The 56,423-nt window shown below is 59.6% G+C and carries 56 protein-coding genes (1 of these 56 running past the window's edge); 33 read left to right on the top strand and 23 right to left on the bottom strand.

Annotated features, from left to right (window positions below):
* On the bottom strand, nt 1-659 hold the 5' portion of the coding sequence (locus A6U87_RS07045) for an endonuclease/exonuclease/phosphatase family protein (protein WP_065690651.1). It extends 208 nt beyond the left edge of the window; the window shows 659 of its 867 coding nt (coding positions 1-659); it begins with the start codon at nt 657-659; its stop codon lies beyond the left edge, outside the window.
* A gap of 80 nt (nt 660-739) precedes the next feature.
* On the opposite strand from A6U87_RS07045, the gene obgE reads away from it, so the two are divergent.
* The 7 genes from obgE to modC all read left to right on the top strand — a co-directional run bounded on the left by obgE (nt 740) and on the right by modC (nt 7,920).
* Nucleotides 740-1,822 (top strand): GTPase ObgE, encoded by a 1,083-nt coding sequence (gene obgE, locus A6U87_RS07040; protein ID WP_065690549.1) that lies wholly within the window; start codon nt 740-742, stop codon nt 1,820-1,822.
* Nucleotides 1,809-2,978 carry a glutamate 5-kinase gene (proB, locus tag A6U87_RS07035; protein ID WP_065690548.1) on the top strand — a complete coding sequence of 390 codons (1,170 nt, stop codon included), beginning with the start codon at nt 1,809-1,811 and terminating at the stop codon, nt 2,976-2,978. Before obgE ends, proB begins: the two co-directional genes overlap by 14 nt.
* Nucleotides 2,971-4,254: a glutamate-5-semialdehyde dehydrogenase gene (locus A6U87_RS07030; protein WP_065690547.1), complete on the top strand. Its 1,284-nt coding sequence runs from the start codon at nt 2,971-2,973 to the stop codon at nt 4,252-4,254. The genes proB and A6U87_RS07030 overlap by 8 nt, the downstream gene beginning before the upstream one ends.
* 37 nt (nt 4,255-4,291) lie before the next feature.
* Nucleotides 4,292-4,885, top strand: coding sequence for a nicotinate-nucleotide adenylyltransferase (locus tag A6U87_RS07025; protein WP_065690546.1), 594 nt, complete (start codon nt 4,292-4,294; stop codon nt 4,883-4,885).
* 410 nt (nt 4,886-5,295) lie between these two features.
* Entirely contained in the window at nt 5,296-6,081 is a 786-nt protein-coding gene (gene modA / locus A6U87_RS07020) for a molybdate ABC transporter substrate-binding protein (RefSeq protein WP_065690650.1), read from the top strand.
* 76 nt (nt 6,082-6,157) lie between these two features.
* Nucleotides 6,158-6,859: a molybdate ABC transporter permease subunit gene (modB, locus tag A6U87_RS07015; RefSeq protein WP_065690545.1), complete on the top strand. Its 702-nt coding sequence runs from the start codon at nt 6,158-6,160 to the stop codon at nt 6,857-6,859.
* Entirely contained in the window at nt 6,856-7,920 is a 1,065-nt protein-coding gene (gene modC, locus A6U87_RS07010; protein WP_065690544.1) for a molybdenum ABC transporter ATP-binding protein, read from the top strand. Before modB ends, modC begins: the two co-directional genes overlap by 4 nt.
* On the opposite strand, the gene A6U87_RS07005 is transcribed toward modC, so the two are convergent.
* A complete protein-coding gene (locus tag A6U87_RS07005; protein WP_065690543.1) occupies nt 7,921-8,298 on the bottom strand; it encodes a winged helix-turn-helix domain-containing protein in 378 nt (125 codons plus the stop codon).
* 204 nt (nt 8,299-8,502) lie between these two features.
* Between A6U87_RS07005 and rsfS the strand changes: the two genes are divergently transcribed.
* The 6 genes from rsfS (at nt 8,503) to A6U87_RS06975 (ending at nt 14,235) form a co-directional block, all read left to right on the top strand.
* On the top strand, nt 8,503-8,946 hold the full coding sequence (rsfS, locus tag A6U87_RS07000; protein ID WP_065690649.1) for a ribosome silencing factor: 444 nt from the start codon (nt 8,503-8,505) through the stop codon (nt 8,944-8,946).
* 116 nt (nt 8,947-9,062) lie between these two features.
* Complete coding sequence (gene rlmH, locus A6U87_RS06995; protein ID WP_065690542.1) at nt 9,063-9,545, top strand: 23S rRNA (pseudouridine(1915)-N(3))-methyltransferase RlmH; 483 nt, start codon at nt 9,063-9,065, stop codon at nt 9,543-9,545.
* A 148-nt stretch (nt 9,546-9,693) separates the two neighbouring features.
* On the top strand, nt 9,694-11,100 hold the full coding sequence (locus tag A6U87_RS06990; protein WP_198928686.1) for a murein hydrolase activator EnvC: 1,407 nt from the start codon (nt 9,694-9,696) through the stop codon (nt 11,098-11,100).
* Nucleotides 11,090-12,412 (top strand): S41 family peptidase, encoded by a 1,323-nt coding sequence (locus tag A6U87_RS06985; protein ID WP_065690540.1) that lies wholly within the window; start codon nt 11,090-11,092, stop codon nt 12,410-12,412. Before A6U87_RS06990 ends, A6U87_RS06985 begins: the two co-directional genes overlap by 11 nt.
* A gap of 82 nt (nt 12,413-12,494) precedes the next feature.
* Entirely contained in the window at nt 12,495-13,688 is a 1,194-nt protein-coding gene (locus A6U87_RS06980) for a divergent polysaccharide deacetylase family protein (protein WP_065690539.1), read from the top strand.
* Between the two features lie 13 nt (nt 13,689-13,701).
* Complete coding sequence (locus A6U87_RS06975; RefSeq protein ID WP_065690538.1) at nt 13,702-14,235, top strand: RNA pyrophosphohydrolase; 534 nt, start codon at nt 13,702-13,704, stop codon at nt 14,233-14,235.
* A 39-nt stretch (nt 14,236-14,274) separates the two neighbouring features.
* Here the strand turns inward: A6U87_RS06975 and bfr are convergent, their stop codons facing one another.
* The 5 genes from bfr to A6U87_RS30385 all read right to left on the bottom strand — a co-directional run bounded on the left by bfr (nt 14,275) and on the right by A6U87_RS30385 (nt 21,046).
* On the bottom strand, nt 14,275-14,760 hold the full coding sequence (gene bfr, locus A6U87_RS06970; RefSeq protein WP_065690537.1) for a bacterioferritin: 486 nt from the start codon (nt 14,758-14,760) through the stop codon (nt 14,275-14,277).
* The gene (locus A6U87_RS30390) at nt 14,726-15,100 is read right to left on the bottom strand and encodes a (2Fe-2S)-binding protein (RefSeq protein ID WP_083199314.1); all 375 of its coding nucleotides are present in this window, start codon (nt 15,098-15,100) and stop codon (nt 14,726-14,728) included. Before A6U87_RS30390 ends, bfr begins: the two co-directional genes overlap by 35 nt.
* A 99-nt stretch (nt 15,101-15,199) precedes the next feature.
* Nucleotides 15,200-18,634 carry an error-prone DNA polymerase gene (locus A6U87_RS06960; RefSeq protein WP_065690535.1) on the bottom strand — a complete coding sequence of 1,145 codons (3,435 nt, stop codon included), beginning with the start codon at nt 18,632-18,634 and terminating at the stop codon, nt 15,200-15,202.
* Complete coding sequence (locus tag A6U87_RS06955; protein ID WP_275078379.1) at nt 18,634-20,088, bottom strand: DNA polymerase Y family protein; 1,455 nt, start codon at nt 20,086-20,088, stop codon at nt 18,634-18,636. Before A6U87_RS06955 ends, A6U87_RS06960 begins: the two co-directional genes overlap by 1 nt.
* A 10-nt stretch (nt 20,089-20,098) precedes the next feature.
* On the bottom strand, nt 20,099-21,046 hold the full coding sequence (locus A6U87_RS30385) for an ImuA family protein (protein ID WP_065690533.1): 948 nt from the start codon (nt 21,044-21,046) through the stop codon (nt 20,099-20,101).
* Nucleotides 21,047-21,208: 162 nt separating this feature from the next.
* Here A6U87_RS30385 and A6U87_RS06945 point away from each other — a divergent pair, with 162 nt between their 5' ends.
* The gene (locus A6U87_RS06945; protein ID WP_065690532.1) at nt 21,209-21,646 is read left to right on the top strand and encodes a metallopeptidase family protein; all 438 of its coding nucleotides are present in this window, start codon (nt 21,209-21,211) and stop codon (nt 21,644-21,646) included.
* Between the two features lie 8 nt (nt 21,647-21,654).
* On the opposite strand, the gene A6U87_RS06940 is transcribed toward A6U87_RS06945, so the two are convergent.
* Complete coding sequence (locus tag A6U87_RS06940; protein ID WP_065690531.1) at nt 21,655-21,861, bottom strand: DUF1737 domain-containing protein; 207 nt, start codon at nt 21,859-21,861, stop codon at nt 21,655-21,657.
* Nucleotides 21,862-21,872: 11 nt separating this feature from the next.
* Nucleotides 21,873-22,781, bottom strand: coding sequence for a CoA ester lyase (locus A6U87_RS06935; protein WP_065690530.1), 909 nt, complete (start codon nt 22,779-22,781; stop codon nt 21,873-21,875).
* Between the two features lie 113 nt (nt 22,782-22,894).
* Between A6U87_RS06935 and A6U87_RS06930 the strand changes: the two genes are divergently transcribed.
* The 3 genes from A6U87_RS06930 (at nt 22,895) to leuD (ending at nt 24,418) form a co-directional block, all read left to right on the top strand.
* The gene (locus A6U87_RS06930) at nt 22,895-23,137 is read left to right on the top strand and encodes a hypothetical protein (RefSeq protein WP_065690529.1); all 243 of its coding nucleotides are present in this window, start codon (nt 22,895-22,897) and stop codon (nt 23,135-23,137) included.
* 117 nt (nt 23,138-23,254) lie between these two features.
* Nucleotides 23,255-23,683, top strand: a complete 429-nt coding sequence (locus tag A6U87_RS06925; protein WP_065690528.1) for a glyoxalase/bleomycin resistance/extradiol dioxygenase family protein — start codon at nt 23,255-23,257, stop codon at nt 23,681-23,683.
* Nucleotides 23,684-23,809: 126 nt separating this feature from the next.
* Nucleotides 23,810-24,418 (top strand): 3-isopropylmalate dehydratase small subunit, encoded by a 609-nt coding sequence (leuD, locus tag A6U87_RS06920; protein ID WP_065690527.1) that lies wholly within the window; start codon nt 23,810-23,812, stop codon nt 24,416-24,418.
* 52 nt (nt 24,419-24,470) lie between these two features.
* On the opposite strand, the gene A6U87_RS06915 is transcribed toward leuD, so the two are convergent.
* The gene (locus tag A6U87_RS06915; RefSeq protein WP_065690526.1) at nt 24,471-25,403 is read right to left on the bottom strand and encodes a pyridoxal-phosphate dependent enzyme; all 933 of its coding nucleotides are present in this window, start codon (nt 25,401-25,403) and stop codon (nt 24,471-24,473) included.
* A gap of 177 nt (nt 25,404-25,580) precedes the next feature.
* Here A6U87_RS06915 and leuB point away from each other — a divergent pair, with 177 nt between their 5' ends.
* From leuB to lpxE, 3 genes are all read left to right on the top strand, one after another.
* Nucleotides 25,581-26,693 (top strand): 3-isopropylmalate dehydrogenase, encoded by a 1,113-nt coding sequence (gene leuB, locus A6U87_RS06910; RefSeq protein ID WP_065690525.1) that lies wholly within the window; start codon nt 25,581-25,583, stop codon nt 26,691-26,693.
* Nucleotides 26,694-26,811: 118 nt separating this feature from the next.
* A complete protein-coding gene (locus A6U87_RS06905; protein WP_065690524.1) occupies nt 26,812-27,573 on the top strand; it encodes a phosphatase PAP2 family protein in 762 nt (253 codons plus the stop codon).
* A 79-nt stretch (nt 27,574-27,652) separates the two neighbouring features.
* Nucleotides 27,653-28,495 carry a lipid A 1-phosphatase LpxE gene (gene lpxE / locus A6U87_RS06900; RefSeq protein ID WP_198928681.1) on the top strand — a complete coding sequence of 281 codons (843 nt, stop codon included), beginning with the start codon at nt 27,653-27,655 and terminating at the stop codon, nt 28,493-28,495.
* On the opposite strand, the gene A6U87_RS06895 is transcribed toward lpxE, so the two are convergent.
* The gene (locus tag A6U87_RS06895; RefSeq protein WP_065690522.1) at nt 28,437-30,323 is read right to left on the bottom strand and encodes an MFS transporter; all 1,887 of its coding nucleotides are present in this window, start codon (nt 30,321-30,323) and stop codon (nt 28,437-28,439) included. The genes lpxE and A6U87_RS06895 overlap by 59 nt on opposite strands.
* Nucleotides 30,324-30,593: 270 nt before the next feature.
* Entirely contained in the window at nt 30,594-32,357 is a 1,764-nt protein-coding gene (locus tag A6U87_RS06890) for a glucan ABC transporter ATP-binding protein/ permease (RefSeq protein ID WP_065690521.1), read from the bottom strand.
* A gap of 323 nt (nt 32,358-32,680) precedes the next feature.
* Here A6U87_RS06890 and A6U87_RS06885 point away from each other — a divergent pair, with 323 nt between their 5' ends.
* The 3 genes from A6U87_RS06885 (at nt 32,681) to A6U87_RS06875 (ending at nt 37,641) form a co-directional block, all read left to right on the top strand.
* Nucleotides 32,681-33,421, top strand: coding sequence for a LuxR family transcriptional regulator (locus A6U87_RS06885; protein ID WP_065690520.1), 741 nt, complete (start codon nt 32,681-32,683; stop codon nt 33,419-33,421).
* A gap of 116 nt (nt 33,422-33,537) precedes the next feature.
* Nucleotides 33,538-37,002: a pyruvate carboxylase gene (gene pyc, locus A6U87_RS06880; RefSeq protein ID WP_065690519.1), complete on the top strand. Its 3,465-nt coding sequence runs from the start codon at nt 33,538-33,540 to the stop codon at nt 37,000-37,002.
* A 78-nt stretch (nt 37,003-37,080) separates the two neighbouring features.
* Nucleotides 37,081-37,641 (top strand): NADPH-dependent FMN reductase, encoded by a 561-nt coding sequence (locus A6U87_RS06875; RefSeq protein ID WP_065690518.1) that lies wholly within the window; start codon nt 37,081-37,083, stop codon nt 37,639-37,641.
* A gap of 24 nt (nt 37,642-37,665) precedes the next feature.
* Here the strand turns inward: A6U87_RS06875 and A6U87_RS06870 are convergent, their stop codons facing one another.
* The 3 genes from A6U87_RS06870 to A6U87_RS06860 all read right to left on the bottom strand — a co-directional run bounded on the left by A6U87_RS06870 (nt 37,666) and on the right by A6U87_RS06860 (nt 39,983).
* Nucleotides 37,666-38,427, bottom strand: coding sequence for an amino acid ABC transporter ATP-binding protein (locus A6U87_RS06870; RefSeq protein WP_065690517.1), 762 nt, complete (start codon nt 38,425-38,427; stop codon nt 37,666-37,668).
* Nucleotides 38,424-39,104 (bottom strand): amino acid ABC transporter permease, encoded by a 681-nt coding sequence (locus A6U87_RS06865; RefSeq protein WP_065690516.1) that lies wholly within the window; start codon nt 39,102-39,104, stop codon nt 38,424-38,426. The genes A6U87_RS06870 and A6U87_RS06865 overlap by 4 nt, the downstream gene beginning before the upstream one ends.
* Before the next feature lie 105 nt (nt 39,105-39,209).
* Nucleotides 39,210-39,983, bottom strand: a complete 774-nt coding sequence (locus tag A6U87_RS06860) for an amino acid ABC transporter substrate-binding protein (protein WP_065690515.1) — start codon at nt 39,981-39,983, stop codon at nt 39,210-39,212.
* A 239-nt stretch (nt 39,984-40,222) separates the two neighbouring features.
* Between A6U87_RS06860 and A6U87_RS06855 the strand changes: the two genes are divergently transcribed.
* The 3 genes from A6U87_RS06855 to ispG all read left to right on the top strand — a co-directional run bounded on the left by A6U87_RS06855 (nt 40,223) and on the right by ispG (nt 43,604).
* Nucleotides 40,223-41,005, top strand: coding sequence for a DeoR/GlpR family DNA-binding transcription regulator (locus tag A6U87_RS06855; protein ID WP_083199312.1), 783 nt, complete (start codon nt 40,223-40,225; stop codon nt 41,003-41,005).
* Nucleotides 41,006-41,062: 57 nt separating this feature from the next.
* On the top strand, nt 41,063-42,256 hold the full coding sequence (locus tag A6U87_RS06850; protein WP_065690513.1) for an MFS transporter: 1,194 nt from the start codon (nt 41,063-41,065) through the stop codon (nt 42,254-42,256).
* A 94-nt stretch (nt 42,257-42,350) separates the two neighbouring features.
* Entirely contained in the window at nt 42,351-43,604 is a 1,254-nt protein-coding gene (gene ispG / locus A6U87_RS06845; protein ID WP_065690512.1) for a flavodoxin-dependent (E)-4-hydroxy-3-methylbut-2-enyl-diphosphate synthase, read from the top strand.
* 18 nt (nt 43,605-43,622) lie between these two features.
* On the opposite strand, the gene A6U87_RS06840 is transcribed toward ispG, so the two are convergent.
* Both A6U87_RS06840 and A6U87_RS06835 read right to left on the bottom strand, forming a co-directional pair.
* On the bottom strand, nt 43,623-44,264 hold the full coding sequence (locus A6U87_RS06840) for a LysE family translocator (RefSeq protein WP_065690511.1): 642 nt from the start codon (nt 44,262-44,264) through the stop codon (nt 43,623-43,625).
* A gap of 104 nt (nt 44,265-44,368) precedes the next feature.
* Nucleotides 44,369-45,283: a polyprenyl synthetase family protein gene (locus A6U87_RS06835; protein WP_065690510.1), complete on the bottom strand. Its 915-nt coding sequence runs from the start codon at nt 45,281-45,283 to the stop codon at nt 44,369-44,371.
* A 133-nt stretch (nt 45,284-45,416) separates the two neighbouring features.
* On the opposite strand from A6U87_RS06835, the gene mtgA reads away from it, so the two are divergent.
* From mtgA to A6U87_RS06815, 4 genes are all read left to right on the top strand, one after another.
* Nucleotides 45,417-46,163, top strand: coding sequence for a monofunctional biosynthetic peptidoglycan transglycosylase (gene mtgA / locus A6U87_RS06830; RefSeq protein WP_198928680.1), 747 nt, complete (start codon nt 45,417-45,419; stop codon nt 46,161-46,163).
* Between the two features lie 160 nt (nt 46,164-46,323).
* Entirely contained in the window at nt 46,324-46,971 is a 648-nt protein-coding gene (locus A6U87_RS06825; RefSeq protein ID WP_065690508.1) for a glutathione S-transferase family protein, read from the top strand.
* Between the two features lie 156 nt (nt 46,972-47,127).
* Entirely contained in the window at nt 47,128-47,313 is a 186-nt protein-coding gene (rpmF, locus tag A6U87_RS06820; RefSeq protein WP_003543812.1) for a 50S ribosomal protein L32, read from the top strand.
* 144 nt (nt 47,314-47,457) lie between these two features.
* Nucleotides 47,458-47,865: a hypothetical protein gene (locus A6U87_RS06815; RefSeq protein WP_065690507.1), complete on the top strand. Its 408-nt coding sequence runs from the start codon at nt 47,458-47,460 to the stop codon at nt 47,863-47,865.
* A 71-nt stretch (nt 47,866-47,936) separates the two neighbouring features.
* On the opposite strand, the gene phaR is transcribed toward A6U87_RS06815, so the two are convergent.
* Nucleotides 47,937-48,509, bottom strand: coding sequence for a polyhydroxyalkanoate synthesis repressor PhaR (gene phaR, locus A6U87_RS06810; protein ID WP_065690506.1), 573 nt, complete (start codon nt 48,507-48,509; stop codon nt 47,937-47,939).
* 235 nt (nt 48,510-48,744) lie between these two features.
* Between phaR and A6U87_RS06800 the strand changes: the two genes are divergently transcribed.
* Both A6U87_RS06800 and A6U87_RS06795 read left to right on the top strand, forming a co-directional pair.
* Nucleotides 48,745-49,926, top strand: coding sequence for an acetyl-CoA C-acetyltransferase (locus tag A6U87_RS06800; protein ID WP_065690504.1), 1,182 nt, complete (start codon nt 48,745-48,747; stop codon nt 49,924-49,926).
* Between the two features lie 65 nt (nt 49,927-49,991).
* On the top strand, nt 49,992-50,717 hold the full coding sequence (locus tag A6U87_RS06795; protein WP_065690503.1) for a beta-ketoacyl-ACP reductase: 726 nt from the start codon (nt 49,992-49,994) through the stop codon (nt 50,715-50,717).
* Nucleotides 50,718-50,785: 68 nt separating this feature from the next.
* Here the strand turns inward: A6U87_RS06795 and A6U87_RS06790 are convergent, their stop codons facing one another.
* The gene (locus tag A6U87_RS06790; protein ID WP_065690502.1) at nt 50,786-51,562 is read right to left on the bottom strand and encodes a class I SAM-dependent methyltransferase; all 777 of its coding nucleotides are present in this window, start codon (nt 51,560-51,562) and stop codon (nt 50,786-50,788) included.
* Nucleotides 51,563-51,744: 182 nt separating this feature from the next.
* Here A6U87_RS06790 and A6U87_RS06785 point away from each other — a divergent pair, with 182 nt between their 5' ends.
* Nucleotides 51,745-52,668, top strand: a complete 924-nt coding sequence (locus A6U87_RS06785; protein WP_065690501.1) for a LysR family transcriptional regulator — start codon at nt 51,745-51,747, stop codon at nt 52,666-52,668.
* A 40-nt stretch (nt 52,669-52,708) separates the two neighbouring features.
* Here A6U87_RS06785 and A6U87_RS30090 read toward each other — a convergent pair whose 3' ends face one another.
* From A6U87_RS30090 to A6U87_RS06770, 4 genes are all read right to left on the bottom strand, one after another.
* On the bottom strand, nt 52,709-52,861 hold the full coding sequence (locus A6U87_RS30090) for a hypothetical protein (protein ID WP_198928679.1): 153 nt from the start codon (nt 52,859-52,861) through the stop codon (nt 52,709-52,711).
* Between the two features lie 376 nt (nt 52,862-53,237).
* Complete coding sequence (nagA, locus tag A6U87_RS06780) at nt 53,238-54,389, bottom strand: N-acetylglucosamine-6-phosphate deacetylase (RefSeq protein WP_065690500.1); 1,152 nt, start codon at nt 54,387-54,389, stop codon at nt 53,238-53,240.
* Nucleotides 54,389-55,420, bottom strand: coding sequence for an SIS domain-containing protein (locus A6U87_RS06775; protein WP_065690499.1), 1,032 nt, complete (start codon nt 55,418-55,420; stop codon nt 54,389-54,391). The genes nagA and A6U87_RS06775 overlap by 1 nt, the downstream gene beginning before the upstream one ends.
* Entirely contained in the window at nt 55,413-56,189 is a 777-nt protein-coding gene (locus A6U87_RS06770; protein WP_065690498.1) for a GntR family transcriptional regulator, read from the bottom strand. Before A6U87_RS06770 ends, A6U87_RS06775 begins: the two co-directional genes overlap by 8 nt.
* Nucleotides 56,190-56,423 lie beyond the last annotated feature (234 nt).

Raw genomic sequence — 56,423 nt, 5'->3', positions numbered from 1 at the left:
ATACGGGCCGTGCGGCCGTAATATCCGTCGCTGGCGCCGGCGAAGCTGCAGTATTCCGGCGATTCCGGCACCATGTTGAAGTCACCCATGACGATATAGTCCTCGGGCATCGGCAGTTCGTCGATGTCGAACTCCAGCGAACCGGTCACCGATCCGCCTTCGCGGGTGAAAGCATTGATGCGTTCGTTGAGATAGGTGAGCTGGCGGGTGCGCTCGTCGTTGGAGACGTGGTCGAGGTGGACCGAATAGACGCGAAGAGCGCCGCCTGGAACAGCGATGACAGCTTCGGTTGCACCGCGCTGCAGGTTGAGCTTGGACAGGGTCCGGCTACGCGGCAGGAGCAGCATCCGGTTGGAAAGAATAGGCCAGCGCGACAGGATCATGTTGCCGAACTGCAGGCGGGTATTGTGGGGGGCGGGCCTGTCATTGATCCGCTCCACGTGCAGGTCGCACGCGGGGCCATACACCCAGAAATAGTCGGGGAACAGCGCGGCGAGATCGGCCTCCATGTCCGCATAATCGTTCCTCGAGAAGCCTCGAGTGACCTCCTGGAGGGCGATCACGTCCGCGCCTTCGAGACTGTCGACGATTCGTTCGAGATCGTAGCGCCCGTCGAGACCGAAGCCGTACTGTATGTTATAGCTCGCAAACCTAACGATAATCTTTGACCTCCGGCTGAACGGCCTATATCGATCAGGCCAAGACGGGCGTCCAACTGACACCGAATGATGGAAGTAAAATGAAATTTCTCGACGAAGCAAAGGTCTATATCAAGTCTGGAGACGGCGGCGCGGGTGCGGTGTCCTTCCGGCGCGAGAAGTTCATCGAGTTCGGCGGTCCCGATGGCGGTGATGGCGGACGCGGTGGCGACGTGTGGGTCGAGGCCGTCAACGGTCTCAACACGCTGATCGATTTCCGGTTCCAACAGCACTTCAAGGCTCAGATCGGCACGCACGGGATGGGTCGGAATCGCACCGGTGCCAATGGTGGCGACGTCACGCTCAAGGTTCCTGTCGGCACGCAGGTTCTCGAAGAGGACAAGGAAACGCTGATCTGCGACCTGACGCGGGAAGGGCAGCGCTTCCGGATCGCGGCGGGTGGCAACGGCGGCTTCGGCAACGCGCATTTCAAGACGTCGGTCAACCAGGCGCCCGACTGGGCCAACCCGGGCCTCGCCGGCGAAGAAAAGACGGTCTGGCTGCATCTGAAGCTGATCGCCGACGCCGGCCTCGTCGGTCTGCCGAATGCCGGCAAGTCGACTTTCCTCGCCGCCGTTACGCGCGCCCGGCCGAAAATCGCCAACTATCCCTTCACGACGCTGCATCCGAATCTCGGCGTTGCCACCATCGACGGGCAGGAGTTCATTCTTGCCGATATTCCCGGCTTGATCGAAGGCGCCCATGAAGGCGTCGGGATCGGTGACCGCTTCCTCGGACATGTCGAGCGCACCCGCGTGCTGCTGCATCTCGTCTCCGCGCAGGAAGAGAAGGTCGGCAAGGCCTACACGACGGTGAAGACGGAACTCGAAGCGTACGGCAAGGATCTGGCTGAAAAGGCCGAGATCGTCGCGCTCTCGCAGATCGACGTGCTCGATGACGCGACACTGAAGAAGAAGACGAAGGAACTCGCCAAAGCCTGTGGCAAGACGCCATTCCAGATTTCCGCGGCTACCGGCAAGGGCATGACGGAAGTTCTGCGCGCGCTCCGAGATGTTATCGTGGAAGCCAATGCCGGGGTAGAGAAGCTCGCGAAAGTGCCGAAGGTCAGGCATCGCGACATTGCGGAATCAGGTGACGGAGAAGACGTTGATGGGCAATCGTAAGCCTCTCGACAGCTATCGGCGCATTGTTATCAAGATCGGTTCCGCCTTGCTCGTGGATCGCAAGGCCGGACTGAAAAAGGCTTGGCTTGATGGCGTCTGTGCCGATATCGCGGGGCTGAAGGCGAAGGGTGTGGATGTCCTTGTCGTGTCGTCGGGCGCAATCGCGCTTGGCAGATCGGTTCTGGATCTGCCTGCTGGCGCATTGAAGCTGGAAGAAAGCCAGGCGGCAGCCGCAGTCGGCCAGATCGCTCTTTCGCGCGCCTGGTCGGAAAGCCTGTCGCGCGACGATATTGTCGCCGGCCAGATCCTGCTGACGCTTGGCGACACCGAGGAGCGTCGCCGCTACCTGAATGCCCGCGCCACGATCAAGCAACTTCTGAAGATCGGGGCGGTGCCGATCATCAATGAGAACGATACCGTTGCGACGAGCGAGATCCGCTATGGGGACAACGACCGCCTGGCGGCACGCGTTGCCACCATGACCGGAGCGGACCTGTTGATCCTGCTGTCGGATATCGATGGCCTTTACACAGCTCCGCCGCATCTCGATCCGGACGCGCAGTTTCTCGAGACGATCGGCGAGATCACGCCGGAGATCGAAGCGATGGCCGGCGGAGCAGCGTCCGAGCTGTCCCGTGGCGGCATGCGCACCAAGATCGACGCCGGCAAGATAGCGACAACAGCCGGCTGCGCGATGATCATCGCCTCCGGCAAGACGGAAAGCCCACTATCGGCTATCGAAAACGGCGCGCGTTCGTCATGGTTTGCTCCGTCCAAAACGCCGGTCACGGCGCGGAAAACTTGGATTGCGGGCCAGCTGCAGCCGGCCGGCGAACTCCATGTCGATGATGGGGCCGTCGCGGCGTTGGGTGCTGGAAAGAGCTTGCTTCCCGCTGGTGTCAGAAAGGTGCTTGGTATCTTCAGTCGCGGGGATACCGTTGCAATCATCGGTCCCAACGGTCGAGAAATCGCGCGGGGCCTCGCCAGCTACGATGCGGACGAGGCGCGCCAGATCACCGGCCGCAAGTCATCCGAGATCGAAGCGATCCTTGGCTATGCCGGTCGAACGGCGATGATCCATCGCGACGATATGGTTATGACATCCTCGGTAAATTCCAAATCGGAAAGGCAGCAGAAGGACGCAGCCCATGCTTGATACAGTTGTGCAGAGCCCGGATATTGACGTGCTGATGAATGACATCGGCCGCAAAGCCAAGGCTGCTGCCCGACCGTTGGGGTTTGCCTCTTACGAGACAAAGAACCGCGCGCTGAACGCGATGGCGGATGCGATAGTTGCCGGCAAGGACCACATTCTTGCTGAAAACGCCAAGGATCTGCGGGACGTTGCCGGCACAGAGATGCTCGCGTCCTTCGTCGATCGACTGACGCTGAACGACAAGCGGGTGGCGGAGATGGCCGAAGGAATTCGGGCCATCGCTGCGCTGAAGGATCCCGTTGGCGAGGTGATCGCCGCATGGGACCGGCCGAATGGTCTCAAGATCGAGCGCGTGCGGACCCCGCTTGGCGTGATCGGTGTCATTTTCGAGAGCCGGCCGAATGTCACGGCGGATGCCGGTGCACTCTGCCTCAAGGCGGGTAATGCCGTGATCTTGCGTTGTGGCTCGGATTCGCGTCGTTCATCGCAGGCTATTCATGAATGCCTGGTCCAGGGCCTGAAGGCGGCCGGGCTGCCAGAGCATGCCATCCAGCTGGTGCCGGTGACGGACCGTCAGGCTGTTGGTGCAATGCTGCGCGGGCTCGACGGCGCGATCGACGTGATCGTCCCACGTGGCGGCAAGAGCCTTGTTGCGCGGGTCCAGAGCGAAGCGAGAGTGCCGGTTTTCGCCCATCTCGAAGGGCTTTGCCACATCTATGTCGATGCGTCCGCGGATCTGGCGATGGCGAAGGAAATCGTCGTCAATGCCAAGATGCGTCGCACGGGCATCTGCGGCGCTGTAGAGACTATCCTGGTCGACAGCGCGGTTGCCGGCAATCATCTTCTGCCAATCCTGGAGGCGCTTTCTGCTGCCGGTTGCGAGATCCGGGGATCGTCCGCCGTTGTGGCGGCGGCTGCCGGCATCACGCCTGCAACCGAGGAAGACTGGTCGACGGAATATCTGGATGCGATTGTATCGGTGGCGCTTGTCGATGGCATTTCCGGCGCGATTGCGCACATCCAGAAATATTCGTCGAACCACACCGAAGCCGTTCTCGCCGAAGATCCTCAGGTCGTGGAGCGTTTCTTCACAGAGGTCGATTCCGCCATCCTGCTGCACAATGCGTCGACACAGTTTGCCGATGGCGGTGAGTTCGGCATGGGAGCGGAGATCGGCATCGCCACCGGCAAGATGCATGCGCGCGGCCCGGTGGGCGTCGAGCAGCTGACCTCTTTCAAATACCGCGTGCACGGCACCGGACAAACCCGGCCCTGACGTGAACGAAGAGGAAATAGACCGGCGCTATCTCCGCATGCCGCACGCTGAGCGCGGCATGATCGTCGGTCTGTTTGGCGGCTCTTTTAATCCGCCGCATCAGGGGCATGCGCTTGTTGCCGAGATCGCCATCAAGCGGCTGGCGCTTGATCAGCTCTGGTGGATGGTGACCCCCGGTAATCCGCTCAAGAGCCGCAGAGAACTTCTGCCGCTCGCCGAGCGGATCGCGCTCAGCGAGCGCCTTGCCAGGCATCCTGCCATCAAGGTGACTGCGTTCGAGCGCAATTTCGGAACCAGCTTTACCGCGAACACGCTGGCGCGCGTCAAGGCAAGCAACCCGCATGTGCACTTCATCTGGATCATGGGCGCGGACAGTCTCAAGACGTTTCATCACTGGCAGCGATGGCAGGATATTGCCCGTACCTTTCCGATTGCGGTGATCGATCGCCCTGGTTCGACGCTTTCGTTCCTGTCGTCGAAAATGACGAAAACGTTTGGCTTTGCACGCATCGATGAGGATGATTCACGCGCCCTTTGGCGAAAGCCGGCACCTGCCTGGACCTTTATCCATGGGCCGCGATCCCGCCTGAGCTCGACGGCAATCCGCGCAGAGCGCGGGGCAGCGAAGTAACCATTTCGTCATCGGCCCAAAAAGTAAAAGCCCGACGGGGGAGGATCCGTCGGGCTTTATAAACTTGATCGACAACTGGGAGGAGGAGTGTCGCCGATCCGTATCGAACAGCTTTGGGAGGAGGAGATGCCGTTCGATAAGTTAGTTGTACCAGAATCCCCGAAATCTTGAAGCGGGTTTTATTGCATCGCAGCATTGCATGTTGCGCATGCGTTGACGGACCGGAGTTCACTTGTTGCTGATTTATTTGGCAGTAGTGGCGCTTCATTTCCGACATGATTTCCGGCGCGTGAGGACGACACCGCGTTCAGCCGCGCTGGCCGAGCGGTTGTGTTTCTTAAAATATGACGCTGGCCAAGCTGCCGGCGCCGCTATATTCCTACGGATATTTCGAATCTGGGGAGCAATTCATGCACAGCCGCCGTCATTGGATGAAAACTGCAATTGTCGCGGTATCCGCGCTCTGGTTTGGCGCGGTGGCAACACCCGTCTTAGCCGCTGAAAAGGTAACGGTCTTCGCGGCCGCGAGCCTGAAGAACGCGCTCGACGCGGCAAATGCCGCCTGGGCAAAGGAGAGCGGAAATGAGGCTGTGTCGTCCTATGCGGCCAGTTCGGCGCTGGCGAAACAGATCGAAGGCGGCGCACCCGCCGACGTTTTCATCTCCGCCGACCTCGATTGGATGGATTACGTCGCCAAGAAGAACCTGATCAAGGCCGACACGCGGTCCAACCTGCTCGGCAACCGGATCGTGCTTGTCGAGGCAAAGGACAAGGTGAAGCCGGTCGATATCAAGCAGGGCCTCGATCTCGCAGCCTTGCTCGGCGACGGCAAGCTTGCCATGGGTGAAGTCAAGTCGGTTCCAGCTGGCAAATATGGCAAGGCTGCGCTTGAAAAGCTCGGCATCTGGTCCTCGGTCGAGAACAAGGTCGCTGGTGCGGAAAGCGTGCGTGCCGCGCTTGCGCTCGTTTCGCGCGGCGAAGCGCCCTATGGCATCGTTTATCAGACCGATGTGACTGCCGATCCTGGCGTGGCCATTGCTGGTACGTTCCCCGCGGACTCCCATCCGCCGATCATTTATCCTGTTGCCATTCTTGCGGAGAGCAAGAATCCGGCTGCTTCATCGTACTTGGAGTTCCTGAAGTCGGAGAAGGCGGCACATTTCTTCGCGGATCAGGGTTTCACCATTCTGAAATAATTGCGGATTTCCGTTCAGCAGAATAGCGTGGAGGCCCGCTCTAGTGGGCCTTCTATATTTTTAAGGACAAGAATATTTGGAATCGCTGGGCCTAAGCAGTGATGAATGGACCGCAATCCTGCTTAGTCTGCGTGTGTCGATCGTCGCCATGCTGGCGAGCCTTCCGTTCGGTATCATTGCTGCGCTGTTGCTCGCGCGCGGTCGCTTCTGGGGGAAGTCGATCCTCAATGGGATCATCCACCTGCCACTGATCCTGCCACCAGTGGTCACCGGCTTTATTCTCCTCGTTCTTTTCGGGCGTCGCGGTCCGATCGGAAGCTTTCTTGACCAATATTTCGGCATCGTTTTCTCGTTTCGCTGGACCGGCGCGGCGTTGGCATGCGCCGTCATGGCTTTTCCGCTGATGGTCCGCAGCATCAGGCTCTCCATCGAGTCGATCGATCGGAAACTGGAGGAGGCGGCCGGGACGCTCGGCGCCAGCCCGCTCTGGGTCTTTCTTACGGTCACCTTGCCGCTGATCCTTCCCGGAATTATCGCCGGCATGATCCTGGCGTTTGCCAAAGCCATGGGGGAATTCGGCGCAACGATCACGTTCGTCTCCAATATTCCAGGAGAAACACAGACGCTCTCTGCTGCGATCTATTCGTTTACGCAGGTGCCGGGCGGTGACGCGGGTGCGTTCCGATTGACGCTTGTGGCCATTGCGATCTCCATGGCTGCCCTGCTGGCGTCGGAGTTTCTATCCCATGTCGTCGGACGGAGGATCGATCCGGAATGACACTGACGGTGGAAGCAAGGCACAAGCTCGGGGCGTTTACGCTCGATGCGGATTTCACGTCGCAACGCGGCATCACGGCGCTGTTCGGTCGATCGGGTTCCGGCAAGACGTCGCTGATCAGAATCATCGCCGGGCTAACGCGCCCGGATGAAGGGCGCGTCCTGCTTGATGGAAAGGCACTCACCGATACAGGCCGTCAGATCTTCATCCCGAAGCATCGCCGCAGGTTTGGTTATGTTTTCCAGGAGGCGCGGTTGTTTCCGCATCTCAGCGTGCGCAGCAACCTTGCCTATGGTCGTTGGTTCGCGCGGGGCCGGGGCACACCGGAAAACCTGGACCGCATTGTCAGTTTGCTCGGCATCGAGAAGCTGCTCGAGCGCAGGCCGGAAAAGCTTTCTGGCGGAGAGAAACAGCGCGTTGCGATCGGTAGGGCCCTTCTGTCGTCTCCACGCCTGCTGCTGATGGATGAGCCGCTGGCAGCGCTCGACGAGGTTCGCAAGGCGGAGATAATGCCTTACCTGGAGCGTCTGCGCGACGAGATGGAAATCCCGATCGTCTATGTCAGCCACTCTATCAGCGAGGTCGCCCGCCTCGCTGACCAAGTGGTCGTCATGCACGAGGGGCGGGTGGAGGCCTTCGGGCCTGCGGCGGATGTCCTCAGCCATGCGTTGCCGTCGCTGGATCGGCGTGAGGTTGGAGCGCTGATCGAGGGCCGGGTCGAGAGCCTGGACGAGCGGCACCAGCTGTCTACCGTTGCGCTGAAATCTGCGCGGCTGCATGTGCCAGGAACCATGCTGCCAGCCGGCAAGGCGGTTCGCGTTCGTATTCCTTCGCGCGACGTCATGCTGGCGACGACGCGTCCGGAAGGGTTGAGCGCCTTGAATGTGCTACAAGGCACGGTTCAGGCGTTAATGCAGGACAATGCCACGGTAGAAGTTCTTGTCGATTGCGGGGGCAACGCAATCCTTTCCAGGATCACGAGCTTCTCCGCCGAGCGATTGGGGCTGGCCGTCGGGACGCCCGTCTACGTCATCATCAAGACCGTGGCTCTGGAGCCGTAGTTATTCGCCGCTGACGGTCCGCGGGGCCCGGTTGCTTTCCAGCCAGGCGAGATCGCCGGCAAGGCTCGAACGCAGGGCACGTTCCATGTTGCGAAAACGCTCGACCAGCTCTCCTCCAAACGGGGTCAAGGCTGCACCTCCTCCCTTCTGGCCGCCGCGCTGTGATTCCACCACGGGCTCGTTGAACATCCTGTTCAGTTCGCTGACCAGCAACCAGGCACGGCGGTAAGACATATCCATTGCGCGGCCGGCCGCCGAAATCGAGCCGGTTTCCCGGATGCGCTCGAGCAGTTCCATCTTTCCACGACCCAGGCGGTCGTTATCCGGAAAACTGATGCGGAGAATGGGGACAAGCCGGTCTTCGGTGGCGCTCTTCATGGAAATCTTCAAGTCTCGGTGAATGCCCGGCACTTTACGCATTGCCGCGGCGCCTGTACACAGCGTCATATCCGGTTACTGGCGCCTGCTCATCGCTGCCGCGCCAAATCGGCCGTTCATGCTTTGTGATAGCGCGCGTCTTGAAACCTTAATGGTTTGGTGCCTATCTTAACTATGATTTGGTTCGCCAAATCAGTGATGTGCATGTTCTGTCATTCCGAGAAAGGGAAAGCACTGACAACAGTACACGCCAAGGGAAGAACGCTTGCCGTTGTCCCGAAGAGCCCGGAACGTGGCGTTGATGCCGCTGCCCGCGCCCTGCACGCCGTCCTCGTAAGCTTAGAGGATTCCAAGGCTGAAGATATCGTCACCATCGACATTGCCGGAAAATCGGCGCTCGGAGACTTCATGGTTGTTGTCTCTGGCCGCTCGAACAGGCACGTGATGGCAATCTCCGACCACCTCCTGACCGATCTGAAAGACGAGGGCTTCGGTAATGCCCGCGTCGAAGGTCACGAGAGCGGCGATTGGATCCTGATCGATACCGGCGATATTATCGTGCACGTTTTCCGTCCAGAAATCCGTGAGTTCTACAACATCGAAAAGATGTGGGCGGCTCCGGATATGGATGAGGAAACGCTGCACTAACAGGTAGCCTGGACGGTACGTCCGCTACCTGATAGACGGCGACGACTTGGGCCGGAGAGTTTACCGGCCCCGTGGTTTCTTGCGCTGCAGGACGCCGAAGAGCGGGAGCAGGACGAATGCGCATAGGCCTTTTTGCTGTGGGGCGGCTGAAATCCGGCCCCGAGAAGGATCTTGCCGCACGCTACTTTGATCGCTTTTCAAAGGCAGGCCCGGCAGTCGGGCTCGAGTTTTCCCGTATTGCCGAGGTGGCCGAGAGCCGCGCCTCGAACGCTGAGACGCGCAAGCGCGAAGAGGCAGCGATGCTGCAAAAGACGCTGGCCGAGGGTAGCGTTCTCGTCCTGTTGGACGAGCGCGGCAAGGCACTGGACAGCGAAGGCTTCGCAAAACTTCTTGAAACCTATCGCGACCAGGGCAAACGCGACCTGCTGATCGCGATCGGTGGTGCTGATGGTCTGGATCCCTCGCTTTACGACAGGGCGGACGCGACATTGTGTCTGGGCAAGATGACCTGGCCGCATCAGCTTGTCAGGACCCTCATCGCCGAGCAGCTTTATCGCGCTGTCACAATTCTTTCCGGCCATCCCTATCATCGTGTATGAACGGCTCCAGCGCTCACGCAAGCTTGTCTTGCGCTCTCGGCGTCGATCCGCAATCTTATGGAAAAGCATGCCAAATCACCTTAGTGTTCGCGCGATTTGAGAGGATTGCTCAGCACGCATGCCGATGTCCGCGTTCCAGCGAAAATATCTGATCCTGCCGGCGTTTGCCGCCGGCTTGAGCGCGTCATCTATTGGCATCTATTCGTCTTGGACGATTGATGCCGTAGCGCAGGAGGCAGCGGTCGATGCGGCTCCTTCCGTGCCCGCTGCCGGCGTGACGGAGCAAGCCGTTCCAGACCCTGCGGCGGAACTGGAAAAGAAACGCGACCAGACACGCGGTGAACTGGATGCGCTGTCGAAGACCATCAGCCTTTCTTCCGACAAGGTCGCAGAGCTTCAGAAGAGTATCGCCGATCTCGACAAGAGCACGACCAGCGTTCGCCAGGCGCTCATAGATTCGGCTGCGCGGCGCAAGTCACTGGAAAAGCAGATCCTGGACAGTGAAAAGAAGCTTGCGGAGATTGGCCTCAAGGAGGATGCCGTCCGTCACTCGCTGCACGATCGGCGTGGCCTTCTGGCCGAGGTGCTTGCCGCTCTCCAGCGGATGGGCCGCAACCCCCCGCCCGCGCTTCTCGTCACGCCTGACGATGCCCTCGCCTCGGTTCGAAGCGCGATCCTGCTGGGTGCCGTCGTTCCCGGCATCCGCAAGGAGACCGACAAGCTTGCAGCCGATCTTGCGGATCTTGCTTCGCTTCAGGCGGCCAGCGTTGCCGAGAAGACCAACCTGACGGCGACGATGACCAACAGTCTTGAGGAGGAGCGGCGAATGGATCTGCTCCTTGCGGAAAACGACAAATTGAGCCGCAGCAATGCCGCCGAGCTCGATGCCGAAAAGAAGAGGTCGGAGGATCTTGCGAGCAAGGCAACGAACCTTGAAGGCCTCGTGGCATCCATGGAAACGGAGATCGCTTCCGTTCGGGAAGCGGCTGCGGCTGCGCGGCAGGCCGAAGAGAATCGCAAGCTGCTGTCCGACGAGCAGCGGGCGCAGGCCAAGGCGCTGGCCGACAGCGGGGTGCCCGATAAAAACCGCATTGCACCGGCATATGCCTTCGGAGATTTGAAGGCGAAGCTTGAGCTGCCCGTGGCAGGCGACATACTGCGCCAATTCGGTGATGCGGACGGAACTGGTCACGAGGCCATGGGAATGACGCTTGCGACCAATCCGGAGACGGTGGTCACTGCGCCGGCGGACGGTTTGGTCGTCTATGCAGGCGCGTTTCGCAGCTACGGCCAGATGATCATCCTTGATGCTGGCGACGGTTATCACCTCGTTCTCTCTGGAATGGAGACAATCAGCACGCGCCAGGGAAAGTTCGTTTTCTCGGGTGAACCGCTGGCGACGATGGGCGCAAAAAGAGTGGCAAGTGCGACTGCATTGGCGCTGGAAACAAACCGCCCAACGCTTTACATTGAATTTCGAAAGGACGGTAAACCGGTCGATTCCCGACCGTGGTGGACCGCCAAAGACACTGGAAAGGCACGCAATGATTCGTAGGGCTTCTCTTGTTCTGGTTGGCGCATTGATGGGTGCGACGGCCATGAGCGTTATTTACTCCGCGGGGGCGCCTGCGGAGGCTGCGGGAGCGTCCACCTACAAGGAGCTTTCCGTTTTCGGTGATGTCTTCGAACGTGTCCGTGCCCAGTATGTGACGCCGCCTGCCGAAGACAAGCTGATCGAAAATGCCATCAACGGTATGCTGTCTTCGCTGGATCCGCATTCAAGCTACATGAATGCCAAGGACGCCGCCGACATGCAGACCCAGACCAAGGGTGAGTTCGGCGGTCTCGGCATCGAAGTCACCATGGAAGACGAGCTCGTCAAGGTTATTACCCCGATCGACGATACACCGGCTGCGAAGGCCGGCGTTCTCGCCGGCGACTACATCTCGGAGATCGACGGCCAGTCTGTTCGTGGCCTGAAGCTCGAAGACGCGGTCGAAAAAATGCGCGGACCGATCAATACGCCGATCAAGCTGACGCTCATCCGCAAGGGTGCGGACAAGCCGATCGAGCTGACGATCGTGCGCGACATCGTCGCCGTGCAGGCGGTCAAGTCGCGCGTCGAGGATGATGTCGGCTATCTCCGCGTCATTTCCTTCACGGACAAGACCTATCCCGACCTGGAAAAGGCGATCGAGAAGATCAAGAAGACCGTTCCGGCTGACAAGCTCAAGGGGTATGTCCTTGACCTTCGTCTGAATCCGGGCGGCCTGCTGGACCAGGCAATTCAGGTTTCCGACGCGCTTCTCGAGCGTGGCGAGGTGGTGTCCACCCGCGGCCGCAATGCCGACGAGACACGTCGCTGGAACGCAGGCCCGGGTGACCTGACGGACGGCAAGCCTGTGATCGTTCTGATCAACGGCGGCTCGGCTTCGGCTTCCGAAATCGTCGCTGGCGCTCTGCAGGATCTGCGCCGTGCTACTATACTGGGTACGCGCTCCTTTGGTAAGGGATCTGTACAGACGATCATCCCGCTCGGCGAAAACGGCGCCCTTCGTCTGACGACGGCTCTCTACTACACGCCGTCGGGTCGTTCGATCCAGGGAACCGGGATCACGCCTGACATCAAGGTCGAAGAACCCTTGCCGGACGATCTCAAGGGCAAGATGGTGACCGAAGGCGAATCCAGCCTGCGTGGCCACATCAAGGGCCAGAGCGAAACGGACGAAGGCTCCGGTTCTGTCGCTTACGTGCCGCCGGATCCGAAGGACGACGTGCAGTTGAACTACGCGCTTGACCTTTTGCGTGGGAAGAAGACCGACCCGTCCTTCCCGCCGAATCCTGATAAGGCCGTCAGCGCAAAGTAACCAATGAGACAAGGCGTCAGGCCGGATTTTGTCCGGCCTGACGCCTTTTTGCTGCCCTGATGCCCGAATCCAGGAAAGAACGTTGAGGACCGACCTACACGCACCGTTGGGACAGAATCAGAAAAGCGGACGCAAGCGGCCGGGCGTGTTGCGCATGGGTCGAATCGCTGCTGGCCTCTGCCTTATCCTTGTCGGTGGCTTCTCATTCTATACGGCCCTGCGCGACGATGGGCTGAAGCAGGAAGAGCCGAAGGAAAAGACTTCTCCGGTGCCTACCGAGACCGCACAGAAGACCGACGAACCTCAGACGCCGGCGGACGCCGGCGGCGTGACGCGATCGGGTCCGCAATCCGGTGCCAATGTCGAACAGATGATCGCCGGTGATGGTTCGGTCGTGACCAAATACAGTCCCAAGAGCCGGGAAGGCGACGGGCCGGTTCTGGTCGATGCCACACAGATCGGGCAAGATCCTCGGATGGCGGCCATCCCGAACGATGCACTGCTGGAAGACACGCCTCAGGGGCGGCTACCGATTGTCGGGCCGGATGGGCGGCGGCCGATGGACCAGTATGCGCGGCCATGGTCTGGTGCGCACGGCACCAAGATTGCGATTGTCGTCAGCGGCCTTGGCCTCAGCCAGACCGGTACGCAGCGCGCGATCCAGCAGCTGCCCGAAGAGGTAACTTTTGCCTTCGCCGCAAGCGGCAACAGCCTGCAGAGGTGGATGCAGGATGCCCGCCGCGGCGGGCACGAAATATTGTTGCAGGTGCCATTCGAACCCTTCGGCTATCCGGCGAACGATCCTGGTCCCGGTACGCTCCTGACCTCCAAATCCGTCGCCAAGAATCTCGACAGTCTTCACGAGGCGATGGGCGAGATTACCAATTACACCGGCATCATGAACTACCAGGGCGCGCGCTTCCTCTCTGACGTCAATGCGATGGAACCGGTGATGCGCGACATGAGCAAGCGCGGGCTGTTGTTCCTCGATGACGGGACGTCTGCGCAGTCAAAGACCGCCGTCCTCGCGAAGGGAACGGAGCTGCCTTACGCACTTGCCGATGTTCAGCTGGACAAGCAGCTCGATGTGAACGCAATTCTGCAGAAACTGGACGAGCTTGAGCGGGTGGCGAAACGCAACGGTCAGGCGATTGGCGTCGCATCGGCCTTCGACGAGAGCATCGATGCCATTTCGCAGTGGACCGAAGAAGCGGCGATGCGCGGCATCGAGATCGTCGGCGTCTCGGCGCTGGTCAATGATCCCAAGAAACCGTGAACCGAGACATTCGATGAGCAAACGTATCGTAAAGCCAGAAGATCTTCCTTATCGCCCATGCGTCGGTGTCATGATCCTCAATCGTAGTGGTCTCGTGTGGGCGGGGCGGCGGATACCCGAGGAGAACTCGGAGTATGACGGATCGCCGCAACTCTGGCAGATGCCGCAGGGCGGCATCGACAAGGGCGAGGAGCCGATCGATGCAGCGTATCGTGAGGTCTACGAGGAAACGGGCATTCGGACCGTCACGCTACTTGCCGAGGCGAAAGATTGGATCAATTATGATCTGCCCGCACATCTTGTCGGAATCGGCTTGAAGGGAAAATTTCGCGGCCAGACCCAGCGTTGGTTCGCATTTCGCTTTGAGGGAGACGAGAGCGAGATCGCGATCAATCCACCACCGGGCGGTCATGCGGCGGAGTTCGATGCGTGGGAATGGAAGCCCATGGAAGCGCTGCCGGATCTCATCGTCCCTTTCAAGCGTCAGGTCTACGATCAGGTGGTCAGTGAATTCCGGCATCTGGCGGGCTTGAGCGCCGCAGAGTAGCTCTGGCCGCAGAAGCGGCCAGAACCATGTTGTGACGTATTATTCCGCCTCGTTGGCGGAATCGGCGTTGAGCTGGCCGTATTTCGCTTCGCCAATCTTGCCGAGGAGTTCGAGCTGGGTCTCGAGGAAGTCGATATGACCTTCTTCGTCGGCGAGCAGTTCTTCAAACAGTTTCATAGAAACGTAGTCGCCGGCCTCATGACAGATGTCGCGCGACTTCTTGTAGGCAGTGCGGGCGTCGTACTCGCCGGCAAGGTCGGATTCCAGAACTTCCTTTACGTTCTGTCCGATGCGCAGAGGTGCGAGCGTTTGCAGGTTGGGGTGCCCTTCAAGGAAGATGATGCGTGCGACTAGGCGGTCGGCGTGATGCATCTCTTCGATGGATTCCGCGCGCTCTTTCTTAGCGAGCTTCGTGTAGCCCCAATCTTCAAGGAGTCGATAGTGAACCCAGTATTGATTGACTGCGCCGAGCTCGAGAAAGAGGGCCTCGTTAAGCCGCTCGATGACTTTTTTGTCGCCTTTCAATGTCCGCTCTCCTGTTTTCTTCATGGAAGTTTCTGAGGCGAGACATGAAATCAAATATTTCCGCTTCCGTCGAGTGGTGACGGGCGTGATATTCCTCTGTCGTTTGAATGATGATGTCGACGACGTTCGGGAAGCAACCGCAGCAACGACCCCGTTTTTCCATCGCGTGATAGACCTTTGCAGGCACGATCAGCTGCCAACAGTCCTGATCGAGAAGCTCGTTGATGACTTCCCGGATTTCGTGATCCGTTATGTAGTTACAGCTGCAGACAAGCACGTCGTCATTCCAAACATGACATTCACTATCCCCTTTTCTGCTAAAGGAGACGACAAATGTCAAGAAAAAATAGAATCTGCAGCTGAGCCTTTGGTCGCATCTCCGATGAGTGCTGCTGCGGTTTGAGCATCTAGGCTACTACCAATTCGAACTGAGCTTCTCTCAATGGAAGTTTCGGCCTCTTGGCATAACGCTGGCTGTCTCACGTGCTTCAGTCCTACTACCCGCAGTTATCTTTCGCTCCATAACCGCCTTCTCCAAGGCGTTGGCTACCTTTCGTTGACGCGGGTCCGCTGTCGGGTTGAGCGCTTCATCGGAGCGATCGCTAACGCCGAACCGCCGGGCTTCCTTCTGCAGGATACCAAGTGCGGGCGTGATGTCCTCGATATGATCGACGACGGTATGGATGACGCCGCTCTGGCTTTGAAGCCTGCCATATATCTTCACAAGCCGTGCTCCCATGACGATCGGGCGGTACTTCTCGAAGACCTTCATCCAGACAATGGCATTGGCAACGCCCGTTTCGTCTTCCAATGTCATGAAGATGACGCCCTTGGCTGAGCCTGGGCGCTGACGCACCAGAACAAGACCGGCGATCGTCACTTTGCTTCCGTTCGGGACGGCCAGGAGGTCGACGCTTCTGATGATGCCCGCCTTGTGGAATTCCTCACGCAGGAACGAAACCGGGTGTGCCTTCAGAGAGAGCGAGAGGTAGCGATAATCCTCGATGACCTGTTCGCCCGGCAGCATTTCCGGCAATCTTATCTCCGGTTCGACCTGCAGGTCGATGTGGCTTACCTGGTCAAACAGGGGAAGCTTTTCAGCGGCGCTCCTCACATCAAGCGCTCGCACGGCCCAGAGCGCATCCCGTCGCGACAGTCGTATGGAGTGAAAGGCATCCGCATCAGCGAGCCGTTCTATATCGGCTTTCTGCAGGCCGGAACGCAGCCAGAGATCGCGGATGGACGAATAGCCCCCGCCTCGGTTTGTAACGAGTTGTTCCATGCTCGTTTCCGAAAGACCCTTTATCTGCCTGAAGCCAAGCCGAACGGCTCGCTTTGTCTTGATGACATCCCGCATGCCGGCATGCCGGAAATCGACTGCGCGCTTGTTGAATTCGGTTTCCTCAAGCAAGCAATCCCAGTTCGATTCATTGATGTCGACGGGCCTGATTTCAACGCCATGTTCCCGGGCATCCCTGACAAGCTGTGCGGGCGCATAGAAGCCCATTGGCTGCGAATTCAACATCGCGGCACAGAAGACATCAGGATAGTAGGCCTTCACCCAGGACGATGCGTAGACCAGCAGCGCGAATGAGGCCGCGTGGCTTTCCGGGAAGCCGTATTCGCCAAAGCCTTTAATCTGATTGAAGCATTGCTGAGCAAAATCGCGGCTGTAATCCTTGGCGACCATGCCTTCGATGAACCGCGTCTCGAAATTGCCAATGGTGCCTGTTCGTTTGAAGGTCGCCATGGCACGTCTCAGTTGATCCGCCTCAGCTGGTTTGAAGCCCGCTGCCGTGATCGCGATCTGCATGGCCTGCTCCTGAAACAGCGGAACGCCAAGCGTTCGTTTGAGAACTTCTTTAAGTTCCGGGCTCGGGTATGTTGTCGGGATGCCGCGTGCCTTTTCTTCCCTGCGCTTGAGATATGGATGGACCATGTCCCCCTGAATGGGACCGGGTCTGACGATGGCGACCTCGATGACGAGATCGTAGAATTCCTTCGGCTTCAGACGCGGTAGCATGCTCATCTGTGCCCGGCTCTCGATCTGGAAAACGCCAAGCGTGTCGGCCCGGCACATCATCGCATAGACCGGTTCCTCGTCCTCATGCGTGTCGTTGCCGAGATCTGTGAGCGTCTTCTTGACGTCGTAGTGCAGGAGAAGCAGATCGAATGCGCGCTTCAATGCAGTCAACATTCCGAGCGCCAGGATGTCGACCTTAAGGATCTTCAGGTTGTCGAGATCATCCTTGTCCCATTCGACCATGTAGCGTCCGGGCATTGCCGTGTTCATGATCGGAACGACTTCATCCAGCCTGTCCCTAGTGATGACGAAGCCCCCGACATGCTGGGTGAGATGTCTGGGAAAGCCTAGAAGTTCGGATGCATATTTCAGCACGTTTTGGGTCATGGGATCGGAAGTTTCGAGCCCGGCGGCTTTTGCTTCCCGCTCAGACAACTTTTCTTCCGACCAGCCCCAGACTAGGCTGCCGATGGCAGACTGAATATCCTCGGAAAGACCGAAGGCCTTCGAGACCTCTCGACCGGCCGATCGGGTGCGGTAAGTCGTCACCCCTGCCGTCAGGCCGGCATGTTCCTTGCCGTAGGTCTGATAAATATACTGGATGACCTCCTCGCGCCTCTCGTGCTCGAAATCGACATCGATATCCGGCGGCTCGTCGCGGTCCATCGAGAGGAAGCGGTCGAAAAGCAGGGTGCTCTTCTCCGGGTTAACCTCGGTTATCTCAAGGCAATAACAAATCACCGAGTTTGCAGCGGAGCCGCGCCCCTGGCAGAGGATATTCCTCTCGTGGCGGGCATATTGGATGATCCGGTGGACCGTTAGGAAGTATGGTTCATATTGTTTTTGACGAACGAGGCTCAACTCGTACTCAATGTTCCTCTGAACTTTCTCAGGGACACCATTGGGAAAGCGCTTTGCCGCACCTGATCTGGTCAGACGCTCCAATGTTTCATATGGCGTTTCCCCTTCGTCATTCTCGGAAGGGTAATTGTGTTCCAGTTCGTCGAGCGAAAAGGAAAGACTGCCAAAAAACTTCGCTGTGTTCGTGACTGCCTGCGGGTAGTCTCTGAAGAGGCGCGGAATTTCACTGCCACTTTTGAGATAACGTTCGGCATTTGGAGCCAGGAGAAAGCCAGCTTCGGGAATGGGAACGTGCTCCCGGATCGATGTCACGATATCGGCGAGAGGGCGGCGGGCCGTATCGTGGTAGAGCGGCTGGTTGGTGGCGATCAGCGGGATGCGGTTGCGATCCGCCAGCATGGAGATGGTCGCAAACATACGTTTATCACGGCCATCATAGGCGGGGGCGAGCGCCATGTGGATGTTTTTCCGGAAGCGTTTTCTGAACCGTTCCAGACAGGCTTCGAACGCGGCGTGATTGTTATCATCGGCAACGGATGAGGGCGGAATGATCGCAAGCATCATGTCGTCGCCCCATTCAATCAGATCCGCTTCCGACAGAACGCACTTACCCTTCTCGGCTCTCAGGTTTCCGGCGCTCAGCAACCGGCAAAGATGCGCCCAGCCTTGACGGTCGCGAGGGTAGGCAAGAATGTCAGGCGTTCCATCCGCAAAGACAAGACGAGCTCCCGGCTGGAAACGGATCGGATCGGGAATGATGTCCTTCTTCTCGCGCTCCTCCAGAAGCCCGGCTTTCTTTCGTTCAAACTTCTTCCGGATCGCCTCCGCCTGGGCATGGGCCCGGACGACACCTGCAACCGAGTTGCGGTCGGCAATGCCAAGGCCTCCAAGCTGCAGAACGGCAGCCTGAACGACCATTTCCTCAGGCTTGGAGGCGCCCTCCAGAAAGGAGAAATTGGTCTTGGCGCCGATTTCGAAGAAGACGGACATCAGGCAATGACCCCATGCATGAACCAGCTTTGCGCCGTGTCACGCTCATAATGGCCTTGGCGATAGATCCAGAAGCGGCGCCCCTTATCGTCTTCGATCCGGAAGTAGTCTCGATCCGCAGCTTTTTCTCCATCCAAGCCATCGAGCCACCATTCCATTGCCAGTCGCTCCGGTCCCTCGCTCTTCAAGACGCGATGCTGCATGCGCCGCCAGTGAAAGCTCGCTGGTGCACCATCCGGGATTTCAATGGCAAAGGCCTCCATCGGCTCCGCTTTCCGCAATAGCCGGATGGGCCGCTCGCTCCTGGCTGGCGGCGGATGTCCTTCTCGAGTTTTCGGGGCGGACAGATGATTAATCGCCGGCACTGTAATGGAGGCTCGTTCCGGTACGTGGCTCTCTCGCAATTGGAAGGTTTGCAGGCAGTCTTCTCCAAGGCGGGCGGAAACCCGATCCACGAAGGCAGAAAGAGAGGCGTCCTTCTGCTGGTGCTGTTCGAAATCACCCTGTGAGGTCACGAAATCTTCGTGCAGGAGCACGTTGAGACGAAGGATCTCGAATCCGTAACCGGCATCGAAATCGTCGTGAATTGCCTGCAGGCGTTCGGCAAAGAGAGCGGCGATGCGCTTGGGCTCACGCAAGGGCTGCGCAGTTCCGGCAGAAATCCGAAACACCTTGCCGTCGACGCGAAACAGCACCAGTTCGAAGATGCGGCCGCCGACGCCACGCGCTTCGAGCGAAGGCTTCAGGGAGACGGCAATCTGGTCGGTGAGCGCAAGGATATCGTCTTCGGCTCCGATCGGCTCAATCAGGCGACGTTCGACCGAGAGGCTTGCGACGGGCAAGCGCGGAGAAACCGGTTCCTCATCGGTTCCAAGCGCCTGATCCAGCCTCAAGAGTACCGTTCCTCCGAAGCGGCGGGTGAGGGGCGCGCGCGGGGCGGTTAGCAGATCGCCGACATATTTGAGCCCCATCTTGTTCAGGGCCCCTATCGTTTCTTCCTCGAGACGCAAGGCCGCGACGGGCAGGGGGGCCAGCGCCTGTTCTGCCTCCCCGTGCTCGATAATGCCGCCTCGACCGAAACGGCTGATGGCCCAAGACAATCCGGGCGAGGAAGAGATCGCGCCGCGCGCGTCAATTCCCATCTGGAAGAGCCTTGTGAGAATATCCTTGAGAAGGGAGGCCTCGCCGCCGAACAGATGGGTGCAGCCGGTTATGTCGAGGAACAGGCCATCCACACCGTCGAGAGCGACAAGCGGGGTGTAGCGATCGCACCAATCGGCGATCGCTTCCAGGAAGCGTCGGTTGGCGGCCGGGTCGTCCTCGATCACATCGAGCGCGGGGTAGATGGCGCGGGCTTCGGCGACGCCCATATGCTTTCGGAGATTGAGGGTTTCGGCTGCCTCGTCGAGCGCTGTCAGCCGCATGGTATTGTTGAGGCGGCTTGAACAGACGATCGGCGCTGCCTCAGGACGTCCGCGCGAACGCCAGGCGAGCCCCCATTTCTTTCTTGATATCCGGTCGGTTGGAAGATGCGGAAAGTGGAGTGCCAGAATGCGCTGCGCGTTCGTCTGGAAGGCGAGGGTTGGCTGATTGTGAGACGGCGACAAAACGGCGGTCATGAGGGTTCCACTCCAGTAGAAAGGAGAGGGGGGCCGGGTTGCGGCTCTTCTCCAGGGTCAGATGAAAAACCGGATTGCCGATGCTACCGCCCAGCATCGTACCATCCGGCAAGGGGCGCGCCTGTGCCGGCGCGGGTGCGACAAGGAAGCGGAAGCAAGCGCTGCTGGCCTCTTCCTCTCCAGCCTGTCGTAATAGGAAAAGCGGGCGTTTCGATGCTTTCGCCCGCAAGCTCAAGCGACGGCTTTCCGTCAGGCCGAAGGGTTTCGGATTGCCGCGAACCTCCAGGATTGTCGCAGGAAAGACGCCGCTTTCGACTGCCGCTTCGGCAAGCCAAAGGGCATCTTCAAGCTTGCGTGGGCTGGCATAGAAGAACTGGTCTGGTTTCAGGCCGAAATCGCGCAGGCCGACGGCGTAGGGGGCGCCTGCCTCCATCGTGGAAACCATGTCGGCGATCCACAGGATCGGCAGCGAAGCGTTGGAGCTCTGCTCCACCTGACGCTGCAGCATAGCTGCAAGCGCCAGGACAAAGCCGGTGCCGGCACCGGCTTCGCGCAAAAGGTCGGAACGAACCTCTGTGATCCCGTCGAGCGGCAGGCCGCCATCTACCGCTTCGTCGAGTGCGGGGATTCCAAGAGGAAGGTGCAGGCCATTGTCATTCTTGGTGGAGAAGTCCTTCTCGGCCAAGGCTTCGCCTTGCGCTGCAGCAAAGGCCGGCGCGAGCTTTCCCTCAAGCTTTGCAATGGTTTCGCGGAGCGCAAAAAGACGCTCGCGCGTCACGGCCGGCTGTGCCATGACGTTCTCCAACTTTCTAATGTTCCTGTTATGTTCCTATAGATTCCAAAGGTCGGCCGAAGAGTCAACAGCCATATGATGTGAATTTATTCCTGCCTTTGATTCCGCTCTCGAAAATCGTGCGCAAAGGTTCTATATGGGCCGCAAAGGAAGGGAATTTTTATGGCCCGCATAGACCAGAGCGATAATTGGCAGGATCGCCACGCTCCGACGATCAGCACCTTCGAGTCCCTGGCGATGGAAGCTTACAGCCATCTGCCGGAGGAATTTCGTGCTCTGACCACCAATCTGACGATCGAGATCGAAGACTTTCCTGATGACGACGTGTTCGAGGACATGGCGTTGGAAACGCCGTTCGACCTGCTCGGGCTTTTCGAAGGGCGCGGCATTTCGGAACGTTTCACCATGGAAACCGGCGAATTGCCGAACCGTATCCGCCTCTACAGGCGCCCGATCCTCGATTACTGGGCCGAAAACGACGAAACGCTGGGCGATATCATCACCCATGTTCTGATCCACGAGATCGGGCACCATTTCGGCCTCAGCGACGACGACATGGAGCGGATCGAGGAAAGTGCCGAGGAAGCCGCCGAGCGGTAGGCTTTACCTTACTGCTCGGAGAGCTTCATGTCCGGGTGATAGTCCTTGCCTTCAACGTCTTTGACGATTGCCTGGCCAGCCATGACCTGGCCGGTTTGCGCATTGAAGGTGAGCGAGGGCGAGCCGTGCAGAGCCCAGCCCTTGTTGAGGGCATCGGTCACGCGATGGCAGAACGCGGCATCGTCCTGGCCGGTCAGAAGGCGGTAAAGCTTCATAAAATCGTCTTTCATTTCGCCGTTTGGCGCTCTGCGATCAGGCGGGCTTTATGAACCAGACTTTCGGCCTGGACAAGATGCAGCCGCTCGATCATCCGGCCATTGGCGTTGATGACATTGAGCCCATCGGTGGCTGGATCAGCGAAGGCGGCAATGATCGCTTCCGCCTCGGCGACGGCTGATGCGTCCGGACCGAAATGGCGGTTGGCCGCCTCGATCTGCGCCGGGTGGATCAGCATCTTTCCGTCAAACCCCATGGCGCGGGCCTCGGCGCATTCGGCGTCGAAGGCATCTGCATCCTTGAAATCGTTGAAGACGCTGTCAATCGCGTCGAGGCCGTAAGCGCGTACGGCAAGGATGACCTGCATCAGCCATGGCACGAGATAGGTGCGGCCCGGCTGCGGCAGTACGCCCGTTTCCTTGCGCAGGTCGTTGAGGCCAACGACGAAACAATCGAGCCTTGAGCCCGCGGTTCGTCCCGCTTCGGCGGTTGCTGCGGCGTTCAATATGCCGCGCGGCGTCTCGATCATCGCCCATATGCGCAGGGTTTCGGGGGCATCGGCATCCGCGAGGAAATCGCTGACCGTCATGACATGCTGTGGCTCATCCACCTTTGGCAGCAGCACTGCATCCGGCTCGAGCGCGGCAACCAGCTCCATATCGGCACGGCCGAAGTTGGAGGAAAGTGCATTGACGCGGATAATGCGTTCCTTGTCCGGAAGCGGCGCGCCGGCGAAGAAGGCGGCCAGATTTTCCCGTGCCTCGGCTTTCCGTTCAGGCGCCACGGAATCTTCCAGGTCGAAGATCACTGCGTCGCAGTCCAGAAAGCGGCTCTTTTCAAGTGCGCGAGAATTGATGGCTGGAACGCTCAGCACCGAGCGCCGCAAACTCATGGAACGGGTCAAGGGATCTTGGCTCATCACGAATGTGTGCCAAGCTTTGTGACAGCTGGCAAGACAACAAAAAGCCATGCTCATCTTGCAGAGAAGGAAATGAAGGACCACATTCCTTTCCGAAGAAAGGTTTTAAACCCATGCAGAATATCCGTGCCATCTTCCTCTTGCTCGCAGGCATCACCGCTTTTGTTGCACTGGCGCTACTCACCTTTTCGGTGACGCTTGCCGTCGGCGGCATCCTGACGGTGCTTATGGTTGGCCGCGCGCTTTCGATGAAGATGAAACCGGCACCGATCCGCGCTACGGCTAAGGCAAAGCCTCGTTCCGGTGAAACCATGCGCATCTGGAACGACGGGCGCGGCACGATCATCGATCTCTGATCAACGTCGGCCCTGCATTAAATTTTTTCCGAAGCTGTCGGCTTGCGCCATTCTCCCGCGTCCTTGAAGCAGCAAGGCATTTTGCCTCTTCAAAACCCAAGCGAATGGAGGATAAGCATGGATACCGATACCCAGACCAGCAAAATGACGTTGCCGCCGGTGAAGAACAGCCTTCTGCCTTACATCACGGTCGATGGCGCCTTGAAGGCTGCGGAGTTCTACAAACGGGCTTTCGGTGCTGAAGAAGCCTATGTCGTTCCCGTTGATGAAAACGGACGGACGATGCATGTTCATCTCTATATAAACGGCAGCTCGCTCATGCTGAGCGATGCCTACCCCGAACACGGGCATCCGTTCCAGAAGCATCAGGGCTTCTCGCTGCAGCTCATCGTCGACGACATCGATTTCTGGTGGGATCGGGCAGTTGCTGCCGGTGCGGAGGTCGTCATGCCTGTCGAGCTGATGTTCTGGGGCGACCGCTATGGTCAGCTGCGCGATCCGTTCGGCGTCAGCTGGGCAATGAATGCGCCAGCCAAGACGAAATGACGCACAGGGCTGGCTTCGCCGAATCCGCGAGGCCAGCGCCATGGCGCAAATTTTCCTTCATTTTGGCGGAAAACTGGACTAAACGCTGATCAACACACTACGTCTGCTGAAATTGGAGGCCAGGCCATGGATAAATTCGTAAAGCTGACGGGCGTCGCTGCCCCTCTGCCGGTCGTCAACATCGACACCGACATGATCATTCCGAAGGATTACCTGAAGACGATCAAGCGCACCGGCCTTGGCAAGGGCCTCTTCGCGGAAGCCCGTTACAATGAAGACGGCTCGCCGAACGAAGATTTCGTTCTCAACAAGCCGGCCTATCAGAATGCCAAGATCCTTGTTGCCGGCGACAATTTCGGCTGCGGCTCCTCGCGCGAACATGCGCCGTGGGCGCTTCTCGATTTCGGCATCCGTTGCGTCATTTCCACGAGCTTCGCCGATATTTTCTACAACAACTGTTTCAAGAACGGCATTCTGCCGATCAAGGTCAGCCCGGAAAATCTCGACAAGCTGATGGACGACGCTTCGCGTGGCTCCAATGCGATCCTGACGGTCGATCTGGAAAACATGGAGATCACCGGTCCGGATGGCGGCATGATCAAGTTCGATCTGGACGAATTCAAGCGCCACTGCCTGCTGAACGGTCTCGATGATATCGGCCTGACGATGGAGAAGGGCAAGGCGATCGACAGCTTTGAAAAGTCGAACGCTGCATCGCATCCCTGGGCTGCGTAAGCCTCTGAAAGAATGCATGAAAAAGCCGGGTCTCTGCCCGGCTTTTTCTTTGCTAGAGCAGCCGCTCTTTCCATGCTTTCAATTTTTCCAGCGACACGCCAATGCCGCCGCAGACCTCGATAAGGGGGGTTTTGAAGCGCGCGAGAAGATCGGGGTGCACGTCGGCGACCGCCAAGGCCGCGCCGCAGGCGGGTTCGACCAGAATGCGATAGGCGTCGGCGAATTTCAGGCAGGCGGACACCGCCTCGGCATCCGTCACCGTCACGGTTTCGATCGGGTGCTCCTTCGGCAGGTCGAAGACGTGCTGGGCGACTTGTCGCGCGCCGAGCGACGTGGCGATCGAGGTGATGGCGGGCAGGGTGATGCGCTGTCCTGCCACGATACTTGCATGAAATGATGCTGCGCCTTCGGTTTCGACCGCGATGACAGGCACATGCGACAGCCCGTTTCGCTTGAGGCCAGCAACAATTCCAGCCAGCAGGCCGCCACCGCCAACGCTGGCGATCACACAATCGAAGTCGGCTCCCCCGCTGACGACTTCGTCAATGAGCGTGCCATGACCTTCCCAGAGAAGGGGGTGGTCGAAGGGGTGCACGTAGGCCGCCTTGCGTTCTGCGGCGAGACGGATAGCATGGGCATTGGCTTCGTCGAAGACCGAACCGTGGACGAGGACCGTTGCGCCGGTGGCGGCGATCGATTGGCGCACCTCTTCCGAGGTCGTTTGCGGCACGACGATGGTGACGGGTATGCCGAGCGCGCGGCCGGCATAGGCGGCAGCGATGCCGGCATTGCCACCGGAGGCGCAGAAGATCTCCCTAGCGCCGTTTTCCACCTCATGCTGGCAGAGCCTGCCGACGCCGCGCAGCTTGAAGCTTCCCGATGGCTGCACCGCGTCGAGCTTCAGCCAGAGCGGTCTGTTGCTGGCGCTGTATGCGGTGGACGTCCGAAAGAGTGGGGTGTCGAGATGAAGCGGGGAGGCAGGCATTGATGATTTCCGGATAGCGGTCACGATGCCTTCTTGTTGCTCAAGGAAATACCGTGGTCAACTCAATCGAGATTGATGGCAAGTGGTGGCCAACCGTACCGAATCGGCCTCTAACTCGCTTGAAATGCCTGATCCCGAGGGCTAATAAGCCGCAACTTGTTTTTCCCGGAGGGTTTCATGACGACGCGCAATCTTTTCCTGCTGCCGGGTGACGGCATCGGTCCTGAAGCGATGGGCGAGGTCCGCAAGATCATTGCCTATATGAATGAGGCGATGAAAGCCGGTTTCGTCACCGACGAAGGTCTCGTCGGCGGCAGCGCCTACGACGCCCACGGCGCGGCGATCTCCGAAGCCGACATGGCAAAGGCGCTTGCCGCCGATGCGGTCCTGTTCGGCGCCGTCGGCGGCCCGAAGTGGGATGACGTTCCCTATGAAGTGCGCCCGGAAGCCGGTCTGCTGCGCCTGCGCAAGGATCTCGAACTCTTCGCCAACCTGCGCCCTGCCATCTGCTATCCGGCGCTGGCAAATGCCTCGTCGCTGAAGCCGGAGCTGGTCGAAGGCCTTGATATCCTGATCATCCGCGAACTGACTGGCGGCGTCTATTTCGGCGAACCGAAGACCATCACCGATCTCGGCAATGGTCAGAAGCGCGCCATCGACACGCAGGTTTACGACACCTACGAGATTGAGCGCATTTCGGCGGTAGCCTTCGAAATGGCCCGCACGCGCCAGAACCGCGTCTGCTCGATGGAAAAGCGCAACGTCATGAAGTCGGGCGTTCTGTGGAACCAGGTCGTCACCGCGACGCACAAGGACAAGTATTCCAACGTCAAGCTCGAGCACATGCTGGCGGATGCCGGCGGCATGCAGCTGGTGCGCGCGCCGAAGCAGTTCGACGTCATCGTCACCGACAACCTGTTCGGCGACATGCTGTCCGACGTCGCCGCCATGCTCACGGGTTCGCTCGGCATGCTGCCGTCCGCTTCGCTCGGCGCGCCTGACGGCAAGACCGGCAAGCGCAAGGCGCTATACGAGCCGGTACACGGTTCGGCACCAGACATCGCCGGCCAGGGCATCGCCAATCCGATCGCCATGATCGCTTCGTTCGCCATGTGCCTGCGCTACTCCTTCGGCATGGTCACGGAAGCCGACAACCTCGAGAAGGCGATCGCCAACGTTCTCGACAAGGGTATCCGCACCGCCGACATCATGGCCGATGGCGCCAAGAAGGTCGGAACCGTGGAAATGGGCGAGGCGATCCTCACAGAGTTCAAGGCGCTTTCTGCCTGATATTTCACGTGAAACACGTTTCAGGCCCTTCGCATCTGAGGATGCGGAGGGCCTTTGCATTGAAGGGGCTTGTTGCAGCCCCTATCTCCCTCCTGATTGAGAAGAGATCGGGAGTGGAATGAGCGAGAGCGCCGATGACAGGCTGAGTTTCTGGGCCTATTTGAGAAGGCGCTATCAGGCGCGCCGCACCGTCCATCGGCGGGTTCCCTGGAAAGGCTTCGCGTTTTCCGCGATCAATGCCATTGCCATTGCCTTCTTCGTGTTCGACCGTCCGCTCGGACAAGCAGCCAAGGGGCTTGCGCCACCGCTGATCTCGATTGCCGGCGATGTGACCGACATCGGCAGATTGGTCTGGATCCTCTGCGGTCTCTGCACCGTCTTTGCCACTGCCTATCTCGTTCGACGACGGCTATGGAAGGTGCGACGACGATTTCGCCTGATCTATTTCGGGCAGATGACAGCCTATGTCGCGCTGTCCGTACTGTTTACCGCCATCGTCGCCAATCTGTTGAAGTTCGCGATCGGGCGGGCGCGGCCGTTGATCTATGATCAGGAAGGCATCTTCAGCTTTGCCCCTTTCAACATGGATTTCCTGCATCAAAGCTTCCCTTCAGGACATTCGGCCAATATCGGCGCGCTGTTCGTAGCGCTCGCCCTGCTCTTCCCCAGATTCCGTCTGGGCTTCATTGGTATCGGTCTCTGGCTTGGTGCGACGCGGGTGATCATCGGCGTGCATTATCCGAGCGATGTCGCGGCCGGGTTGGCGCTTGGGGCGTGGCTCGCCTTCGCGACATCCATCCTGTTTGCCCGTTTTGGCCTGGTGTTTTCGATCGGGCGCGACGGTGGCTGGCCAACACCTCGGCTCAGCCGCTTGCTATAGCGGCCGTAAAAAATCTGTGTCCTGTCTTTGCTAGGTCTCGGTGGTGATCGAGAAACCCTGAAGCGGACAGCCGGCAGACATGAAATCCATCTTCGCGTCACTTGAGAAACGCAGGCGCCGTTGCTCTGGCTGCATGCCACATCTGCGTTGGCAATCCTGTCTGTTCGTGACGGTCAACGCCGTGATCATCTCGCTTCTGTCGTTCGATGGTCCGGTGGGTGGAGAAAACGTGCCGGCGGCCCTGCGCCGTGTCGGGTTGATGCTGACGGATTTCGGCAAGTCCGACTGGATCATCGTCGTCAGTGCCTTCCTGCTGTTTCAGGGGTGGGCATCGTCACGGATTGCAGTAACCGCCCGTGACCGCCTTCAGGCTCTCAGGATCAGCTGTATCGGAGGCTATCTTCTAACCTCGATTGCGCTCTCCGGGCTGGTCGCCAATCTGCTGAAGCGGCTGATCGGGCGGGCGCGACCGGAACATTTTCAGGAATACGGTATCTTCTCGTTCTCGCCCCTCTCGGGCCATTCCTTCGAAAGCTTCCCTTCGGGTCACGCCACGACGATTGGGGCGTTCTTCGCAGCTTTCGCACTGCTATTTCCGCGTTATCGCATCGCTTTTCTTGCCTGCGCTCTATGGCTGGGCATGACGCGGGTGATGGTGGGAGCGCATTACCCGAGCGATGTCATCGCTGGTCTGGCGCTTGGCGGCTGGTTTTCGATGATGCTGGCGACGGTCTATGCTCGCCACGGCTTTCTATTTCGGCTGGACGGGACGGCTGGCTGGCCGCAGCCGAAGAGACTTTTTCCGGCATTAAAAAACCCGGCGCCTTTCGAGCGCCGGGCCTGGTCTGTCGTATACGGGATGATCAATCCATGGCGTGGATATCTCGGTCCTTTGTTTCCGGCAGGAAGATCAGGCCGATGACCAGCGTGATGGCCGCGAAGACGATCGGGTACCAGAGGCCAAAGTAGATGTCGCCGGTCGCCGCACTCATCGCAAAGGCCGTTGCCGGCAGCAGGCCGCCGAACCAGCCGTTGCCGATGTGGTAGGGCAGCGACATGCCGGTGTAGCGGATGCGGGTCGGGAAGAGTTCGACCAGCAGGGCCGCGATCGGGCCGTAGACCATCGTGACGTAGAGAACCAGCACGAACAGGATGGCGATCGTGCCGATCCAGTTGACGCGTGCTGGATCGGCCGCCATGGCGAAGGTACCGCCGCCGGCGATGTTGTAGACCGCCATATCGGTGACGCCATTGGCTTCATCCGTCGTCAGGAGCTTGCCCGCTACCAGCTTGTCAGCCGGCATGGTTTCCTTGGTGCCGGCGCGGATCGCATCTGCGTTCAGCGCAAGCTCGGGATTGGCGGCTATGAAGGCGTCAAGCTTGGCATCCGGAACCTTGATGGCGCCGCGGTTGAGTGGGTAGCCGCCGTCATGAAGGGCGATGTTTGCACTCTTTTCGAAGGCTGCCGTCAGACCCTTTGCCTTGTCTCCGGCAGCCACGGCGTCGAAGCTGGTGATGGTCTCATCGCCGATCTTCACCGTTGCCGGTTGGCCCGCAGGGCCAGGAACAACGTCGTAAGGCACCGAGTTCTTGGTCAGGAAGGCTGTCGCCACGTCGCAGGAACTCGTGAACTTGGATGTGCCCGTCGGGTTGAACTGGAATTTGCAGTCAGCCGGATCGGCCGTCACCGTTGCGCGGACGGAGGCCTGGGCTTCCGCAAGTGCAGGGTTGGCGGTCCAGGTCATTGCCTTGAAGAGCGGGTTGTAAGTTACCGCCGCAATCAACAGGCCAGCCATGATGATCGGCTTGCGGCCGATCTTGTCGGAGAGCCCACCGAAGACAACGAAGAAGGGCGTGCCGAGGATGAGGGCAATGGCGACCATGATGTTTGCAGACTGCAGATCCACCTTGAGCACGTTCTGCAGGAAGAACAGGGCGTAGAACTGCCCGCCGTACCAGACAACTGCCTGGCCCATCGTGGCGCCGAGAAGCGCAATCAGAGCGATCTTGGCGTTCTTCCACTGGCCGAAGGCTTCGGTCAGCGGCGCCTTGGAACCCTTGCCTTCCGCCTTCATGCGCTGGAACGCGGGTGACTCGTTCATCTTCAATCGTATCCAGACGGAGACGCCGAGAAGGATGACCGAGACCAGGAACGGAATACGCCAGCCCCAGGCAGCGAAGGCGTCCTTGCCCATGATGAACTGGACTCCGACGATGACGATCAGCGACAGGAAAAGGCCGAGCGTTGCTGTGGTCTGAATCCAGGAGGTGAAGTAGCCGCGCCGCCCATTCGGCGCATGTTCGGCCACGTATGTCGCGGCACCGCCATATTCGCCACCAAGCGCCAGACCCTGCAGCAGGCGCAGGCCGATCAGGATGATCGGGGCGGCGATGCCGATGGTCGCTGCACCGGGCAGGACACCGACCAGGAAGGTCGAGAGGCCCATGATCAGGATCGTGACAAGGAAGGTGTATTTACGGCCGACGAGATCGCCGAGGCGACCGAAGACAAGCGCGCCGAACGGGCGCACCAGGAAGCCGGCAGCAAAGGCCAGCAACGTGAAGATGTTGCGGGTGGCTTCGGGATACTGGGTGAAATAGGTTGCGCCGATATAGGTGGCGAGCGAACCATAGAGATAGAAGTCGTACCATTCGAAAACGGTACCGAGCGACGAGGCGAAGATAACCTTCTTCTCCTCGCCCGTCATCGGACCGGCTTTCGCGCCGTCGACGCTTGCGACATTTGCCATTTTCTGTCCTCCGCAGAACGATGTGAAACGCGGCGCGCGACCATACTCTCCTCAAAGCATACCCCGGGTCGCGGTTCGCCTGACAAGAATGTGACAGAAAAACACCCCCTTAAAGAGAGCGGCTTTGGGATTATGACTTTAGTCTAATGCCTTTAGACGGGTTACGCGTGTGCACGCCGGCAATCGAAGGCGACACCTCCCGCGTGCTGTTTGCATAGAAAAAGCCGGATGGCAGGACCATCCGGCTTTATTGTTTCGTCTTGCGATTTCTCAGGCGGCTTCTGTCGTATGTGCCTTGCGGACTTCTTCGTCCGTCAGGATACCGCTGGCGCGCAGCAAGGCGGCGAAGCGGCCGTTGCTCTGGCTGAGCTCGTCGAAGCTGCCTTCTTCGACGACGCGGCCGTTGTCGAGGAAGAGAACCTTGTCCGCCTCGCGAACCGTCGACAGACGGTGAGCGATGATGAAGGTGGTGCGGTTCTGACGCAGATTGTCGATCGCAGCCTTCACGCGGTTTTCGGTCTCGACGTCGAGCGCGCTGGTCGCTTCGTCCAGTACCAGGATCGGCGCATCCTTGAGGATGGCACGGGCGATGGCCACGCGCTGGCGCTCACCGCCGGAGAGCTTGTTGCCGCGCTCGCCGACATGGGTGTCGTACTGGTCTTCGCGGGTCTCGATGAAGTCTGCCGCGGCGGCAGCTTCAGCTGCACGGCGCATGTCTTCATCCGAGGCATTCTCCCGGCCGAGGCGAATATTGTCGCTGATCGAACGGTTGAGCAGGCCGGCGTCCTGGAAGACGGTCGCGATATAGCGGCGCAGCGACTTGCGGGTGATCTTCGTCGTATCGTGGCCGTCGACGAGGATCTGGCCACTGTCGGGGTCGTAGACGCGCTGCAGCAGATTGATCATCGTGGTCTTGCCCGAGCCGGTCGGGCCGACGATCGCAACCGTCTGGCCAGCCTTGGCGGTAAAGGACACGTTGTGCAGGCCCTGTGCCGTGTTGCCGAAGCGGAACGACACGTTGCGGAACTCGACTTCACCCTTCACGTCGGTGATGTCGGCATTGCCGGCCGGCTCTTCACGTTCACGAACCGAGTCTTCGAGAGCGTAGAAGTCCTCGAGCTTGGAGCGTGCTTCGAAGATCTGCGAAGCGAACTGGCGCATCTGGTCGAGACGCGAGATCAAAAGGTTGGCAAAGCCGATGAAGGCAATGACGTCGCCGATGCGCAGCTCGCCGGACTGGACCATGAGCGTGCCGATGACGAGGATGACCATCATGGCGATCGTCGATGCCATGCGGTTCATCGCACCCGCCAGGGCCCACCAGTCGAGCACCGGATACTGAGCCTGCAGAAGGCGGTCGGCAAAGGACTTCAGCGCCTTGGTTTCTGCTTCGATACGGTTGTAGCTGTGCAGGACGGAGACGTTGCTGATGGAGTCGCTGACATGCGAGAAAACCGTATGATAGTGGTTCTCGACCGACGCCTGGCCATCCTTGGTGCGGCTCATGACGAGGCGACCGATCAGCCAGTAGGCAATGCCGAGAACGACGAGCACGCCGGACAGGCGCAGGTCCATCGAGATCGCGGTGGGGATCAGGATCATGATGGCAACGGCAGTTGCCAGGTGATTGCGCATGAACTCGAGCCACAGGCCGAACAGCGTTTCACAGGCGCGCAGCAGCGTATGCAGCGCGTTGGATGTGCCGCGCTGGTGATGCCACGACAGCGGCATGGAGATGATGCGGCCGAAGGCTTCGGTCAGCAATGTGGCGCGGCGGCCGTGAGCCAGCCGGTCCGCCTCACGAGCGACCAGAACGAATGCAATCGTATTGAAGACGGCGAAGGCAGCCCACATGAAGAGGATAGGCTTCACATCACCCTTGCCCGAGATCGCATCGATGATGCGACCGAACAGTACGGGCTCGGCGATGGTGATCGCGGCTAGAACGATGTTCGCGATAACGACCAGGGATACGCGGAGCTTGTAGGCGCCCAGATAGCGCAACGCTCTTGCATAGACCTTGAATAACGACACGGCGATACCTCTTGTGCATCTGCGAAATAGTAGATGATGCAATGCTACTAAAAGCTATCTGAACCGGCGATTAACGGCCGTTCAGGGATCGCTCGAAGGGCGAAAATCGAGGCCACTCGCCCGCGATTTCAGGAGGAAGCACCCAAAATTTTTCAGCGAAAGGCGAAATAATCGCAATTATCACTTGCGTTGCAGGTTCAGACTGGCACACCATAAAATATATTACCTAAGTACGTTTTCAGTTGCATCGGCGACCGTTGAGGTGCCGGCGGATTTCAATGCGGCGATCTGAGTGACAACGCCCAGTCTGACAGGGGCATATTTTGAATATTCATTCGTTAATTCAATTACTTGTTGTTCTGGAGGAATGTCGCAAGCCGGAGACCGTGCTGAGCGAGTTTTCCCACGTCGTCACTTCCTATGGTTTCCAGTATTATGGCCTTCTTCGATACACCAAGCAGACCGACGACCTCGCTAGCATGATGCTTGTCGGCCATTGGCCGGAGAAGTGGCCACAGGTCTACATCTCGAAGAAGTACGTGCTCATCGATCCAGCCGTGCGCTATCTCGCGCATGCACAAAGACCGTTTCGCTGGAGGGAGAGTTTGGCCGCTTTCCGAAAAGACCCTCATTATCGCCGAATGGATCAGATGGTGGCGGACGCTCATTCGCATGGCCTCAAGGACGGCTACACTTTTCCCATCCATGGACGTAGCGGCATTATTGGCAAAATGAGCGTCGGCGGTCGTTCCGTAGACTTGTCGCCGGTCGAAATATCTCTGTTGGACGCGGTTGCGCGTAAGCTGTTCTGGCGCCTTCTCGATCTTCGCGGAGAGTCGTCCCTGTTTGAAAGCCCTCTCGGGGTCGATACGCGCATGACGCGCCGGGAAATGGAAATATTGCAATATCTTGCAGAGGGGCTGACCTCTGTCGAGATCGGCAAGCGTCTCCAGATTTCCAATCATACGGTCGATTGGTACATGAACGGCTTGCAAGACAAGCTTAAAGCCAAGAACAGGCAACACGCAGTCGCGGTTGCCTTCCGCCATGGACTCATCATGTAGTTCCGGAGAAATTCGATTTGAGGGCCGTCGAGGAAATTGAACTTTCCGTGACAGCGCGCTAAGACTTCTCTTCGCGGGTGCAGCATTGCCCGTTTCGATGCCGTGAGGAGACTGCATTGCCCATTTCCAAGATACTTGTCGCCAACCGTTCCGAGATTGCCATCCGCGTGTTCCGCGCAGCCAACGAGCTCGGAATAAAAACGGTCGCAATATGGGCGGAAGAGGACAAGCTGGCGCTGCACCGCTTCAAGGCAGACGAAAGCTATCAGGTCGGCCGCGGCCCGCATCTTGCCCGCGATCTGGGACCGATCGAAAGCTATCTGTCGATCGATGAGGTCATCCGTGTCGCCAAGCTTTCCGGCGCCGATGCCATCCATCCCGGTTACGGCCTGTTGTCCGAGAGCCCCGAATTCGTCGACGCCTGCGACAAGGCCGGCATCATCTTCATCGGCCCGAAGGCCGATACGATGCGCCAGCTCGGCAACAAGGTGGCGGCCCGCAATCTCGCCATCTCGGTCGGCGTTCCTGTCGTTCCGGCCACCGATCCGCTGCCCGACGATATGGCGGAAGTTGCCCGCATGGCCGACGAGATCGGCTATCCCGTCATGCTCAAGGCCTCCTGGGGCGGCGGCGGCCGCGGCATGCGCGCCATTCGCGATCCGAAGGATCTCGCCCGCGAAGTCACCGAAGCCAAGCGCGAGGCGATGGCCGCCTTCGGCAAGGACGAGGTTTATCTCGAAAAGCTCGTCGAGCGCGCCCGGCACGTCGAAAGCCAGATTCTCGGCGACACCCACGGCAATGTCGTGCATCTCTTCGAGCGCGACTGCTCGATCCAGCGCCGCAACCAGAAGGTCGTCGAGCGCGCGCCAGCTCCCTATCTCAGTGAAGCGCAGCGCCAGGAGTTGGCCGCCTATTCGCTGAAGATCGCGGCGGCCACTGGCTATGTCGGCGCCGGCACCGTCGAATATCTGATGGACGCCGATACCGGAAAATTCTACTTCATCGAAGTCAATCCGCGCATCCAGGTCGAGCACACGGTCACAGAAGTCGTCACCGGCATCGATATCGTCAAGGCGCAGATCCATATCCTCGACGGCTTCGCGATCGGCACCCCGGAATCGGGCGTTCCCGCACAGGCCGATATCAAGCTCAACGGCCATGCCTTGCAGTGCCGCATCACCACCGAGGATCCGGAGCACAACTTCATCCCGGATTACGGTCGCATCACCGCCTATCGTTCGGCGTCCGGCTTCGGCATTCGTCTCGATGGTGGCACGTCCTATTCGGGCGCGATCATCACGCGCTACTACGATCCGCTCTTGGTCAAGGTCACGGCCTGGGCGCCGAGCCCTTCGGAAGCGATTTCGCGCATGGACCGCGCACTGCGCGAATTCCGCATCCGCGGCGTCGCCACCAACCTGACCTTCCTGGAAGCGATCATCACGCATCCGAAGTTCAAGGATAACAGCTACACCACCCGCTTCATCGACACGACGCCGGAACTCTTCCAGCAGGTCAAGCGTCAGGACCGCGCGACGAAGCTCCTGACTTATCTGGCCGACGTCACCGTCAACGGCCACCCAGAGGCCAAGGACAGACCGCGCCCGACGGCGGATGCCGCCGAGCCCGTCGTGCCCTACACCAACGGCACGACGATCAAGGACGGCACCAAGCAGCTGCTCGACACGCTGGGCCCGAAGAAGTTCGGCGAATGGATGCGCAACGAAAAGCGCGTGCTGATGACCGACACGACGATGCGCGACGGCCATCAGTCGCTGCTGGCGACCCGCATGCGCACCTACGACATCGCCCGCATCGCCGGCACCTATGCGCATGCGCTGCCGAACCTGCTTTCGCTGGAATGCTGGGGCGGCGCCACCTTCGACGTTTCCATGCGCTTCCTGACGGAAGATCCGTGGGAGCGCCTGTCGCAGGTCCGCGAGGCAGCGCCCAACCTGCTTCTCCAGATGCTGCTGCGCGGCGCCAACGGCGTCGGCTACAAGAACTATCCTGACAATGTCGTCAAATACTTCGTTCGCCAGGCAGCGGCCGGCGGTATCGATCTCTTCCGCGTCTTCGACTGCCTGAACTGGGTCGAGAACATGCGCGTGTCGATGGATGCGGTCGCCGAAGAAAACAAGCTCTGCGAAGCGGCGATCTGCTATACCGGTGACATCCTGAACTCGGCGCGCCCGAAGTATGACCTGAAGTACTATACGGATCTCGCTGTCCAGCTCGAAAAGGCCGGCGCGCATATCATCGCGCTGAAGGACATGGCGGGCCTGTTGAAGCCGGCCGCCGCCAAGGTGCTGTTCAAGGCGCTGCGCGAGGCGACCAGCCTGCCGATCCACTTCCACACGCATGACACCTCGGGCATTGCGGCCGCGACCGTTCTCGCAGCCGTCGACGCCGGCGTCGATGCCGTCGATGCGGCCATGGATGCGCTGTCGGGCAATACGTCCCAGCCGTGCCTCGGCTCGATCGTGGAAGCGCTGCGTGGTTCCGAGCGCGATCCGGGTCTCGATCCGGAATGGATCCGCCGCATCTCCTTTTACTGGGAAGCGGTGCGCCACCAGTACGCGGCCTTCGAAAGCGATCTCAAGGGACCGGCCTCGGAAGTCTACCTGCACGAAATGCCGGGTGGCCAGTTCACCAATCTCAAGGAACAGGCCCGCTCGCTCGGCCTCGAGACCCGCTGGCACCAGGTGGCACAGGCCTATGCCGACGCCAACCAGATGTTCGGCGATATCGTCAAGGTGACGCCGTCCTCCAAGGTGGTCGGCGACATGGCGCTGATGATGGTCTCCCAGGATCTGACGGTTGAGGATGTTGTTAATCCGGCCAAGGACGTGTCCTTCCCCGAATCCGTCGTCTCGATGCTGAAGGGCGATCTCGGTCAGCCGCCGTCTGGCTGGCCGGCAGCGCTGCAGAAGAAGGCGCTGAAGGGCGACGCCCCCTATACGGTGCGTCCGGGCTCGCTGCTCGAAGACGCCGATCTCGATGCGGAGCGCAAGACGATCGAAACCAAGCTGGAGCGCGAGGTCAACGACTTCGAGTTTGCCTCCTACCTGATGTATCCGAAGGTCTTCACCGACTTCGCGCTGGCATCCGACACCTATGGCCCGGTCTCGGTTCTGCCGACGCCTGCCTATTTCTACGGTCTTGGCGACGGCGAGGAGCTGTTTGCCGATATCGAGAAGGGCAAGACGCTCGTCATCGTCAACCAGGCGATGAGCGGCACCGACAGCCAGGGGATGGTCACGGTGTTCTTCGAGCTCAACGGCCAGCCGCGCCGCATCAAGGTTCCGGATCGCGCCCATGGTGCAACCGGCGCCGCCGCCCGCCGCAAGGCGGAGCCGGGCAATGCCGCCCATGTCGGCGCGCCGATGCCTGGCGTCATCTCCCGCGCCTTCGTCTCGGCCGGCCAGACGGTCAGCGCCGGCGACGTGTTGGTGTCGATCGAAGCCATGAAGATGGAAACGGCGATCCACGCCGAGAAGGACGGCACGATTGCCGAAGTTCTCGTCAAGGCCGGCGACCAGATCGACGCCAAGGATCTGCTCGTCACCTACGCAGGCTGATTGATCATTTGATATTGGAGGGGCGGCTGAGAGGCCGCCCTTTTTCCGTTTGTGTCTTTAATTGGAGAAAGAGTGGATATGAGTAAGCTAAAGATTGCCGTTATCGTTGGAAGCACGCGCATCGGTCGTTTCGCCGATCATCCCGCAAAGTGGATTGCCGAGATTGCTGCGAGCCGTCCTGAGCTTGAGGTCGAAGTCCTCGATCTGCTGGACTACCCGATGTCTTTTCTCGGTGAGGCAAGCGCCACCGAAGCTGAAAACGAAACAGCCGAACGCTGGAAGAAGAAGCTGCGCGAGTTCGACGGCTATGTCTTCACCGCTGCCGAGTACAATCATGCTCCGACCGCCGTTCTCAAGAACGCGATCGATCTGGGCGAGTTCATCCACAAGCCGGTTGCCTTCGTCGGTTACGGCGGTGTTGGCGGCGCCCGCGCGGTCGAGCAGTTGCGGCTGATCTTCGTGGAAATGAGCGCTGTGTCGGTGAAGACCGGCATTCATATCTCGTTCCCGGAATATCTTTCCATCCTCAAGGATGGCAAGGCCCTCAACGACTATGCCCACCTCGTCGAAGCCGCAAAGAACCAGCTCGATCAATTGATCTGGTGGGGCAGTGCCCTGAAGGCCGCGCGTTCGGCGTAAACCGAAGACTACCGCCGCCCACCCTTATATGTCGTAGGTGTGGGCGGCGTTGATCGTCGAGATGAAGCGCTTGGTCCGCTCGCGCTCCGGCGCGGTAAAGATGCTCCTAGCGCTGCCGGTCTCGACCACACTTCCTGCCTCGAGGAAGACGACATCATTGGCGATCTTCGAGGCGAGTCTCAGGTCGTGGGTTGCCATCACCATGGTCGTTCCCTCGCCGGCCAGACGGCCAAGCACATCCACGACTTCGGCGGAGAGTTCAGGATCGAGCGCCGATGTCGGCTCGTCGCAAAGCAGCACGCGCGGTGATGGAGCAAGGGCGCGGGCGATTGCCACGCGCTGTTGCTGCCCTCCGGAAAGCGTTGACGGCCAGGCATCAGCCTTGTGAGCCATGCCGACCTTGGTCAGCAGTTCCATCGCGCGGTCGTGAGCCTTCTGCTTCGGCCACTTCAGCACCGTAACGAGGCTCTCCATGACGTTCTCAATGGCGGTCTGGTGCGGAAACAGCTGAAAGTTCTGAAACACCATCCCGGTCTGTCGGCGGATCTTCTGGATTGCCTGCCAGCTCGTCTTTTGACCCGGCTTGAAGGTCAGCCTTTCTTCGCCAAGCTGGATCGTGCCGGCGGTCGGGATTTCAAGCAGGTTGATGCAACGCAACAGCGTGCTCTTGCCGCCACCCGATGGACCGACGAGGGCGGTGACGCTGCCTTCCGGAATACGGATGCTGATATCCTTCAGGATGACGGCGTCGCCGAAACGCTTTTCGATGTGGGATAGCTCGATCATGCGTTGGCCTCCAACATGCCGCCATAGCGGGCGAAGCGGCGCTCCAGCCGCACCTGCAGGGCCGATAGGACCGAGCTCAGAGCCAGATAGATCAGAGCAGCCTCGATATAGAGAATGAGAGGCTCGTAGGTTGTCGCGACGATCCGCTGCGCGGCCTGAAACAGCTCCGGCACGGTGATCGCGGCGGCAAGCGACGTGTCCTTGACCAGCGAAATGAAGGTATTAGACAGCGGCGGCACAGCGACGCGCCCCGCCTGAGGCAGGATGGTGCGGCTCATCGCCTGGCGCCAGCTCATGCCGATCGAATAGGCGGCTTCCCACTGACCCTTGGGCACCGAGGAGATGACGGCACGTATGATCTCGGAGCTGTAGGCGCCGATGTTGAGCGTAAAGCCGATGAGGGCGGCGGGGAAAGCATCAAGCAGGATGCCGATGCTGGGCAAGCCGTAGAAAATGACGAAGAGCTGGACCAGAAGCGGCGTGCCGCGAATGACCCAGACGTAAAAACGCGCGATTGCCACGATGGGCGCCGCACCGAACAGGCGCGATATGGCTGTGATCAGGCCCAGAATGAGACCGAAGGTGAATGACAGCAATGTCAGCGGAATGGTGAAGATCAACCCGGCCCACAGAAGGGGCACAAGCGAATCCGCCATCAATTGAAGCCAGTGCGGCACGGGCGCGTTCCTCAAAGAAAGAGGCGTCCAGCGAGATTTCGCTGAACGCTTTCAAAGGCACATATAGAGGATGTAGAGGCGGCGGGAAACTCCGCCAATGACGCGTTACTTCGAGACGTCCTGGCCGAAGTACTTGTCGGAGATCTTCTTGTAGGTACCGTCAGCCTTGATCTCGGTCAGCGCCTTGTTGATCGCCTCGAGAAGTTCCGGCTCGCCCTTGCGGATGATAATGCCGGAGTAATCAGCGTTTTCTTCCTGGGCAACGATCTTTACCGGCGCGTCCGGCTTGTGCTTCTTGAAGTCGAGGAAGGAGAGGCTGTCGTTGATGGTGGCATCGGCGCGCTTCGTCAGCACCAGCTGGATCGACTGATCAAAGCCATCCGTACCGACAAGTTCAGCGCCGGACTTTTCCGCCAGCTTGCCGAAGTTGCTGGTCAGCGACTGCGCCGACTTCTTGCCCTTGAGGTCGGCGAAGGTCTTGATGCTGTCGTCGCCTTCGCGAACGATGAGCACAGCCTTCGATGCGATGTAGGGCTCGGAGAAGTCGTACTTCTGCTTTCGCGCGTCGGTGATGCCGACCTGATTGATCACGGTATCGTAGCGTTTTGCGTCGATGCCGGCGATCAGGCCATCCCACTTGCCTTCCACGAATTCGGCCTTGACCCCGAGTTTGGCGGCAACGGCTTCACCAATCTCGACGTCGAAGCCGACCAGCTTGCCGCTGTCGTCATGATAGGTGAATGGCGCATAGGTCCCTTCGGTGCCGATCTTCAGAACGCCTGCGGACTTGATGGCGGAGAGGTTTTCGCCAGCGAGCGCCGGCATCAGGACTGCGGCCTGGATCAATGCGGCGGTGGCGAGGGTCTTCAGGAGGTTCATTTTTCTATCCAATTCACCAGGTGTGTCGATGGGTGGAAAATCGCAGAAAAGCGCATGCCGGGATGCGTAGAAAACTGCAGAAAAAATCGGCAGTTGCGAATATTTTTCTCATTTATCACGAATCTGGCGTGCCGTGTTTCACATTGTGAAGTAAGCGATGATCGCGCCCACTTGTTTGCGTGTTCGTATCGGTTTATGCGTGTTTTTACCGATTTACCCTTGATGTGACGAAAACCGGCATGAACATGAACGAACTTCTTCTGCAGGAGCGGCAAAGCGCGATCTCGCGCAAGCTGCAAACCCACGGTCGGGTCTTGGCGGCCGAGCTTGCGGCGGAGTTCGGCGTTTCTGAAGATACCGTTCGTCGCGATCTGCGCGAAATGGCAGCCGCGGGTCTGTGCGAGCGTGTCTATGGCGGTGCTCTTCCGATCTCGCCCGCGGGCGGCAGTCTCAATCATCGAGCCGGCATCGCGCGGGATCGCAAGCAGTCCCTGGCCGCCGCCGCCGTATCGCAAATCGTGCCTGGATCGACGGTGTTTTTCGATGCGGGGAGCACGAACCTTGCCATTGCGACCGCGTTGCCCATCGATATGACACTGACAGCCGTAACGAATGCACCGGCAATTGCGGCAGCGCTGATCGAGAAGGCGGCCGTCCAAGTGATCCTGATCGGCGGTCTTATTGATTGGCAGGTTGGCGGTGCGATCGGCGCGAAAGCAATGCGCGATATGGAGTCCCTGTCGCCGGATCTTTGCATTCTCGGTGCTTGCGGCATTGATCTCGCCGCCGGCGTGACCGTCTTCGGATTCGAGGATGCCGAGTTCAAGCGCTTCGCCGCATCGCGTAGCAGACACGTTCTTGTTGCCGCAACGTCCGACAAATTCGGCACGACTGCGCCTCATGGTGTGGTTGCGGCGTCGCAATGCCAATGCCTCGTGGTCGAGCGCGATACCGATGGGGCCATGCTGGCGCAGTATCGTGATCTTGGCTGCAAGACGATCGTCGCCGACCCGGCGGCATAAACATCATTCAATCCGGCGCATGTGGGAGTGCAGCGCCAAGGCATATTGGGAAGAGACATGGATAATCATGTGAAGACAACACCGGTCGCCAAGAGCGGCTTCCTAACCAAGAACAGGGTGGCTGTGTCGCTGCTCTTTCTGATGAACGGCTTCATGGTCGGTTGCTGGGCGCCGAAAATTCCTGAATTCGCAGAGCGGCTGCAACTGAGCAAGTTTCAGCTGGGCTTGATGATTCTGGTCTTCGGTGTCGGATCTCTGACGCTTATGCCGATTGCAGGGACGCAGATCGCTCGCTTCGGGTCGCGACGTGTTGTTCAGGTCGCGGCGCTCGGCCTGTTGCCGAGCCTCCTGACGCTGACGCTGTCGCCAAACATCCCAACGGCGGTGATCTCGATCTTCCTCTTCGGTGGCTTCATGGGCGCGATGGACGTGGCGATGAACGCGAACGCCGTTGCCGTCGAGCAATCCATGCGGCGAGCGATCATGTCCTCATGCCATGCCTTCTGGAGTCTGGGCGGACTGATCGGCGCGGGCCTCGGTGGCTTGCTGATTGCCAAGGCCGGTGTCCTCGTGCATGCGCAGTTCGCCACCCTACTTGCCGCGATCGTCATCGGCATCGCGTGGCGCATCATTCTTGTCGACCAGCCTCATCCCGACACGAAAAAGGAAAAGACGCGGCTGCCGATGGTGCCGTTGCCATGGCTTCTCGGTCTCATGGCATTGTTTTCCATGATTCCCGAAGGCGCGGTGCTGGATTGGGGTGCGCTTTACCTGCGCCAGGAGCTCGGTGCATCCGTTGCTCTCTCCGGCTTCGGCTTCGCGGCGTTCTCGCTGACCATGGCAACGATGCGTTTCGGCGGCGATCTCGTTCGCGATCGGTTGGGCGGGGTCAAGACATTGCGGATCTGCACCTTGTTTGCGATATCCGGCATGCTGCTTGCAGCCTTCGCGCCAAATGCGGAAATTGCCATCATCGGCTTTGCGCTGTGCGGTATCGGCATTTCGAACATGGTGCCGATCGCGTTCTCCGCTGCGGGCAACATTCCGCACCTGAAGGCGGGTATAGGTCTCTCCGTCGTTACCACAATGGGCTATTCCGGCATGCTGGTGGCACCGTCGGCTATCGGCTTTGTCGCTGAGCACATTGGCTTCAGCGTGGTGTTCATGGTGCTGCCGATGCTTCTGATCATCGTGCTGCTGCTCTCCAATCTGGCGCGCTATGCAGATGGCATTTCCGGTGGCGGCCACTAGCGCCGCTGCCAAACAAAGTGAAGGGCTGGGCGGTTGACAAGCGGGCAGGCATGATCCACCTGAAAGGCACGAAATAAGCGTTCAAGAGCTCTTCATGTCTTCTGCCACCGATTTTGATCCCAAACCGCGCCGCGCGTCCGTGGCCGTCGATGTCGGCGGTGTCATCGTGGGTGGTGGTGCGCCGGTCGTCGTCCAGTCCATGACCAACACCGACACGGCTGATATCGACGCGACGGTCGCCCAGGTGGCTGCGCTGTTCAAGGCCGGGTCGGAACTCGTCCGTATCACGGTCGATCGCGATGAAAGTGCGGCTGCGGTGCCGAGGATTCGTGATCGGCTGTTGCGCCTCGGCATGGATGTGCCGTTGGTCGGCGACTTCCACTATATCGGCCACAAGTTGCTTGCCGATCATCCTGATTGCGCCGAAGCGCTGGCGAAGTATCGTATCAATCCGGGGAATGTCGGTTTCAAGGACAAGAAGGACAAGCAGTTCGGCGACATCATCGAGATGGCAATCCGCTACGACAAGCCGGTGCGCATCGGAGTGAACTGGGGTTCGCTCGATCAGGAGTTGCTTACCGCGCTGATGGATCAGAATTCGGCAGCCGGCTCACCATTGTCCGCGCGTCAGGTCACGCGCGAAGCGATTGTCCAGTCGGCCCTGATTTCGGCTATGCTGGCGGAAGAGATCGGCCTGCCGCGCAATCGCATTATTCTCTCGGCCAAGGTCAGCCAGGTACAGGACCTCATCGCCGTCTATTCCATGCTGTCCGAACGTTCGGACCACGCCCTGCATCTCGGCCTGACCGAGGCGGGCATGGGAACCAAGGGCATCGTCGCCTCGTCTGCTGCCATGGGATATGTCCTGCAGCACGGCATTGGTGACACGATCCGTGTGTCGCTGACACCGGAGCCAAATGGCGACCGCACGCGCGAAGTGCAGGTGGCACAGGAAATCCTGCAGGTCATGGGCTTCCGCCAATTCATTCCCGTCGTGGCTGCTTGTCCCGGCTGCGGCCGCACGACCTCCACGGTCTTCCAGGAATTGGCGCAGAATATCCAGAACGACCTGCGCAAGAACATGCCGGTCTGGCGCGACAAGTATCCAGGCGTCGAAGCGCTCAACGTTGCGGTCATGGGCTGCATCGTAAACGGCCCCGGCGAGAGCAAGCATGCCGATATCGGCATTTCGCTGCCCGGTACGGGCGAGAGCCCGGCGGCTCCCGTGTACATCGATGGCCAGAAGGCGATGACGCTGCGCGGCCCCAATATCGCCGGCGATTTTGAAGCGCTGGTTGCCGATTACATCGAAAAGCGGTTTGGCCGGAACAGGACGGCGGCGGAGTAATCCGCGCCGCCCTCGACCTCAGATGCGGCTTGTCAGGAGCTTCAGGCCCGCAAAGCAATAGAAGGCGGCCATGGCGCCTTCTATCCAGCGGCGAATGCTCCTGTAAACCTTGAGGGCGTGCGGCGTCGAAAACAGCAGCGCATAGCCCATGAAGACTGTGAAGCCCGTTGCCATACAGACGCCGATAATCAGCGCGGCGACGGATGGCGGAGCGCCCTGCGGCATGCCGAGCGCGATGATCGCCAGCCACGCGAATATCGCTTTCGGATTGGTCACGTGAATGCCGTAGCCACGCAGCAGCAGTGCGCGCGTCGACAGGGTCGTCTTCTGTTCGATGGCCTGAGGCAGGTCGCCGTTGGACCGCACAGCCTTGAAGGTCTTGTAGGCAAGATAAAGCAGATAGATGCCGCCGAAGACCTTGAGGATCTCCAATGCGATCGCGTAGGTCTGCAGGATCGTTGCCAGGCCGAGAGCGGCTGCGCATGCCCAGGTAAATGAGCCGGCGAAGATACCCACCGAGATGGTCATGCCCGCCCTTCGGCCATGCGTCATCGATGTCGATACGATTGCCATGATCGCGGGGCCCGGGCTGATGACGGCGATCAGATAGGCGATGTAGGCGGGAACGATCTGCGGCAGGTAGCTGAGGGTGTCGTGCATTGTCGTCTCTTCTTCCGTCGGCAAAGATGAACGCACGACGTCGAAATTCAGCTTATGCTCGGGTTTGTCCGCTTGCTGCTTGAATATTGTCGCGGTGACGCTTTTTAGCTGCTGCGCTCGGCAATGAACCGCGCAGCATCCTTAAGCACGGTGGCTCGTTCACCAAACGGGGCCAAGAGGGTTTCAGCCTGGTGCACGTGCTCCGCGAGCGCTTTCTCGGCCCAGCTCATGCCATGAAGACCGACCAGCGTTCCCTTGCCGCGAGCGGCGTCCTTGCCCGTTGCCTTGCCCATTGTGGCCGCGTCGGCGGTCAGGTCGAGCATGTCGTCGGCGAGCTGGAAGGCCAGGCCGATCCTCTCGCCGAAGTGACGCAACCTCGTCCGATCCTCGGCAGACGCGCCGGCTACAATCGCTCCGGCTTCGCAAGCAAAGCGGATCAGGGCTCCGGTTTTCATCGCCTGCAGTGTGACGATGCCTTGTTCGTCAGGGGTCTGCTTCTCCGCAGCGAGGTCCAAGGCCTGTCCGCCTGCCATTCCGCCGATACCAGCCGCCCGTGCCAGCGCTAGGATGAGGGCGATCTTGCTCACCTCGGGCAGCGCGGTTTCGGCGGATGCAATGATATCGAAGGCATAGGTCAGCAGACTATCCCCGGCAAGAATTGCCGTTGCCTCATCAAAGGCGATGTGGGTCGTCGGCTTGCCGCGGCGCAGCTTGTCGTCATCCATGGCCGGCAGGTCGTCGTGGACCAGCGAATAGCAATGTACGCATTCGAGAGCCGCGCCAACTCTCAGGGCGGCCTGACGGTTGCCGTTGAGCATTGCAGCCGTTTCGACGACAAGGAACGGTCGCAGGCGCTTGCCGCCGTTCAGAGCGGCGTAGTGCATCGCTGCGCGCAGCCGTTCCGGGCGTGCGATTTCGTCATCCACTACGTCTGTCGAGAGCAATGCATCGAGAAGGGCCTCGATTTCACGAGCGCCTCCGGCCAGACGATCTTCGAATGTTTTGAAATGTGCGTCCATGGGGCGCTCTTTGGCATGAGCGACCTTTGGCTTGCAACGGAATTGTCGATGGAGCGGCCAAGATTCCCTTTGTCGCTGGTCATGCCCGTTCGCAGGCGATATGGAGAAGGAGGGAACAAACTGGGTCGGGGAATTGGACGTAACACCTGAGAGAGAGGAAAGCATGGCTGTGCCCTTTCATAGGCACGTGATGCTTTGGCTGACGGATCGCCCGATCATGATGCGCGTCATTCTGGCGATTCTTGCACTTCTCATTCTGCCGTATGTGCTGATCTTCCTCTATGTCATCCCCTTTATTCATCCGGTCTCGACGCTGATGCTGCGTGATCTCCTGCTCCTGCGTGGATACGACAGGCAGTGGGTATCCATCGACAAGATTTCTCCTGTCCTGGTGCAGTCCGTGATGATGTCGGAAGACGGACAGTACTGTTTTCATGGTGGCGTTGACTGGGGCGAGATGCGGATGCTTCTCACGGATACGCTCGGAGGCAAGTCCACGCGCGGCGGCAGCACGATCCCCATGCAGACCGCAAAGAACCTGTTCTTGTGGAACAGCCGTTCCTTCGTGCGCAAGGCCATGGAATTGCCGCTGGCTGTTGCTTCCGACTTCGTCTGGTCGAAACGCCGGCTGATGGAAATCTACCTGAACATCGCCGAATGGGGTCCCGGCATCTACGGGATCGAAGCTGCGGCGCGCTATCATTTCAAGGTGCCGGCCTCGAAGCTCACAAGCCGACAGGCGGCGCTGCTGGCGGTTTCTCTGCCTAACCCGATCGATCGCAATGCCGGCAAGCCGGGCAGGGGGCTCCGCAGGCTGGCTGCCGTGATCGAAAGACGGGCACGCAATTCCGGCGAATACATCAGATGCATTTATGATTGACATCAAAACATGTCGTTGGCGGTGAGTGGCGGGATCGGGCATTCGTTCTGCCGATAGCGCCTGGGCGTCCGGTAAGCCGGATCCGGCGTACATGTGGTAGAATGCGGCCGCTGGCTTCCCATTGGGATCACGCTTGCCGCCAGCAAAACGGAGAGGGTCGTTGGACAAGCTCACGCTCTATATCGGCAACAAGAATTACTCCTCGTGGTCCCTGCGCCCATGGATCGCCATGACGGCGGCGGGCATTCCGTTTCAGGAGATTGTGGTTCCTTTTGATTTCGCGGCGGGCAACGCGCATTTCAGGCAGTTTTCGCCTACCGGCCAGGTGCCGGTCCTGCATCATGGAAGCCTTCGTGTCTGGCAGTCGTTGGCGATCATCGAATATGTCGCCGAGCTCTTTCCCGAGGCAGGACTCTGGCCGAAGGAACGGGACAAGCGCGCCGTCGCAAGAGCAGTCTCCATGGAGATGCTGGCCGGTTTCGGCGCTCTTCGCAACGCTTGCCCGATGAACATCCGGCGCCCAAAGGGCAAGATAGCCCTTGCCGATGGCGTCATGGGCGATGTCGCCCGGATCGAGACGATTTGGCGAGACCTGCGGGCGCATTCCGGCGGACCGTTTCTGTTCGGCTCCTTCTCCGCTGCCGATGCGATGTTCGCGCCGGTCGTCAACCGCTTCGACACGTACGAGCTGGTGACTGCCGGCGATACGCTGAGCTACATCTCCGCTGTCAAGGCGCATCCTGCCTGGAAAGCGTGGGAAGATGCCGCGGGCGCAGAACCGTGGATCGTGCCGGAGGATGAGGTTTGACCGCGGAATCGCCCGATTCTCAAAAAATAACTGTGGGGACTGGTCAAGCCCCTTCAAGGCATGTATAAGCGCGCAAAATTTCCGAAATCGCGATACGTCGTTTCGGCCGCCAGTCTGGCCGTTGGATATGTTCGCCCGTGAAGTGGAGTAAGAGAAATGGCTGTACCGAAGAGAAAAACGAGCCCGTCCAAGCGCGGTATGCGCCGCTCTGCTGACGCGCTGAAGGCTCCGACCTATGTTGAAGACAAGAACTCCGGCGAACTGCGCCGCCCGCACCATATCGATCTGAAGACCGGTATGTATCGCGGCCGTCAGGTTCTTACGCCGAAGGAAAGCGCATAATATTTTATGCGTTCTGCCTCAGCAGGCTTCAAGAGGTCGGCCCAGTGCCGGCCTTTTTGCTTTTCAGCGACAATATATTCTTTGCTATCTTGAAGTGATGTGGCGGTTTGCGGCACTATTCTTCATCGAGGGAGAATATGCCGTATGCTCAAAGCTGTTCCGCTGATGATTATTCCTTTCATTCTCTATAATCTGGCGATGTTTGGATTGATGGGCAGTGGCGGTCTTCCGTCGTTGCAGAACGATGTGATCGTCCTTTCGATGATTTCAGGCGCGATGTGGAGCATGTCGCTCGGCGATCTTTTCATCGTCATCGCGCTCGCCGTGCTGTTCTTCGAGATATTGAAGGCGACCCGCAATGCCGGCGGCAACCTGGCAAATCATATGCTGTCGATGCTGGTGTTCATCGCTTTCCTGGTCGAGTTCCTACTCGTTCAGGATGCCGCGACACAGGTCTTTTTCATCTTGCTGACAATTGCGCTGATCAATGTCATCGGCGGCTTTGCCGTATCGATCCGCAGTGCCGGGCGCGACGTTTCAATCGGGCTTTAGAAAACCCGCTCGGTGCATGCCTTCTGATTTATGTCAGAAGTCATGCGAAACCGGCGATCGTTGCGTTTGACTTAGAGGCTGTCGAGCTTGCTTTGAAGCGCGCGCAGCTGCTCTTTCAGTTCATCGATGTCTTTTGCTTCGGCCTTGCGGCTTTCCTTGGCCGGCGGCGTCATGAATGGCGAAAACATCTGCATCGCCTGCTGGAACATCTCAGTGTTTCGGCGAACCTGGTCCTCGACCATCTGTATCGGCAGTTGCAGGTTCTTGCTGAGCGGCGTTTCGCCGAAGGCACGGGTCACCTGCTCGCGCATCTGCGTCTGCTGTTCGGTGAACGCGCGCATCGAATGTTCGAGAAAGCTCGGAACGACCATCTGCATCTGGTCGCCGTAATAGGTGATCAGCTGGCGCAGAAATGAAATCGGCAGCAGCGTGTTTCCTGTCTTGGATTCCTGTTCGAAAATAATCTGCGTCAATACGGAGTGCGTGATGTCATCGCCGCTCTTGGCGTCCTGGACCGTAAAATCCTCCCCCTTCTTGACCATCTCCGCCAGGTCTTCCAGCGTCACGTATGTGCTGGTGCCCGTGTTATATAGGCGGCGATTAGCATATTTCTTGATTACGATCTGACCCTCAGTCTTCGCCATATTACTCTCCCGAAGCCCGTCTGTTTGTTATGGAAGCTCCTCCACTTGGAAGTGTAGACGCAAAAGAAGGCCGGTGACAATCTCTTTGTGCGATGCGGCAAGCCCTTTTGCGACAGGCATAATTTGGCGGAATGTAAGCGACTCCAAAAATAGCAGATAGATTATTGTCGTTTGACTTGGCATCGAAGCTTTGTCAGTTTCACTCATATGCGTGAGGCGCAAAGAGGAGACCGACATGTCCAATTCTTCCATCGTCATCGCCAGCGCCGGCCGTACCGCGGTTGGCTCATTCAACGGTGCATTTGCAACCGTTCCCGCTCATGAACTGGGCGCAGCGGTCGTCAAAGGTGTACTGGAACGCGCGAACGTCGATGCGTCGGAAGTCGACGAGGTCATCCTCGGTCAGGTTCTGCCAGCGGGCGAGGGCCAAAATCCGGCTCGACAGGCTGCCATGAAGGCCGGTGTTCCCAAGGAAGCTACCGCCTGGGGCGTCAATCAGCTCTGCGGCTCGGGCCTGCGCGCGGTGGCGCTCGGCATGCAGCAGATCGCGCTCGGCGATGCAAAGATCATTGTCGCGGGCGGACAGGAATCCATGTCGATGGCTCCACATGCGGCGCATCTGCGCGGCGGCGTCAAGATGGGCGATATGAAGATGATCGACACGATGATCAAGGACGGGCTCACGGACGCTTTCTACGGCTACCACATGGGCGTCACGGCGGAGAATATCGCCCGCCAATGGCAACTGTCGCGCGAAGAGCAGGACCAGTTTGCCGTCGCTTCGCAGAACAAGGCGGAGGCGGCGCAGAAGGCCGGCCGGTTCAACGACGAGATCATTCCCTATATCATCCAGGGTCGGAAGGGCGACGTCACGGTCAATGCCGACGAGTATATTCGCCATGGTGCCACGCTCGATGCCATGACGAAGCTCCGTCCCGCCTTCGACAAGGAAGGCACGGTGACCGCGGCCAATGCGTCTGGTCTCAATGACGGCGCCGCAGCGGCCGTGCTGATGACCGAAGCGGAAGCAGCGCGGCGCGGTATCCAGCCGCTCGCGCGTATCGTCTCCTGGGCGACAGCGGGCGTTGATCCGCAGGTGATGGGCACGGGTCCGATTCCAGCCTCGCGGAAGGCTCTGGAGAAAGCAGGATGGTCGGTCGGCGATCTCGATCTGGTCGAGGCGAACGAGGCGTTCGCTGCTCAGGCCTGCGCCGTCAACAAGGATCTTGGTTGGAACACTGACATCGTCAATGTCAACGGCGGCGCAATCGCGATCGGACATCCGATCGGTGCGTCGGGCGCACGCGTCCTCAATACGCTTCTGTTCGAAATGAAGCGCCGCGGCGCCAAGAAGGGGTTGGCTACCCTCTGCATCGGCGGCGGCATGGGCGTTGCGATGTGCTTCGAGGCACTTTGAATAACATGTGAGTGCATTGTGATCGGAACCGCGCAGCATAGCGCGGTCTTACAGGGGAGCGGAACATGAGCAGAGTGGCTGTCGTCACTGGGGGTACCCGCGGCATTGGCGCGGCGATTTCCGTGGCTTTGAAAAATGCCGGTTACACAGTTGCCGCCAACTACGCGGGCAACGACGAGAAAGCCAAGGCTTTCCATGACGCCACCGGCGTCCCGGTTTTCAAGTGGGATGTGTCCGACTACGCCGCTTGCGGCGAGGGGATTGCCAAGATCGAAGCCGAGCTTGGGCCAGTCGAGGTGCTGGTCAACAATGCCGGCATCACCCGGGATGCCATGTTCCACAAGATGACTCCCCAGCAATGGCACGAGGTCGTCAATACGAACCTGACCGGCCTGTTCAACATGACGCATCAGGTATGGGTCGGTATGCGCGAGCGCAGTTTCGGGCGTATCGTCAACATATCGTCGATCAATGGCCAGAAAGGCCAGATGGGACAGGCGAACTACTCCGCCGCCAAGGCAGGTGACCTCGGATTTACCAAGGCCCTTGCCCAGGAAGGGGCCGCGAAGAACATCACGGTGAACGCGATTTGCCCCGGCTACATCGGCACCGAGATGGTTCTGGCCGTTCCCGAAAAGGTCCTCAACGAAAGGATCATCCCGCAAATTCCCGTGGGACGTCTCGGTGAACCTGAAGAGGTTGCGCGGTGCGTGGTTTTCCTCGCGTCGGATGATGCAGGGTTCATCACCGGGTCGACGCTGACCGCCAACGGCGGGCAGCTTTTCGTCTAGGCTCCGGGCTTTCGGAACCGGAGCATCGGTTTGAGAAACGCTCTCGCTGCTTCTCGCGATGGTGTATCTTATGCGCTTGCAATAATGAGGCGCAGCGAGCCCTCGAAGAAGGGCTGGGTGCGCAAGTGCCCATGTTGCTTGTCCCAGGTGCCGTCGTTCAGGTCGCGGCTGAGCTCAGCGACGAAACGCTCGGCGATCGACCCATCGACAAAACTCCAGGCGGAATTCGCCAGGCGAGCGCCTGGATCGAGGAGCCGTTCGGGACGGCCATAGTACCCTTCGCCAAAGCCATCGGTGCACTGTAGCGGGATTGGCACCTTTTTGACTTCGACCGTGCCGCCCAGCAGGTCGGCGATCGATGCCATCGAAGGATAGCGGCTCGCCTCGACCGCGATCATCTCTGGCGCATAGATCTGTAGCCAGCAGCGATAAAGCTCATCGGGATCGCAGCTCAAGATGACGACGGGCCCACGCGTGACCCGGCGCATTTCGGCAAGCCCTGCTGCCAAATCCGACCACTGATGCACGGTGAATGTTGCCATGCTGGCGTCGAAACTGTTGTCGGCGAATGGAAGCTTTTCCGCGGTCGCATCGATTGCAATGGGAAGATGGGCCGGCCTTTGCGCGCGCATGGACGCCGAGGGTTCGACCGCCGTGACGGTCCGGTCGATCGGTTCATAGGATCCGGCGCCGGCACCGACGTTTAGAACGGTGTCGGCGTCACCCAGTGCATTTCTGATGAAATCGGCGATATGCGGGTCGGGCTGGCGATAGTTTGTGTAGTTGGAGCCGATGACGCCGTAGTTCGCATCGCCGGCGCTTCCGTCCTTGTGCCTCATGTTCATATGAAGTCCTTTGCTTGCTGGTTGACCGATCCGGCAAAGCTCCGCCATCCCTCGAAATCGCATTGATTCCGAAAATGATTGTGCGCCTGGCGCCGATGCTTTGCTCTGTTGGCGGTAGAAAACATCATGCAGCGCAAAGAGAAAACCGATATGATCGAACAGACAATGTTCGGAAAACTCACATGGCCAGGCGAATTCCCTCACTCAACGCGTTGCGAGCCTTCGAGGCCGCAGGTCGACACGGGCGCATGACGCTGGCAGCTGAGGAGCTGAACGTGACCCATAGTGCGGTCAGCCGGCAGATCCAGCATCTGGAGGACGTGCTCGGTGCCCCGCTGTTCGAGGGGCCGAAGAACAGGCTGCGACTGACAGATGCGGGAAGGACGCTTCTCACTGGTCTGGTGGCAGCTTTCGACCAGATCGATCTGTCGGTGCGGGCCGTGGCCGATACCGAAGATGGGCCGCTTGATGTCTCCTGCCCGGGCACTTTCACCATGCGTTGGCTTATACCGAGGCTCTATCGTTTCCAGGCGGAGTATCCGAATATTGATGTCCGTCTGACTGCATCGTCACGGCCGGTCGATTTTTCGCGAGACGGGTTCGATGTTGCGATCCGCGTTGGCGCAGCCCCTTGGCCAGAGGGGGCCGAGGTGATCGGGCTATTCCCGGAGCAGACCGGACCGGTCCTTTCTCCTCTGCTGGGAGATGTCGTCTCCAGTCGCTTCGGCGGGATGCCGCTTCTTCATACGCGAACACGTCTGCGTGCCTGGGACGATTGGCTCGCTCGGTCGGGCATTGCCGTCGATGGCGGTGCACGCGTGGAGTACGAGCATTTCTATTTCATGCTGGAAGCAGCGGGTGCAGGGCTTGGCGTCTGTGTTGCGCCATGGCCCTATGTTACCGACGACATCCGGAACGGGAGATTGGTGGCGCCGCTCGGCTTCATCGAAAGCGGTCACGAGTATGTCGCTTTGCGGCGCGCGCGGCGCAATAGGAAGTCGACTCTGTTCTGTGACTGGTTGCGCCAGGAAGCTAATGCCTTTTCGGCCTCTCACCCCGCGAAGACTGCAAAGGGGGCGGGCACCCGACCATCTCAAGCGCAATAGCAAACTAGACTCTGCGCGATATCGGCCTGAAAATAGCAGGTTACCGGATGGATGCCGTGTGATTTTCGTCGCGGCTGTCGGCCTGATGCGAGTAGCCGCTGGACGGCGTGCGAACCTCATACGGATGCAGGGAGGCTGCGTAAGCTGCGAGCGCGATCGTCAGGAATGCCGCCGCGCCAATTATTCTCGTCATTGTTGCCTCCCCTGTGCTGGTGACCGCATTCGTCGTTCAGGTCGGTGTCGATATTTGGGCCGATTTGAGGAAAGATTGAGTTGTTACGTCCTCTGTGGATGACGTCTCGTTTTTGCCTTCACCGGCACCCTTTGAAGCGCGGTGTTTTCGCCGCGCAGGGCAGCGATTGCCGTCGTAACGAATGCAGTGGTGGTCAATATTGCCACTGCCGAATTGAGGATGATCTGTGTCATGGGAGCAGTCCCTTTCCATAGCCAGGCGAGGTGTGTTTCGCCGTCGCTGTTCATGGATGGAATATGCGCCCGTCGCGGGTCGTTCGATAGATTGGCGTTTCGCAACCGACTGTCAGCGTGGTGTTGACAATCGGTCGCGTCCGTCAATTCGGCTTGCCGCTGATCCAGGTCTTGGTGACCTGAATACCGTCCGTGAGATGCACCAAGTCGGCGCGCAGTCCAGGTGACAGGCGGCCGCGATCCTGCAGTCGCAGGAACCTTGCCGGATAGAGTGTTGCCATGCGCAACGCCTCGGCCAGGCTCAGATCGAGATAGGTGATGCCGTATCGGATGGTCGATGCCATATCCACGTCCGAACCGGCGAGCGTCCCGTCGGCAAGCACTAGCTTGGAGCAGAAGCCGCCCTTCTCGCGCCGCACCACGCGGCCGTTGAGCATGAAGGTGTCGCTTTCCGATCCGACCAGCGACATGGCGTCGGTTACGAAGAAGAGCTTGCCCTCGCCGCGCTTTGCACGAAGTGCGACGCGCAAAGCCTTTGGATCGACATGGTGGCCATCCGCAATAATACCGCACCAGACGGCCGGGTGATCGATTGCAGCTCCTGCCAGACCCGGAGCGCGGTGACCAATCTGGCTCATTGCATTGAAAAGATGCGTAACGCCGCGCGCACCGGCATCGAACCTAGCCTCGGCTTGCTCGCTGGAGCAGTCGGAGTGGCCAATGCTGATGGTGACGCCGGCTTCACTGAGCTCGCGTACCTGCCGTGCTGTGACTTGCTCGGCTGCCATCGTCACCAACAGCGTACCGATCGATTGCCTGGCTGCGACCAGGGCTTTGACATCGTTGTCGTCAACGGGACGCATCAGCTTGGCGAGATGGGCCCCCTTGCGCGCGGGCGCAAGGTGCGGTCCCTCGAGGTGCAGCCCGGCAACGCCGCGATTGGCCTTCGCGGCTTCCTTCGCAGCCTCGATGGCCGCAGCCGTTGCATCGCTGGTGTCCGTGATCAGGGTTGGCAGAAGCGATGTCGTTCCGTAGGGCCGGTGGCCGTCAGCGATGATGTACATCGATGCCGTCGACGGTTCGTCATTGAGCATCCGGCCGCCGCCGCCGTTGACTTGGGCATCGATGAAGCCGGGCGCAAGGATGCCGCCATCCAGCAGGACGGTCTCGCCCTCTGGCAGGTCTGCTTTCGCAGAAATCGCCTCGACGAGACCATTGGCGACAAGAAGCGCCTTGTCGTCGTGGAAGCGCTCCCCGTCAAAGATGCGAGCGCCGACGTAGATCTTGCGCGCCATCAGATCGTCTCCGTCACCTTGAGCAGGTTCGCGGGCTTGTCAGGATCGAAGCCTTTGCGGCGGGTTACCGATTCGATCATGCGATAGTAGACCAACAGGGAAACAAGGGGATCGAGCAGCCCATTACCGGTGGTCGGCACCTGCAGATTGATGCCCGCCTGCGGCTTGGTCGAGAAGGGAACGGTCGTCGCGCCAAGCCTCTGCAGGCGTTCCAGCGCCTGGACGTTGTTGTCGTAGGCCGGATCATCCGGCGTGAAGGCGAGGATCGGGAAGCCGGGTTGCACGAGGCGCATCGGGCCATGCATCAATTCGGCAAGCGAAAAGGCTTCCGCATGCAGTCCGGCCGTTTCCTTGGCCTTGAGCGCGGCTTCGAGCGCGATGGCGAAAGCCGGGCCGCGGCCAGCCGTGTAGAGCGACGTTGCGTTGAAAAGGACATCCTCGGCCGCGCTTGTGTCGATGCCGCTGGTTCCAGCGAGTGCTTCAGGAAGCTTGTCCAGCGCCGTGTGGAGATCGCGCTTGGCGCCGATTGCAGCCGTGACACCGGACAGCGCTGCAACGGATGCGATGAAGGATTTTGTCGCGGCAACGCTTCTTTCCGCGCCGGCATTGAGCCCGACGACGATGTCGGCCTTCTGGGCGAGCGGGCTGTCGGTCACGTTGACCACAGCGATGGTTGTAGCGCCGCCGCGCTTGGCGGCTTCCTGCAGTGCCACGATGTCAGGGCTGGCGCCGGATTGCGAAACGGTGAAATGGATGCCGCCCTTGAGGTGCAGCGGTGCGCCGTAGACCGAGGCGATCGACGGGCCGACGGAGGCGACCGGTACGCCGCAGGTGATCTCGAACAGATACTTGAAGAACGTCGCTGCATGGTCCGATGACCCGCGGGCAGCCGTGGTTACGACGCTCGGCGCCGAGGACGAGAACAGCTTGGCGATCTCTTCGAAAACCGGCTTTTCCTTCTGCAGAAGCGTTGCCACCACCTCCGGCGACTGACCTGCTTCCTGCAACATCAGCGATTGGGCTTCACTCATAGTCGTCTCCAATTCTCAGTTCTGCGACAAAATCATACGCATCGCCACGATAGTGCGAGCGGGTGTATTCAACGACACGCTGGTCATCCAGACGCGAGATGCGTTCAATCAAAAGTGCAGGTGCGCCCGGCTTGACCTCCAGGGCGGTGGCCGAAGACGGATCGAGCGTTACCGCGCTCAGCCGCTGGACGGCGCGAACCGGCCGATGGCCCTTGGCTGCCAGTGCGTCATAAAGCGAGCCTTCGCCGGCTGCCTCTTCACTCAGAAACTTGACGGGGACAACCGACCGCTCGATGGCAAGTGGCAGCCCGTCGGCAAAGCGCAAGCGGTCGAGGCGAAGCACAGGCTCATCGAGCTGCAGCCCAAGAAGAAAGGCTTCATCGGGCGACGGTGCGCTGACGCCGCGCGACAGGATCTTCGCGGCCGGCACCCGCCCGCGTGAGCGCATGTCTGCGGAGAAGGAGTTGAGCCGCCAAAGCGACTGCTCCATTCGCTCGACCTTGTTGGACACGAATGTGCCACTGCCGTGTTTCGAGTCGAGCGTGCCGGCATTGAGAAGATCGCGGTAGGCGGCGCGAACCGTGACGCGACCCACCTCCAGCGCCTCGGAAAGATCGCGTTCGCTTGGAAGCGCGGCGCCCGGTTTCAACAACCCTTCCTGAATCAGTCCCGTCAGCGCCTGCGCGAGCCGCTTGTAGAGCGGGCCGGCAACGGTCTCGCCACGAAGGCCACGGCTGTTGAGTTCCGCTATCAGACTGGTTCTATCCATGGGCCAAACAATAGAACCTATTTGGAACCAATTACAAGGTGCAAAGCAATAGAGCGGGATTGTTTTAGGCGGAGTCGGGAAGTGGATTCCCTTTCTGGTGCAAATCAGATTCACCATTCTGGCCGGTGAAGGAGTCCGGCCTGGATGGCGAGACCTTTTTCAGATGATCTTCGTGAGCGAGTTGTTTGCGCGGTGACGCGCGAAGGGCTGTCGTGCCGCGCCGCGGCAAAGCGT

It is taken from the genome of Rhizobium sp. AC44/96, assembly GCF_001692185.1.
Taxonomy (GTDB): domain Bacteria; phylum Pseudomonadota; class Alphaproteobacteria; order Rhizobiales; family Rhizobiaceae; genus Rhizobium.
The sequence above is the reverse complement of the archived record's forward strand: the minus strand, read 5'-3'. Positions and strand labels throughout refer to the sequence as shown.

Bases quoted from the DNA above. Each gene is read 5' to 3' on its own strand.
- obgE (WP_065690549.1), top strand. From the start codon at position 740: ATGAAATTTCTCGACGAAGCAAAGGTCTATATCAAGTCTGGAGACGGC.
- proB (WP_065690548.1), top strand. From the start codon at position 1,809: ATGGGCAATCGTAAGCCTCTCGACAGCTATCGGCGCATTGTTATCAAG.
- A6U87_RS07030 (WP_065690547.1), top strand. From the start codon at position 2,971: ATGCTTGATACAGTTGTGCAGAGCCCGGATATTGACGTGCTGATGAAT.
- A6U87_RS07025 (WP_065690546.1), top strand. From the start codon at position 4,292: ATGCCGCACGCTGAGCGCGGCATGATCGTCGGTCTGTTTGGCGGCTCT.
- modA (WP_065690650.1), top strand. From the start codon at position 5,296: ATGCACAGCCGCCGTCATTGGATGAAAACTGCAATTGTCGCGGTATCC.
- modC (WP_065690544.1), top strand. From the start codon at position 6,856: ATGACACTGACGGTGGAAGCAAGGCACAAGCTCGGGGCGTTTACGCTC.
- A6U87_RS07005 (WP_065690543.1), bottom strand. From the start codon at position 8,298: ATGAAGAGCGCCACCGAAGACCGGCTTGTCCCCATTCTCCGCATCAGT.
- rsfS (WP_065690649.1), top strand. From the start codon at position 8,503: ATGTTCTGTCATTCCGAGAAAGGGAAAGCACTGACAACAGTACACGCC.
- rlmH (WP_065690542.1), top strand. From the start codon at position 9,063: ATGCGCATAGGCCTTTTTGCTGTGGGGCGGCTGAAATCCGGCCCCGAG.
- A6U87_RS06985 (WP_065690540.1), top strand. From the start codon at position 11,090: ATGATTCGTAGGGCTTCTCTTGTTCTGGTTGGCGCATTGATGGGTGCG.
- A6U87_RS06975 (WP_065690538.1), top strand. From the start codon at position 13,702: ATGAGCAAACGTATCGTAAAGCCAGAAGATCTTCCTTATCGCCCATGC.
- A6U87_RS06960 (WP_065690535.1), bottom strand. From the start codon at position 18,634: ATGTCCGTCTTCTTCGAAATCGGCGCCAAGACCAATTTCTCCTTTCTG.
- A6U87_RS30385 (WP_065690533.1), bottom strand. From the start codon at position 21,046: ATGGCACAGCCGGCCGTGACGCGCGAGCGTCTTTTTGCGCTCCGCGAA.
- A6U87_RS06945 (WP_065690532.1), top strand. From the start codon at position 21,209: ATGGCCCGCATAGACCAGAGCGATAATTGGCAGGATCGCCACGCTCCG.
- A6U87_RS06940 (WP_065690531.1), bottom strand. From the start codon at position 21,861: ATGAAGCTTTACCGCCTTCTGACCGGCCAGGACGATGCCGCGTTCTGC.
- A6U87_RS06935 (WP_065690530.1), bottom strand. From the start codon at position 22,781: ATGAGCCAAGATCCCTTGACCCGTTCCATGAGTTTGCGGCGCTCGGTG.
- A6U87_RS06930 (WP_065690529.1), top strand. From the start codon at position 22,895: ATGCAGAATATCCGTGCCATCTTCCTCTTGCTCGCAGGCATCACCGCT.
- A6U87_RS06925 (WP_065690528.1), top strand. From the start codon at position 23,255: ATGGATACCGATACCCAGACCAGCAAAATGACGTTGCCGCCGGTGAAG.
- leuD (WP_065690527.1), top strand. From the start codon at position 23,810: ATGGATAAATTCGTAAAGCTGACGGGCGTCGCTGCCCCTCTGCCGGTC.
- A6U87_RS06915 (WP_065690526.1), bottom strand. From the start codon at position 25,403: ATGCCTGCCTCCCCGCTTCATCTCGACACCCCACTCTTTCGGACGTCC.
- leuB (WP_065690525.1), top strand. From the start codon at position 25,581: ATGACGACGCGCAATCTTTTCCTGCTGCCGGGTGACGGCATCGGTCCT.
- A6U87_RS06905 (WP_065690524.1), top strand. From the start codon at position 26,812: ATGAGCGAGAGCGCCGATGACAGGCTGAGTTTCTGGGCCTATTTGAGA.
- lpxE (WP_198928681.1), top strand. From the start codon at position 27,653: ATGAAATCCATCTTCGCGTCACTTGAGAAACGCAGGCGCCGTTGCTCT.
- A6U87_RS06895 (WP_065690522.1), bottom strand. From the start codon at position 30,323: ATGGCAAATGTCGCAAGCGTCGACGGCGCGAAAGCCGGTCCGATGACG.
- A6U87_RS06875 (WP_065690518.1), top strand. From the start codon at position 37,081: ATGAGTAAGCTAAAGATTGCCGTTATCGTTGGAAGCACGCGCATCGGT.
- A6U87_RS06870 (WP_065690517.1), bottom strand. From the start codon at position 38,427: ATGATCGAGCTATCCCACATCGAAAAGCGTTTCGGCGACGCCGTCATC.
- A6U87_RS06860 (WP_065690515.1), bottom strand. From the start codon at position 39,983: ATGAACCTCCTGAAGACCCTCGCCACCGCCGCATTGATCCAGGCCGCA.
- A6U87_RS06855 (WP_083199312.1), top strand. From the start codon at position 40,223: ATGAACATGAACGAACTTCTTCTGCAGGAGCGGCAAAGCGCGATCTCG.
- A6U87_RS06850 (WP_065690513.1), top strand. From the start codon at position 41,063: ATGGATAATCATGTGAAGACAACACCGGTCGCCAAGAGCGGCTTCCTA.
- ispG (WP_065690512.1), top strand. From the start codon at position 42,351: ATGTCTTCTGCCACCGATTTTGATCCCAAACCGCGCCGCGCGTCCGTG.
- A6U87_RS06840 (WP_065690511.1), bottom strand. From the start codon at position 44,264: ATGCACGACACCCTCAGCTACCTGCCGCAGATCGTTCCCGCCTACATC.
- A6U87_RS06835 (WP_065690510.1), bottom strand. From the start codon at position 45,283: ATGGACGCACATTTCAAAACATTCGAAGATCGTCTGGCCGGAGGCGCT.
- rpmF (WP_003543812.1), top strand. From the start codon at position 47,128: ATGGCTGTACCGAAGAGAAAAACGAGCCCGTCCAAGCGCGGTATGCGC.
- A6U87_RS06815 (WP_065690507.1), top strand. From the start codon at position 47,458: ATGCTCAAAGCTGTTCCGCTGATGATTATTCCTTTCATTCTCTATAAT.
- phaR (WP_065690506.1), bottom strand. From the start codon at position 48,509: ATGGCGAAGACTGAGGGTCAGATCGTAATCAAGAAATATGCTAATCGC.
- A6U87_RS06800 (WP_065690504.1), top strand. From the start codon at position 48,745: ATGTCCAATTCTTCCATCGTCATCGCCAGCGCCGGCCGTACCGCGGTT.
- A6U87_RS06795 (WP_065690503.1), top strand. From the start codon at position 49,992: ATGAGCAGAGTGGCTGTCGTCACTGGGGGTACCCGCGGCATTGGCGCG.
- A6U87_RS06790 (WP_065690502.1), bottom strand. From the start codon at position 51,562: ATGAACATGAGGCACAAGGACGGAAGCGCCGGCGATGCGAACTACGGC.
- A6U87_RS06785 (WP_065690501.1), top strand. From the start codon at position 51,745: ATGGCCAGGCGAATTCCCTCACTCAACGCGTTGCGAGCCTTCGAGGCC.
- A6U87_RS30090 (WP_198928679.1), bottom strand. From the start codon at position 52,861: ATGACGAGAATAATTGGCGCGGCGGCATTCCTGACGATCGCGCTCGCA.
- nagA (WP_065690500.1), bottom strand. From the start codon at position 54,389: ATGGCGCGCAAGATCTACGTCGGCGCTCGCATCTTTGACGGGGAGCGC.
- A6U87_RS06775 (WP_065690499.1), bottom strand. From the start codon at position 55,420: ATGAGTGAAGCCCAATCGCTGATGTTGCAGGAAGCAGGTCAGTCGCCG.
- A6U87_RS06770 (WP_065690498.1), bottom strand. From the start codon at position 56,189: ATGGATAGAACCAGTCTGATAGCGGAACTCAACAGCCGTGGCCTTCGT.